Consider the following 53,732-nt stretch of genomic DNA (forward strand, 5'->3'; position numbering starts at 1 on the left):
CCTGGGAGTCGATCCACGGTGCGCCGGTGGGGGAGCTGCTGGCCTGGGTGCAGGAAGAAGAGAACCGCCGTAAAGGTGAGATGGTGCTGATCGTTGAAGGCTACCACCAGGCGGAAGAAGAGGCGCTGCCGCCGGAAGCGCTGCGTACCCTGGCGCTGCTGCAGAGCGAGCTGCCGCTGAAGAAAGCCGCCGCGCTGACCGCCGAGATCCACGGCGTGAAGAAAAATGCGCTGTATAAGTACGCGCTGGAGCAGCAGGGTGAGTGACAGGTAACCTGGGGGCGCGCAGGTCCACGACACTCTTTGTAACAGCGTTGCGTTAGTAATAGGCAATATTGACAACGGCGCTGCCGGAGTAGAAGCCGCTATCCCGTGCGGTAAATCCTTTAAGCCGGGTGCGCAGGGTCAGCGGCCTGGTTTCATTGTCTGCCAGGGTAAATTTCCCAGGATTGCCAAAGCCTTTGCCCCAGTCGAGTTCTGCCACCGTGACCGATGAGCCGTTAAGCGGAACAATTTCTTTACTGTTAGTTTCAATCGTTACGTTACCTCCACTGATGCAGCTTAGCGAGAGCGGCGTGCTGGCGATAACGCTGCTGGTTTGGCTACTGCTGAGTTCGCCAAAATCGACGGTAATCTGGGGAGGTTCAATAGAGCAGGTTGGTGCATGCACAATGCCCTTTGCACAGTTGGAAACAATCGTGTTTAAAAGCATCCCGTGACCTAGATTTCTGGCTGCAATGACCATACACGGTTTTTTGCTGTAGTATGTGGGAAGGTAATCTTTTCCCGTGCGATATAAATCACCCTTTTCTTTAGCCGCCTTAACCCACTCGCCAAGCGTTTTATAATATCTGGCGTTAACAGACCAGCCGTTGCCATCTATTGAACTATAATTATCACGTCCAGCCGGTAACCAATCTTCCGATATGACAAAAAACGCGAGATTACATCCGTTTAAACCATAACAGGGGTTGGGCGTCGGGTCGCTTTCATCAGCGCCTACAAGCTGCCCTGTGAAATCACCATTCACAAAGGAGGGGGCAACGGTGACGCTGACAATCAGGTTGGCCTGTGCTGCCGATACAAATATGAATAAAAATAACAAAGCTAAAGTTTTCAAGCTAAATGATTCCATTCTTCTCAATCGTATTCCGTGCGAGCTGCGCGGGCTTTAATTGGCTGTGGTTTTTTACAGCCAAGTTGTCACTGGAAAACAATGCTTCCCTCAAGGGGATAATAGCAAAAAAATAGCAGTGCCCGATCTGTTATTTTTCTAAAAAAATAAATGCGATATTTAATTCTTTTTTATTTTTTCGATTGCTGATAAACAGGTGATTAATTTTTTATTTGTCTCTGCGGGTGAAGTGAAAATTTTTTTTTCGCTGTTGGGATCGACAGAACATAGTCCAGGGCTATCAAGTGCAGAGGCGCCGACCGCCGGGATCCACGGCGTGAAGAAAAATGCGCTGTATAATTACGCGCTGGAGCAGCAGGGTGAGTGACAACGCGGTAAAAACCCTATACACTGCGCGCCGAAGCTGACCAGACAGTCGCCGCTTTGTTGCCGTCCTCCTTCGGGGGAGACAGACAGAGGGGAGGAAAGTCCGGGCTCCATAGGGCAGGGTGCCAGGTAACGCCTGGGGGGCGCAAGCCCACGACCAGTGCAACAGAGAGCAAACCGCCGATGGCCCACGCAAGTGGGATCAGGTAAGGGTGAAAGGGTGCGGTAAGAGCGCACCGCGCGGCTGGCAACAGTTCGTGGCACGGTAAACTCCACCCGGAGCAAGGCCAAATAGGGGTTCACCAGGTACGGCCCGTACTGAACCCGGGTAGGCTGCTTGAGCCAGTGAGCGATTGCTGGCCTAGATGAATGACTGTCCACGACAGAACCCGGCTTACCGGTCAGCTTCGAACTCATTCAATGAAAAACCCCGCAGAGTGAAAACTTTGCGGGGTTTTTTGTTATTTGCCCTACGGACATGATGAATGACTGTCCACGACACTCTCTATGACAGGAAAGCGGCTTACCGGTCAGCTTCGAACTCATTCAATGAAAAACCCCGCTTCGGCGGGGTTTTTTGTTTTTATGCTTTTGACCCCGTAGGGTCGAGGCCTGCCTCGACCGGGTGCTTGAGGGTCGGGCATGCCCGACCCCTACGGGGCAGGAAAACCCCGCTTCGGCGGGGTTTTTTGTTTTTATGCTTTTGACCCCGTAGGGTCGAGGCCTGCCTCGACCGGGTGTTTGAGGGTCGGGCATGCCCGACCCCTACGGGGCAGGAAAGCCGCGCTTCGGCGGGGTTTTTTGTTTTTATGCTTTTGACCCCGTAGGGTCGAGGCCTGCCTCGACCGGGTGTTTGAGGGCCAGGCAGGAAAGCGGCTTTACAGCGGCTGGCAGGCGATAACCAGGCGTGCCAGCGGGGTAATGTCGCCCAGCGCGCACTCAAACTGCTGCAGGGCACTGCTAACGCGCACGCGGCCCGGTGGAATACGCGTCAGGTGGCGCACCGTCACCTGGCCTTCCATCGATACCAGCCACTCGCCGTCAAGGATCTCCGCCCAGGCCTGCTCGGCAATCCACTGGCGCTGCCCTTCCACCACGATCAGCGGCTTAACCAATGCCGTGGCGCTGAACGCCAGAAAATCTTCATCCAGCATCACCGCCGTCAAATCGCTCAACTTACCGGCCTCCAGCCGCTGACGCGGTAGCAATGTGGTATTCACTTTTTGTGATTCTTCAGCGCCTGCACCGCTCAGTGCTTCACCCTGACCCGTCACCAGCCAGTGCAGCGTTGCGCCGGTATCCGCCATGCAGCGCACCACAATATCCGAAGGGAAATAGCCGCGCGAGTAGCGGTTTGCCAGACTGCTGCTGGCAATGCCGAGGTGTTCTGCCAGTGCCAGCTTGGTGGAAAAACCATATGCCTGAAGCACACGGTCCAGCACTTCTTTTGCCCCACTCTGGAAATCGATTTGTAGGCTCAAGCTAAAACTCCTTGCTATTTCACTTTTAGTGAATATACAATTTGCATTGTAGGGTTGTGTGATTTTACTGGCAGTACGCGATACAACAACCCCGGAGTTTGCCCGAAAAGAGCAAAAATTACAATCTTCAGGCCTGCTATTCACCGCGATGAAAGCCAGTTATTCATCTTTTGTGAATTGCCTGCCGCTAACCGGAGAGTTTAAATGGCCGATGAAATGGACCGCGCACAGCAGCGCGAAGCCGAAAATCTGGCGCGCCACCTTGCGCGTGCCGTTCAGCGCCCGATGCAGCCCAGCGCCTTTTTCTGTGAAGCGTGCGGGGAACCGATCCCGCTGGCACGGCGCAAAGCGCTGCACGGCGTGACGCTATGCGTCAGCTGCAAAGAGATTGACGAACACCAGGCAAAACACTGCCGTTCCCCCCTTGTATAACGTCAGCTACAGTCGGCAGGGAAGCCGTACCCGCGCGGTTTTTGATTAAGTAAACTGCATGATCGACTGTAAAATCGTCTCTCCCCGGTGAAAAATCACGTCTGGCGCGTCCCGCAGTTAAAAATATCGCATTACATGTTTGGGTAAATGCCTCTGCATCTAACTACCTAATTATCATCGAGATAACCCGCTCATTAGCCGGGCCGAAAATACTTTTATTAATGATGAACGCTATGCTACTGTATATATATACAGTAATACTGGAGGGGGAAGTTGTGGATAAAGAATTAGCGGAACGAGTTATCCTGGAGCGGGTGGAACTGATTGCAAGGTTAACCTCTGAAGGGGTCTGCCAGGAGCGCGATCGTGAGATTGCCCTGCACCTGATTGCCGACATTGCCAGCGGCATAGAGCTGAAAAATGCGCAGTTTTCCGTCATCTTTTCTGCCCAGCCGCAGAAGCGCTAAACGGCTTTTCAGTCCTGCTGTCCGGCCAAACTTGTTTGCGTATCAGGAACGGATGCCGCCCCCTCTACGCACCCTCCCTTATTAGCCCCTTTATGGGGCTTTTTTGTTTATATCGTTTCCCATAATCCGACTCCCGGTTGTCACACCGCTCCTACAACAGCCCCGCATTGAGCGGCTTGCGGCGAAATCGCACACTTCAACAGGTCATCCGGCAGCTCGTATTTCAATCGGCCTGCCGTTCCTGAAAGCGCTTTAACCAATCCGGGAGAACCACCTATGAAAATTTTTGCCCTGCAGGGGGACAGCGTTGATGAAATCTGTTTTCGCCACTACGGCCGCACCCGCCAGGTGGTAGAGCAGGTTTACGCGGCCAATAGCGGGCTGGCAGAGCAGGGCGCCTGCCTGCCCCACGGCTACCCGCTTGAGCTACCCGACCTCCCAAGCTCTGCCACCCATGAAACGCTGAATCTCTGGAGCTAGCGATGGAGAGAAACAGCTCGATTGTGAGCTACCTGGTCGGTGTGCTGATGATGTGGGCCAGCCGCCACACGGTGCAGGACATCGCTTTTGGCATTGGGGCGCTGGTGGCGGTGGCTACGCTGGCCATCAATGTCGCCAACTTTTTTATCAACTGGCACTACCGCCGCAAAACCTGGCTGCTGTTACAGCTGCGCCAGGAGCAAAGGAAACACGATGAATTCCACAGCTAAGAAGTGCGCGGTGCTGACGATTGTCGCGCTGGCCGCGCTGCTGCCGGAGTTTCGCACCTTGCGCATCTCCTCTGACGGCCTGCTGCTGCTGGCGAATGCTGAAGGCTGCCGCACATCGCCGTACCAGTGCAGCGCCGGGGTGTGGACTAACGGCATCGGCCATACCCGTGGCGTCACGCCGCTCAGCGCGGTGAACGAGCGCCAGGTGGCGGTCAACCTGATCGACGACCTGCAGCGGGTGGAGCGCGGTATAGCGCGCTGCATGCCGGTCAGCATGCCGCAGCCGGTGTACGACGCCACGGTGTCATTTGCCTTCAACGTGGGGGTCGGTGCCGCGTGCGGTTCGACCTTCGCCACGCTGATTAACCAGCAGAAGTGGCGCGCCGCCTGCAGTCAGCTGCCGCGCTGGATCTACGTGGATGGCAAATCGAGCCAGGGGCTGGTGCAGCGGCGCAGGGCAGAGCAGGCCTGGTGCCTGAAGGGGGCAGAGTGAAGCGCCTGCTGCCCTTGCTGTTGATGCTGATGCTGGCGCTTTTCGCCGCAGTGAGCTGGAAGCTGGTGCGCCTGAACCAGCAGCTGCGGGTGCTGCAGCAGCAGAACGCCACTCTCAGCGCGGGGATCGTCAGCCGCGACGTCACCCTCAGCCAGATGCAGGAAGAGAACGGTCAGCGTGAAAAAAGCGAGCTGGCCCTGCGCCAGGCGCTGATTGATGCCGGCGATCTCGGGCTGAAACGTCAGCTCACTATGAACAGGATGATTGATCGTGATGAAGCACTTCGCCACTGGAGCACTGCTGCTCTGCCTGACGGGATTATCCGCCTGCAGCAGCGCCCCGCCTTCACCAGCGCCCGTGATTATCTGGCGTGGTTGTCCCAGGGTCAGCAGCTGCCCGGTCCCCGGCAGCCAGAGCGTGACTCAGGGGGATCTGCTGGCCGACATTCGCCAGCTGGAGCAGGCGCTGCTGCTGTGCGGCCTGCAAATTGAAACCATTAAACAGTGTCAGGAGCAACACGATGTTAAAGCCAACCCTGTTACGCGCCGCTCTGCTGGCCCAAGTGCCGCTGCTGCAAACCGATCCGCAGCGGCTGACGCTCACCCTTGAGCCGGGACGGGTGGTCAGCACCCTCGCCAGCTCGCTGAGCTTTGAGTATCAGTACCCGCTGCGCGTCACGCTCAGCCAGTACGTGGACGACGAAGATGCGCTAATGCTGCCGCTGCTGCTGTGGCTGCGTGACAACCAGCCCGACCAGCAGGCCAGCGCGGATAAGCAGCAGAACGCCATCCTGTTCAGCCATCTGGAAAACGGCGATTTCAGCGTGCTGCTGCAGCTCACTGAGCGGGTGATCGTCAGCGAACTCGACGGCGCGCTGCACGCCACGCACGTCCCAGAGCCGCCGCAGCCGGAACACGTCCCGCGCCCGTGGCAGCTGTATATCAACCATCAGCTGGTCAGTGAATGGCCCGCCGTCTGAAAGCCAGAAGGAGTAAGCAATGAATGAATTTGTCGTGGAGACCCGCCGCCAGCTCAATAACCTGCTGCGCATCGGCACCGTCAGCGAGGTCGATCTGCCCCGGGCGCGCTGCCGGGTGCAGAGCGATGGCAACCTGACCGGCTGGCTGCCGTGGCTGAACAGCAGCGCTGGCCAGGTGCGCAGCTGGCATGCGCCGTCGCCCGGTGAGCAGGTTCTCCTGCTGGCGCTGAGCGGCGAGCTGACCACCGCCTTTGTGCTGCCGGGGATTTTCTCCGATGCCTTCCCGGCGCCGTCGGCAGCAAAAGATGCGGTGTGCTGGCAGTTCCCGGACGGGGCGCAGATCGCTTACGAACCCGAGAGCGGCGCGCTGACCGCCAGCGGCATCCAGTCGGCCAGCATCCGGGCGGCGGTGAAAATTACCCTCGACAGCCCGCTGGTGGAGTGCACCCAGCAGCTGAAGGCGAAAACCTTTGCGCTCAGCGAGGGCGGCACGCTGCAGGGCAATATCAGCCACAGCGGCGGCAGCTTCTCTTCCAACGGGGTGGTGGCCCACAGCCACGTTCACGCGGGCGTCGAGAGCGGCGGCAGCAAAACAGCGGGGCCACAGTGATGAGCACAGCAACCTGGTCCGGCATGCAGCGCGACAGCGGACTGCAGCTAACTGATATCGACCATATCCGCCAGTCGGTGCGCGACATCCTGCTGACCCCGCAGGGCTCGCGGGTGATGCGCCGTGACTACGGCTCGCTGCTGTCGGCGCTGCTCGACCAGCCGCAGAACGAGACGCTGCGCCTGCAGATTATGTCGGCCTGCTACATGGCGCTGCTGCGCTGGGAGCCGCGCATCACGCTCGACAGCATCCGCTACCAGCCGGGGTTTGACGGCAGCATGGAGGTAGCGCTAAGCGGCACCCGCAACCAGTCCACATTTTCCTTATCCATTCCAGTGAGTTAACACCTATGGCCACGATTGATTTAAGTCAGTTACCCGCGCCGAACATCGTCGAAGCGCTGGATTTTGAGACCCTGTTGCAGCAGCGCAAAAGCGCGCTGATTGCGCTCTATCCCGCCGATAAGCAGGAGGCGATAGCCCGCACCTTAACCCTGGCGTCGGAGCCGATCGTCAAGCTGCTGGAGGAGAACGCCTACCGCGAGGTGATCCTGCGCCAGCGCATTAACGAAGCGGCGAAAGCCACCATGGTGGCATTCGCCAGCGGCAGCGATCTCGACCAGCTTGGGGTCAACAACGGCGTCACCCGTCTGGTGCTGAAACCTGCAGATAACAGCACGCTGCCGCCGACCCCGGCGCGGCTTGAGAGCGACGACGACTTCCGTCTGCGCATCGCCAAGGCCTTTGAGGGGCTGAGCGTGGCGGGGCCGGGCGGGGCCTATGAATATCACGCCCGCAGCGCCGATGGTCGCGTGGCGGATGTCACCGCCATCAGCCCGTCCCCGGCCGTGGTCACCGTCACCGTGCTGTCGCGTGAAGGGCGCGGCGAGGCCAGCGCCGAACTGCTCGCCGTCGTCAACGCGGCGCTGAATGACGAGGAGGTGCGCCCGGTGGCGGATCGCGTCAGCGTGCAGTCGGCAAAAATCGTCGAGTACCGCGTTGAGGCCACGCTGTTTCTCTATCCCGGGCCGGAGGCGGAGCCGATCCGCGCCGCCTCGGCAGCCCGGCTGGCGGCCTTTGTTAACGCCCAGTCGCGGCTGGGGCGCGATATCCGCAGGTCAGCGCTGTATGCGGCGCTGCACGTCGAGGGTGTCCAGCGCGTGGAGCTGGCGCAGCCTGCTGCTGATGTGGTGCTGGATAAAACCCAGGCGGCGTACTGCACCGCTACGCAGATCGCGGTAGGAGGTTCCGATGAGTGACCGCCTGCTGCCCGTCGGTTCGTCACAGCTCGAGGTGGCCGCCGCCGAAGCCTGTGCGCGCCTGCAGCAGCTGCCGGTGCCGCTGCGCACCCTGTGGAACCCGCAGACTTGCCCGCTGCCGCTGCTGCCCTATCTCGCCTGGGCCTGGTCGGTGGACCGCTGGGATCAGGAGTGGCCGGAAGAGACCCGGCGTGCGGTGGTCGCCGCCTCGCAGTTTATCCACCGCCGCAAGGGGACGATTTCCGCCATCCGCCGGGTGGTGGAGCCTCTGGGGTATGTGATTAACGTCCATGAGTGGTGGCAAACCAGCGAACCGCCCGGCACCTTCCGCCTTGATATCGGCGTGCTGGAATCGGGCATAGATGAAGCGATGTTTAACGAAATGGAGCGGCTGATCGGTGATGCAAAACCTGTCAGTCGCCATCTTACCGGCCTGACGATTACCCAGGATATCCAGGGTGTTGTCTGGCTCGGCCCGGTTCAGTATGACGCTGAAACGGTCACTATTTTCCCTGCTTTGTGAGGTTATCAATGGCGTTAAAATTTAAATCTGTCGTGACCACGGCAGGACAGGCGCGTATTGCCGCGGCGATGGCGAATGGCACTCAGGTGGATATCAAGCAAATGGCAGTGGGCGACGGCAATGGCCAGCCAACCACGCCGGTTGCCAGCCAGACTGCGCTGGTGCATGAGGTGTATCGCCAGGCAGTGAACTCGACCAAGGTGGATAAAACCCGCAGTAACTGGATGGTGGTGGAAACCATAATTCCCGCCAGCAGCGGCGGCTTCTGGATGCGTGAGCTGGGCTTGATCGCTGGCGATGGCACCCTGCTGGCAGTCTGTAATATGGCGGAAACCTACAAGCCGACGCTGGAGGAGGGCTCCGGCAGGACGCAGACCTTGCGCATGGTGATTGCCGTCAGCGATAGCGAAGCCATTGCGCTGACGCTGGATGACAGCCTGATATTCGCTACCGAAGAGTACGTCAATCTGCAGATTGGCGAGCATGAGAAAACGCGCAATCACCCCGATGCCAGCCTGACAGCGAAAGGGCTGATACAGCTGAGCAGCGCCACCAACAGCAGCAGCGAAACCCTGGCCGCCACGCCAAAAGCGGTGAAAGCGGCTTATGACCTGGCGAACCGTGCTTATCCTGACGCCAGCCTGACCGCTAAGGGCGACGTGATGCTAAGTAGCGCCATTAACAGCAGCAGCGAAACCTTGGCCGCCACGCCAAAAGCGGTGAAAGCGGCATACGATCTGGCGAACCGTAATTATCTTAACGAGCTTTATCCGATTGGAATTGTGTTGTGGTTTGCACAAAATAAAAACCCTAACACCTTATTTCCTGGAACGACGTGGAGTTATATCGGCGAGAATAAAACTATTCGCTTAGGCAGCCAGAATGGTAGTGATGTGATGACGTCAGGTGGGGCGGATACAATAACCCTGGCCGCCGCGAATATTCCGGCACACAGCCATACCTTCTCGGCAACGACCAGTGCGTTTGATTATGGGACGAAAACAACCAGTACGTTTGATTATGGGACAAAATCCACCAATTCCGCAGGTGCGCATACTCATGGACTTAAAACATGGTATGGGGCGAGAGGATTAGAAACTGGTGGCGCAGATTCTATACCCACCAGGACGGGTGGGGCGGATGGTGCATTGATAACAAACTCAGGCGCACATTTGCATAGTGTTGCAATCGGTGCACACTCTCATACAGTCGCTATCGGCGCCCACACCCACACCGTCTCCGGCACCACCGCCAATACCGGTTCGGGTACCGCAATTAACATCACCAACGCCTTTGTGAAGTTAATGGGCTGGTATCGCACGGCATAATATTTTTCGCGCTTAAATAAAACTCTCCCTGGGAAGCCACGGAGAGTTTTATATTTTCAAAGCTAAATATTTAATTATTTATCCCAGCTGTTGTGTCCTGCTCTTCACAACGCCAATCGCATGCCCGCCAATTAAATTCTTGTCATCATTACCTCACCCCAACCACGGAGTGTAATAAAGATGGCTAATTATCACCACGGCGTACGCGTCGTTGAAATCAATGACGGAACCCGCAGTATTTCCACGGTATCCACCTCTATTGTCGGCATGGTCTGCACTGCAGCGGATGCTGATGCCACCGTATTCCCGCTCAACACGCCGGTGCTGATTACCGACGTGCAGGCGGCGGTGGGGAAAGCCGGTGTCAGCGGCACGCTGGCGAAAGCGCTGCAGGCGATTGCCGACCAGAGCAAGCCGGTAACGGTAGTGGTGCGCGTTGAGGAGGGTGAAGACGAAGCGGCAACCACCAGCAATATCATCGGCGGCAGCGATGCTAACGGCCGCTACACCGGGATGAAAGCGCTGCTCGCGGCGCAGACCGACCTTGGCGTTAAGCCGCGTATTCTCGGCGTGCCGGGGCTGGATTCGCTGGAAGTGGCCACCGCGCTGGCGGCAATCTGCCAGCAGCTGCGCGCCTTCGGCTATATCTCGGCTTACGGCTGTAAAACGGTAAGCGATGCGCTCAAGTATCGCGAAAACTTCAGCCAGCGCGAGCTGATGGTGATCTGGCCCGACTTTGTCGCCTGGAACACCGTGACCAGCGCGGCGGAAACTGCCTATGCCACCGCCCGCGCCCTCGGCCTGCGCGCCAAAATCGATAACGACAGCGGCTGGCATAAAACCCTGTCGAACGTCGGCGTCAACGGCGTGACCGGCGTTTCCGCCTCGGTATTCTGGGACCTGCAGCAGGTGGGGACCGATGCCGATCTACTGAATGAGGCCAGCGTCACCACGCTGATCCGCAAAGACGGTTTCCGCTTCTGGGGCAACCGCACCTGTAGCGATGACCCGCTGTTCGCCTTTGAAAACTACACCCGCTCGGCGCAGGTGATCGCCGACACCATGGCCGATGCGCATATGTGGGCCAACGACAAGCCGCTGACGCCGACGCTGGTGCGCGACATTATCGCCGGGATCAACGCCAAGTTCCGTGAGCTGATCAACGCCGGTTATCTGCTGGGCGCCAACTGCTGGTACGACGAAAGCGCCAACAGCCAGGAGAGCCTGAAAGCCGGCAAGCTGTATATCGACTACGACTACACCCCGGTGCCACCGCTGGAAGATCTGACCCTGCGTCAGCGCATTACCGACAGCTACCTGGCGAACTTCGCCGCTTCTGTGAACAGCTAAGGAGAAACCCTCATGGCACTGCCTAAGAAACTGAAATACCTGAATTTGTTTAACGATGCCAACAGCTATCAGGGTGTGGTGACCTCACTGACGCTGCCGAAGCTGGCGCGCAAGCTCGACCCTTACCGCGGCGGCGGCATGAACGGCGTGGCGCATATCGATAATGGCCTGGAAGATGATGCGCTGGATCTGGAGTGGACCATCTCCGGCCTCGACGACCGCGTGCTGAGCCAGTGGGGTGGCGCCACGGTGCCGCTGCGCTTTATGGGTTCCTACCAGCGTGACGACACCGACGAGACCATCGCGGTGGAGGTGGAGCTGCGCGGCAAGCATCAGCAGTTCGACTTCGGCGAGAGCAAGCAGGGTGAGGAGAACGAAACCAAAATCACCACCAAATGCACCTACTACAAGCTGAGCTGGAACGGCAAAGCGCTGATTGAGATCGACACCGTCAACATGGTCGAGATTGTGAACGGCATCGACCGCCTGGCCGAGCACCGTAAGAACATCGGCCTGGTTTAATCCGTAGGGGTCGGGCATGCCCGACCCGCATCGTGCACCCCGCCGGGGCCGGGCTTACCTGTCCTGCATTGTGCACCCCGTAGGGGTCGGGCATGCCCGACCCGCTTTCCAATGAAATAAGGAATTCTCATGCAACAGTCAGAAAATACCGTTCAGCTGGTCACGCCAATCGTGCGTGGCGAAACGACCATCGCCAGCGTCGAGCTGATCAAACCGAACGCGGGCGCATTGCGCGGCACGCGGCTGGTGGATCTTGCCGGATCGGACGTCGACGCGCTGATCGTGGTACTGCCGCGCATCACGCTGCCGAACCTGACCAAATCAGAGTGCCTGAACCTTGACCCGATCGATCTGATTGAGCTGGGCGGGCGGGTGATCGCTTTTTTGTCAGCGAAACCGGACACCTCCGCTGGCCCGACGGGCTGACGGTAGATGACCTGATGGCGGATATCGCCGCCATCTTTCACTGGCCGCCGTCGGAAATGAACGCCATGCCGCTGGCAGAACTGCTCGCCTGGCGGCACAAGGCCATCGTGCGCAGCGGGACACAGAGTGGAGAGTCATGATGAGTATTAACCTCGGTCTGGATGGACTGCGCAAAGCGGTGATCCGGGCAAGCCTGTTCTTAAACGATCTGCCCGGGGAGACCCACTCCCTTGGCAATGCCATGTTTCAGCAGCGCGTGGCGCTAACGGCCAGCGCGACGCGCACCCGAAACGCCACGCGCAACAGTAAATCAGCACTCAAAGCCAGCAAGGAGCGCCTGCAGGAGATCCGCATTACCGAGGCGCTTGAGCGCCCGCAGCGGGCCCGCGACAACCTTAATAAGGCACAGCAGCGCTTTACGCTCGGTCAGAGCAAGGTTCAGCAGCGCTATCAGGCCGTGCAGGGTGTGGTAGATAAGATCGGAGCGGTCAGCGGTCAGGCAATGAGCGTGGCCCGTCAAGGGGCGAAGCTGCTGCAGCCGGGCTATCAGGCGCTGACGGTGCAGCCCGCTGCAGCAACGCCGGGGGCGGAACCATCGCCTGCCGCCGGGTTGCCGCCCACGCGCGCAGCGGCAAGCGCCGATAACCTTGCGGGGGATATCGCCCGGCTGAACGGCGCGATAGAGGCCATCAGCATCGCTATCTTCCAGCAGCTCGACGGCACCCTGCGCAGCCTGACGCAGACCGCCACCGGGCTACTGGGTAGTGTGGATCGCTGGATCCAGGCTAACCCGGCGCTGGCGGGCGGGATGGCCCAGCTGGTGGCCGGCGGCGTGATACTGGTCGGGGCGCTGGGGGCGATCGGCTCAGTGGTGGCACCGGTGCTGAGCGGGCTGAATCTGCTGATCGCCGGCGCCGGGATGCTGAGCAGCGTCTTTACTTTTGCCGGAGGGGCGATGACGGCCGCGCTGGGGGCAATAACGCTGCCGATAGCGGGCATCGCGCTGGCTGTCGCGGCGGGTGTGGCGCTCATTTACCAATACTGGGAGCCAATTAGCGCGTTCTTCGCCGGAGTGATGAGGGGGATTGGTTCCGCACTGGCTCCTGCGGCGCAATTTTTCGCGCCTTTTAAACCCGTATTTGACAGGGTGGGCGCGGGGATCGCCTGGCTGTATGACGCTTTTAAACAGCTGATGCAACCGATCGCGCTGACAGGAGAAGCGCTGAATAAAATTGGCGGTGCCGGGGAGTGGATAGGCAAAGCGCTGGGCGATGCCTTTATGCTGCCGCTGAAGATATTCAATGACCTGAGCAGTGGCATTATCGGCCTGATGGAAAAGCTCGGGCTTATTGATAAAAAATCGGCGGATGCGCAGGCATCACTGCGCGACCAGCCGCCAGAACAGCCGCCTTTATCTGCCCTCGGCGGTGCAGGAGAAAGCTTCCCGCAGAGTGAATTTCCTGTCGCGCTGGGCGGTGCCCGTTACAAACCGGTGACCGCCACCACCAGCAGCAGCAGCCAGCAGAACACCTTTAACAGCAGCTACGTGATTAATGTTCCTGCAGGCATGGGGGAGGCAGACGTACGCACCCTGATCGAGAATCACGAGCAGCAAACGCGTGCGCGGGCCGCTATCAGCCAGCGCAGCAGTTACCTGGGGTAATAAAGCATGATGATGATTTTAGGTATGTTCGTATTCCAGCGCCGCACCCTGCCTTTCCAGACCATGACGCATCAGAGCGCTTACCGTTGGGCGGCGGGCAGCCGTATCGGCTCGCGCCCGGCTCAGCAGTTTCTTGGCGTTGGGGATGAAAGCATCACCCTGGCAGGGGAACTGCGCCCGGAAATCACCGGGGGAGTGCCGTCACTGGCGATTTTGAAAGGCATGGCTGAGAGCGGGCGCGTCTGGCCGCTGCTCAGTGGTGAAGGGATACCTTACGGGATTTTTGTTATTGAAGCGGTGAATGGTGTCCATACCGATCTGCTGGCGAACGGAGCGGCGCAAAAAATTAGCTTTACCCTACAGCTTAAGCGCGTCGACGGTTCGCTGGATGGGCTGTATGGCGACCTGAAACAGCAGCTGGAGCAGATTTACGGCGAGGTGAGCGCTAAGGCACGCGAGCTGGCAGGGAGCCTGTTATGAATAACTCGATTCCGGTCGATATCGGCGCGCCGCTGGCGCCCGATTACCTTATTCGGCTCAATAACCGCGATATCACCGACAATCTGCGCAAGCGTCTGCTGAGTATGACGATTGATGATGCACGGGGTCTGGAAGCCGACACGCTGACGCTGTTACTGGATGACAGTGACGGCTGGCTGATGATGCCGCAGCGCGGCGCTATCCTGCGCGTGTATATCGGCTGGCAGGGAAGGCCGCTCTTCTGCAAAGGGGATTTTATCATTGATGAACTGCATCACACCGGGGCGCCCGACCGATTAACCCTGGTCGGTCGCAGCGCCAACCTGAGCGAATCACTGACGCAGAAGGCGCAGCACTCCTGGGATAAAACCACGCTGGGGCAGGTCGTCTCTGAGATAGCTGAGCGCAACAGTCTGCAGGCTAAAGTCAGCGATGGGCTGGCATCTATCAGCATTGCCCATCTCGACCAGACGGATGAGAGCGATGCCCAGTTCCTGACGAAGCTGGCGATAAACCATGGTGCTACCGTCACCGTTAAGGAGAACACCGTTCTGATGCTGCCCCGTGGCGGCAATAGAACCGCTCAGGGAACCGAGATACCACCCATCGTGTTAACGCGCAAAGAGGGCGACCAGCATGCCTGGCAGGTGGTGTCAAAGCTGCAATACAGCGGCGTCCAGACCCGCTGGCTGCAGCTTGATAAAGCCAGCAGCGGTAAGGTCAGAGTGTTTCGCGCCATCACGGATAACCAGCCGGAGCTGTTTGGCGACGGCGCTGAGCAGGACAGCCCGCTGCCGCTTTATCAGCGGGACGTTATCATCAGTGAAGTGTTCAGCACGCAGGATGAAGCAGTCAGAAAAGCAGAGGCAGAGTGGAAGGCGCGCCAGACCTTGACGGCCAGCATGAGCTTCGTCCTGGCGATGGGGATGCCTGCCCTGTTCCCGGAAACCCCGGTGCGGCTGCGGGGATTTAAAACGGTGATTGATGCGCAGCAGTGGACCGTGGTCAAAGTGGGGCATGTGATTGATAGCACAGGGTTTCGCACGACGGTAAATCTGGAAAGCTCGTGGAAAGGTGAAACCTACCAGCTCCTTATTGAAGCTGACTAGCCCACGAAGTGAAAAATTCACTTGATGATTCACTTAAAGTGAATATAATTAGTTTTATTCACACAGTGTGAGTTTAACTGACCCCACGGAGTTCACTTATGATGCCTTGCCCGATTTGCCAGCATAACAGCCACGCCCGCTCCAGCCGTATCATCAGCAGTGAGACCAAGGAGCGTTATCACCAGTGCCAGAACCTGAACTGCAGCTGCACGTTCAAGTCGATGGAGACGATCACCAGCATTGTTGCCCGCCCGCTGGACGCCAATACGCCGCCCCCGCCCGCAGCGGCGACGAAGGCGCCGACCAGCCGTCTCGGCAGTTAGATCTTGTGCTTCCCCCCAGCGGCGGGGTCACTCCCGCCCTGGCTTTTGCTGCCCCCTTTCCCGGTTTTCTGCGCTATGATGGTCCGCTTCCCCCGAGACTGCTGGCGCCCCTATGACCGATATTTCTCCGCACACTCCGATCTTCGACGGCCATAACGATCTGCTGCTGCATCTGTGGCTGCATCATCCCGATAACCCGGCTGAAGCCTTTATGCAGCAGCGCCTGAGCGGCCATCTGGATTTTGCCCGCATGCAGGCTGGCGGCTTTGCCGGGGGGCTGTTCGCCATCTTTGTACCGCCAGCCGACTACGTGGCGAAATTCCCCGCGCGCCAGGCGCAAGTTTTCGACCCGCTGGCGATTGTCGAGCAGCAGCTGCACATCCTGCAGCAGCTGGCGGCGGGATCGGCGGGGCGCGCTAAGATCTGCCGCAGCGTGGCCGAGATCGAGCGGTGCCTGGCCGACGGCGTGCTGGCGATGGTGATGCATATAGAAGGGGCGGAGGCGCTGGATGACGACTTTAGCCAGCTGGCGCGCTGGGTTGACGCCGGGCTGCGCAGCATCGGGCCATTCTGGAATACCCCCAACCGCTTTGGTTTTGGCGTCAGCGGCAGCTTTCCCGGCTCGCCGGATACCGGCGACGGGCTGACGGACGCGGGTAAGCGGCTGATCCGCGCCTGCAACCAGCAGCGGCTGATGATCGACCTGTCGCACATGAATGAAAAAGCCTTCTGGGACACGGCGCGCCTGAGCGATGCGCCGCTGGTCGCCAGCCACTCTAACGTCCACGCCCTGTGCCCGCAGCCGCGCAACCTGACCGACAGCCAGCTGGCCGCAATCGCCGACAGCGACGGGCTGGTGGGGCTGAACTTCGGCACGGCGTTTCTGCGCGCCGACGGCAAGCGCGATGGCGATATGCCGCTCAGCGTGATGGTGCAGCACCTCGACTATCTGCTGGAGAAGCTGGGGGAGGATCGCGTGGCTTTCGGTTCCGATTTTGACGGTATCAATCTGCCGGACGAGATCGGCGACGTCAGCGGCCTGCCGCGGCTGCTGGCCGCGCTGCGTGCGGCGGGTTACAGCGAAGCGCTAATCTACAAGCTGTGCCGCGCCAACTGGCTGCGCGTGCTGAGAAAAACCTGGGGCAAATAATGCCCGGATTTTGAACCAAATAGTTCAAAATAGCATAAACCGTGCAGATTTTAGGGTTGATATCGATTTATCATAGGCGCAACATCTGTGCCGCCAAATTCTTATAATTTGACAACATGCCGATCCCTTGTCGACACTGACAGGTGTGACGTCTGTTTTTTGAACACCAAGAGGATATGATTATGTGGACTAAACCAACTTTCATCGATATGCGTCTGGGCCTGGAAGTGACCTTATATATCTCCAACCGTTAAATTGCCGTCATACTTCGCACTGTAACTGCGTTAGCTTTCCTCGCCCACCCCGGTCACTTACTGATGTAAGCTCCCGGGGATGTGCTGCGTTGCTGCCTTGTTACAGCACGAATTATTTAGGCAATTGCATTGATGCCTGCGTTATTGCGGGCATTTTTAATTCCTACTCCCGGTTTCCCCATGAAAATCAAAGTTCTCGGCTCTGCGGCCGGTGGCGGCTTCCCGCAGTGGAACTGTAACTGCCGCAACTGCCAGGGCGTGCGCGATGGCAGCATCCCGGCTACGGCACGTACCCAGTCCTCGATAGCCGTCAGTGATAACGGCAGCGACTGGGTGCTGTGTAATGCGTCGCCCGATATCTGCCACCAGATCGCCGCCAATCCCGAACTCAATAAGCACGGCGCGCTGCGCGGCACGGCGATCGGCTCGATCATCCTTACCGACAGCCAGATCGACCACTGCACCGGGCTGCTTAACCTGCGCGAAGGCTGCCCGCACCAGGTGTGGTGTACGCCAGAAGTGCACGCGGACCTGACCAGCGGCTTCCCGATCTTCACCATGCTGAAGCACTGGAACGGCGGGCTGCAGCATCACGCTATTCAGCCCGGCGAGCCGTTCTCCGTGGCGGTCTGCCCGGCGCTGACCTTTACCCCGATTGCCATCCTCAGCAACGCGCCGCCCTATTCGCCGTATCGCGGGCGCCCGCTGCCTGGCCATAACATCGCGCTGATGATCGAAAACCGCGAAACCGGCAGCAAGCTGCTGTACGCACCGGGCCTCGGCGAGCCGGATGCTGCGCTGCTGGCGCTGATGGCGCAGGCCGACTGCCTGCTGATTGACGGCACGCTGTGGCAGGATAACGAGCTGGCATACACCGGCGTCGGGCGCAATACCGGGCGCGATATGGGCCACCTGGCGCTGGGCGAAGAGCAGGGGTTGATGGCGCTGCTCGCCGATCTGCCCGCCAGGCGTAAGATCCTGATCCACATTAACAACACCAATCCGATCCTTGATGAATCCTCCGCCGAGCGTGCCGCGCTAACCCGGCAGGGCATTGAGGTCAGTTTTGACGGCATGAGTATCGAACTATGAGCACTCCGACCCTGATGACCCCTGAGCAGTTTGAGCAGGCGCTGAGCGATCGCGGCGCCTGTTACCACATCCATCACCCTTTCCACATTGCCATGCACAACGGCGAAGCGACGCGTGAGCAGATCCAGGGCTGGGTGGCGAACCGCTTCTACTACCAGACCAGCATCCCGCTAAAAGATGCGGCGATCATGGCGAACTGCCCGGATCCCCTGACGCGCCGTAAATGGGTGCAGCGCATCCTCGATCACGACGGCCAGAGCGACAGCGACGGCGGTATTGAAGCCTGGCTGCGCCTGGGTGAAGCGGTAGGGCTGGATCGTGAGGTGCTGCTCTCCGGGCGCATGGTACTGCCTGGCGTGCGCTTCGCGGTGGATGCCTACGTCAACTTTGCCCGCCGCGCGGTGTGGCAGGAAGCGGCCTGCAGCTCGCTGACCGAGCTGTTCGCCCCGCAGATCCACCAGTCGCGCCTCGACAGCTGGCCGCAGCACTATCAGTGGATTGAAGAAGAGGGCTACGGCTACTTCCGTGGCCGCCTCAGCCAGGCTCGCCGCGACGTGGAGCACGGCCTGCAGCTGGCGCTGGAGTACTGCGACACGGTGGAGAAGCAGCAGCGCATGCTGGAGATCCTGCAGTTCAAGCTCGATATTCTGTGGAGCATGCTCGACGCGATGACCATGGCCTACGTCCTGCAGCGCCCACCGTATCACACCGTCACCGACCAGCCCGTCTGGCATAAAGGAGGGCTGCTGTGAGCACCCCACAAACCATCCCGATGTTCCGCCGCGGCTACCGCCTGCAGTGGGAAGAAGTGCAGGGCTGCCATGTGATCCTCTACCCGGAAGGCATGGCGAAACTCAACGACAGCGCCACCCTGATCCTTGAACTGGTGGATGGCACACGCACGCTGGCGCAGATCGTCGATGCCCTGAACGCACGCTTCCCGGAAGCGGGCGGCGTGGACGATGACGTCATCGATTTCTTCGCGGCGGCGCGCGAGCAGAAGTGGATAATTTTCCGTGAACCAGCCTGAATCCCACGTTAAGCCACCGCTGTGGCTGCTGGCGGAGCTGACTTACCGCTGCCCGCTGCAGTGCCCGTACTGCTCGAACCCGCTCGACTTTGCCCAGCAGGAGAAAGAGCTGAGCACCGAACAGTGGATCGAGGTGTTCAAACAGGCGCGCGCGATGGGCGCGGTGCAGATCGGCTTCTCCGGCGGTGAACCGCTGGTGCGTAAGGATCTGGCTGAGCTTATCAAGGCGGCGCGCGATCTCGGCTTCTACACCAACCTGATCACCTCGGGGATCGGCCTGACGCAGAAGAAGATCGACGCCTTCGCCGAGGCCGGGCTGGATCATATTCAGATCAGTTTCCAGGCCAGCGATGAAGTGCTGAATGCGGCACTGGCCGGCTCCCAAAAGGCGTTCCAGCAGAAGCTGGAGATGGCGCGTGCAGTGAAGGCCCACGGCTACCCGATGGTGCTTAACTTCGTGCTGCACCGCCACAATATCGATCAGATCGATCGCATTATCGAGCTGTGCATTGAGCTGGAAGCGGATGACGTTGAGCTGGCGACCTGCCAGTTTTACGGCTGGGCGCAGCTTAACCGCGAAGGGCTGCTGCCGACGCGTGAGCAGATTGAACGCGCTGAAGCGGTGGTGCATCGCTACCGTGAGAAGATGGCCGCCAGCGATAACCTCGCCAACCTGCTGTTTGTCACCCCGGACTACTATGAAGAGCGGCCCAAGCCGTGCATGGGCGGCTGGGGCGCGATCTTCCTCAGCGTCACGCCGGAAGGCACCGCGCTGCCGTGCCACAGCGCGCGCCAGCTGCCGGTGCAGTTTCCGTCGGTGCTGGAGCAGAGTTTGCAGGATATCTGGTTTAACTCCTTCGGCTTTAACCGCTATCGCGGCTTTGACTGGATGCCGGAGCCGTGCCGCTCCTGTTCGGAGAAGGAGAAGGACTTCGGCGGCTGCCGCTGCCAGGCGTTTATGCTGACCGGCAGCGCCGACAACACCGACCCGGTGTGCAGTAAATCGGAGCATCACCACCAAATCCTCGCCGCGCGTGAGCAGGCCAACTGCACCAATATCCAGGTGAACCAGCTGCAGTTCCGCAACCGCGCTAACTCCCAGCGGGTTAACGCGCAGCTGATCTTCAAGGGCTGACGGATGCTGCGCCTCAGTAACGGCCTGCGGGTTGAGCGGGTCAGCGACCCGCAGGCCACCCGTGCGGCGGCGCTGCTGCAGGTTGATGTCGGCAGCCACCAGGAACCGGACGCGTGGCCGGGGCTGGCACATCTGCTGGAGCATCTGCTGTTCGCCGGTAGCCGCAGCTTCAGCGGCGCGCAGCGGCTGATGAGCTGGCTGCCCGCGCAGGGTGGGCGGCTGAATGCCACCACCCAGGGCAGCAGCACGGCTTTCTTCTTCGAGTGCGCGCCCTCCCAGCTGGCAGAAGCGCTGGCGCGGCTTAGCGATATGCTGGCGGCGCCGCTGCTGGCCGAGGAGGCCATCCGCCAGGAAATCGCCACCCTCGACGCCGAGTGCCAGCTGCTGAGCAGCCATCAGGAGACGCTGTGTGAGGCGGCGCTCAGCAGCGCCTTTCAGCCGCATCCGTGGCAGCGTTTTCAGGCGGGCAATGCCCGGCATTTTGGCAGCGACATCGCGGCGCTGCTTGCCGCGCTGCGCCAGTTCCATCAGCGCTATTACCGCGCGCCGCATATGACGCTGTGGCTGCACGGGCCGCAGAGTGACGACGAGCTAGGGCAGCTGGCGCAGCATCACGCCAGCACGTTCGTCAACGAGGAGGTCGCCCTGGCGCCGCTGCCCGCGCTGCGCCTGGCTCCGCAGCGGGATATCGCCCTGCAGCTCAGCGGTGCGCCGCGCCTGCGCCTCTCATACCTGCTGGACGGGGAGTATCAACGCGAGCTGACGCTGCTGCGTCAGCTGCTGCTGGATGAAGCAGAGGGCGGGCTGATGGCCGCGCTGCGCGCCGACGATCTCGCCGATGAGGCGCGCCTGCTGCTGGCTTACCGCAGCGCTTCGCAGACGGTGGTCAGCATTGAGCTGACGCTGGTGGATCGGCAGCAGTCCGCGGCGGTGGAAGGCCGGGTGCTGCACTGGCTCCAGCAGCTCACGCAGCTCACCGCGCAGCAGCGCCAGCACGCGGCGCAGCTGGCGGATCGGCACTTTTCCCGGCTGCCGCCGATGGACCAGCTGCGCGAACGGGCGTTTGGCTTTGCGCCCGTGCAGGCAGCCGATGTGGATCTCAACGCGCTGCTGGAGGGGCTGCACCCGGCGCGCGCGACCCGCCTGCGCATCTCCGATCGGCCGCTGCCGCTGCGGGCTGCGCAGGGGTTCCCCTTACGCTACCAGTCAGGGCCGTTTAAACCGGCACGCCGCGCTGGCCCGGATCTGCGCTTCTATCCGCAGCCTGCCGGCACGGTAACGCCGACATTGCCGGTGCATCAGGCATTACTCCACCATCAGCCCGGCCCTGAGCAACCGATCCTGCTGCTCAGCCCGCTGGAGGCGCTGCCTGCGTCCTGGGGCGAGATCCTGCAGGCCAGCCTGCGATCGCTGGCGGCCAGCTGCGTGCATCAGGATGCCGCACTCAGCGTCAGCCGCCATCAGGGGCTGTGGTTGATCCAGCTCAGCGCCAGCCCGCTGCTGATGGTGAGCACGCTGAGCGATCTGATCGTCCGCCTGCGATCGCTCGCGCCGCAGGCGATCGCCCAGGGCAAACGCGCACATCAGCGCCAGCAGCAGGCACGGCATGCAGGCATTGCGGTACGTGCGCTGCTGGAGGCGTTACCGGAACTGCTGCAGGCGGCCGGTGACACTCCGGCAGGCAACATGCTGCCCCACGTTGCCTGGCAGGCCACGCTGGAAGGGGGCGACGCGGCGCTGCATCAACAGCTGGCGCAGCTGCTGAGTGCCTTCCCCGGCGCAATCAACCCGGCGGTGCGCGCCTTGGCCGAGCCCATCGCGCCGCAGCCTGAATATGCCATTGCCACCGCCAGCCCCGACGCCGCGCTGCTGCTGTTCTGCCCACTGGCAGAGAATAGCGCCGCATGCCTCGCCGCGTGGCAGCTGCTGGCGCTAATTTATCAGCCGGCTTTTTTCCAGCGCCTGCGCGTGGAGCAGAATATTGGCTATGTGGTCAGCTGTCGTTTTCAGCAGGTGGCGGGCCAGCCTGGCATCCTGTTTGCGCTGCAGTCGCCCACCTTCAGCGTGGCGCAGCTGTGGCAGTGCATTGACGAATTTTTATCGCAGATGACGCAGCAGCTGGCCGCATTGACGGCGCAGCAGCTGGCGGATAATCAGGCGGTGTTAACCGATTCGCTGCACAGCAGCAGCCAGGACGCGCTGGCGCGCAGCCTTGAGCGCTGGCAGCAGCGCCAGAGCGTTGCCGCGCCGCTGATGCAGGGCGCGATTGCCGGGCTGGACCTCGAACGGCTTCAGTATTGCCACCTGCAGCTGTGCCAGCAGCGGCAGCGCTGGTGGCGGGTGAGTAATCAGCTTAAATGAGGGGGCAGGCCATCTGATATGACCTAATGTGACGTAATTACCAGCTAAGTTTCTCGCCGCTGGCTTTTACATTTTGTTTGTACATCATATCTAAGTTGTTGTAATTACACATATCAATAGCGCCCTGGCAATAATCCGCAATCACTTTGTCCATTACTGGGCGATTTTTGGCTTGTGTCATCTGCTTGAAAGCATTGAGGTTTTGCTTTTCCATCATGCGCAACGTGGTAGGTTGGCACATATCGATACTGCCTTCACAGTAGTCTTTTTTCACTTTTGCCTGAATGTATTCAATCACTTCTTTTTTTTGGGCTTCCGACCCGTCGAAATCCATTGGATGAATAAAGGCAGCGTGCAGATTAAAAGCAGCAGTGAACAGGGCTAACCCCAGAATTTTTTTCATGAACATCTTCCATGGTTGTTAAATCATTAGCTGTGTTGCTGAATTCTAACATCAACGCAAAAAATTGTTGAATACCGAGCCTTAAACACCGCATAAAAATATTTCGGGCTTATCCCAGTCAGGCGCCACCCTTCAACACCGGTTTTCAGAGAGGGTACGCAAAATCTATATCCGTTGGTTCCCGCGCTAATCCAGGGCAAAGCGTGCACTTATCGCCTGCTGATTCCTCTTCCGCCTGCAACATTGTGTCGCGTGGATGCTGGGGGCGTTTCACCAGCTGGATATCAGCGAAGCCTCGCCGCGGGATATGACCCTGGCGCAGGCGCTGCAGCAGACCGGATAATCGGGCTGGTTTAAATATATTTTTTTCACACCGCAACCTTTGCCCAAACTCCAGCGAAACTCCAGTTAAGGTCATCAGGCACTCTGCCTTTTTTCATACTGGAGAAACAACATGCGTTACAAAACCTCGTTAAGTACGCTGGCTGCCGCAGCCGTTCTGAGCCTGACACTGCCCGTCACCTCCGCGCTCGCCGCGCTGCAGGTGGGCGAGAAAGCCCCCGATTTCAACCTGAGCGCTGCGCTGGCGGGTAAAGCCACCACCTTTAATCTGCAGCAGGCGCTGCAAAAAGGGCCGGTGGTGCTCTACTTCTTCCCGGCCGCCTTCAGCGCGGGCTGCACGCTGGAAGCGCACGCCTTTGCCGAAGCGACCGATGAGTTCAAAAAACAGGGCGCCACCGTGATTGGCGTCACCGCCGGCAACGTTGATCAGATTGCTAAATTCTCCCAGCTTGAGTGCCGCGACAAGTTCACCGTGGCCGCTGACCCGGGCGCGAAAGTGGCCGCAGAGTATAAAAGCACCATGGAGATGAAAGGCCAGACCCTCTCTGACCGTACCTCTTACGTGATTGCGCCCGATGGCAAAATCCTGCTGAGCTACACCGATAAAAACCCGGACGCGCATATCCAGAAAGCGCTGGACGCGGTGAAAAAATATCGTCAGGCCAACCCGGCTTAACTTTCTAACCTGAGTGGGTTCATCATGCTGACTGCCATCGCCGCCGCCTTCCTTGGCGGCATTATTCTCAATCTGATGCCGTGCGTGTTTCCGGTTGTCTCGCTGAAGGCGCTGAGCCTGATCCGCCACCACGACAAGCCCGCCCAGGCGCGCGCGGAAGGGCTGGCGTTTCTGGCGGGCGTGGTGGTCACCATGCTGCTGCTGGTGGGCGTACTGCTGCTGGCCCGCTCCGGCGGCTCGGCGGTGGGCTGGGGCTTCCAGCTGCAGTCGCCGCTGGTGATTGCGCTGCTGATCCTGGTGATGCTGCTGTCGGCACTGAATCTGTTCGGCCTGTTTGAAGTGGGGATGTCGGTGCAGCGCGTCGGCGAAGTGGGCAGCGGGCGCGGCGGTCTGACCGGCTCGGCGCTGACCGGGGCGCTGGCGATTATCGTCGCCACCCCGTGCAGCGCGCCGTTTATGGCCAGCGCGGTCGGCTATGCGCTGACCCAGCCGCCCGCCGTCAGCGTGGTGATCTTTATCGCGCTGGCGCTCGGTTTTGCCGCGCCCTTCACTCTGGTCTCCTTCTTCCCGCTTCTGGCACGCGTGCTGCCAAAACCGGGCACCTGGATGGTGACGCTGAAGCATGCGCTGGCTTTCCCGATGCTCGCTGCGGTGGCGTGGCTAATCTGGGTGCTGGAGCGCCAGGCGGGATCGGCGGCGCTGGCGGCGATCCTCGGCTGCTGTCTGCTGGTGAGCTTTGCCGCCTGGCTGTATGGCATGGCGCAGAAACGCCGTATGATGGGCCAGCGCCACTGGGCGCTGCACATTGCTACCGCGCTATTTATTTTGCTGGCGGTGCCGCCGCTGGCTAACCTTAAAGCGTCGGCGGATGAGCCAGGCAGCGCGCAAGCTTCTGAAGCCGCCGCCGCCGTGGCGTGGTCCCCGGCCAACGTCGATGCGATTAAAGGGCAGGGCAAACCGATCCTGGTGAACTTTACCGCGTCATGGTGCATTACCTGCCAGGTGAACGACCGCACCTCGCTGTCGACCCAGGCGGTGAAGGCGGCAATGGCGCGTACCGATACCATCTATATGGTCGCCGACTCGACGAAGTACAATCCGGACGTGGAGCAGGCGCTGAGTGATTTTGGCCGGGGTGGATTACCACTCTACGTGGTTTATCCGGCCGACGGCGGTAAGCCGGTGGTGCTGCCGCAGGTGCTGACGCCAAACATTGTGATTTCGGCGCTCGATAAAGCGACAGCCGGCGCAAAAAAAACGTAAACAGACGGGAGTAAACCTCTGCGTAATGCGATGCCTTAAGTTTCTCAGGTCAGGCAATGGCGGACACTGACGCCCGCGCGCGGTTATGGCCAGCACTCATGGCCCGTGCCCAGGCAGGCGACAGAGACGCCTATAACCAGCTGCTGAAAGCGATGGTGCCCGCCATCCGCGGCTTCGTGCGCAAAAAAATCGCCGATGAGGCGCTGATTGAGGATGTGATCCAAGAGACGTTAATGGCGATTCACCGCGTGCGTCACACCTACGATCCGCAGCGCCCGATCCTGCCGTGGGTGGCGGCGATCAGCGCGGCGCGGGCGATTGATGCGCTGCGCCAGCGCGGGCGCCGCCACGAAGTGCAGGACGACGAAGCGCTGCAGCAGCAGCCCGCCCGTGAGGGGGCTTATGTCACCACCGAGGGTGAAGAGCTGAACGGTTATCTCGGCAGCCTGCCGCTGCGCCAGCGGGAGATTGTTGAGTCCGTTCATCTGCGCGAGCAGAGCCTGGCGCAGGCGGCGGCGCAGAATAATCTGTCGGTCCCGGCGGTGAAATCACTGTTGCATCGCGCAATGCTCAACCTACGTAAATACGGAAGCGGTAATCATGAGAAATCATGACCATCTGATCGACAAACTTAGCGGCTCAGCCCGCCCGGTGAAGCGCACCTGGCCGACCGGCTGGCGCGTGGCTGCCTGGATCGCGGCGGTGCTGCCGTGCGGCACGCTCAGCAGCTGGGCGCTGCACACCCGCTTCACCGACTGGACGCAGAGCGGGGCGCTGATGGCGCTCGCCACGCTGCTGCTCTCGCTGATTATCGGCGCCAGCACAATCGCCGGGGCCTTTAACCTCAGTATCGCCGGCCGCAGGCCGCTCGGGCTGCGCTGGGCCGCGCTGCTCGCCGTGCTGTGGCTGGCGCTTAACCTGCTTAACACCGCACCCACTGCCGCCGTCCCGCAGCATGGCCGCTTCGGCGAGGGCATCCACTGCTATCTGTTTATGCTCTCCGCCAGCCTGCCGATGATCGTCATCTCCATCATCAGCCTGCAGCGCACCCGTTCGCTCTATCCACGGCAAAGCCTGGCGCTGGCCGGCTGCGGCATCGCTTTTATGTCCTCGATGCTGCTGTCGCTGTGCCATGAGATCCACCTGCACGTGCTGGACTTCGCCATGCACCTCGCGGCGGGCGTGACGATTGTGGTATTGACGGTGGTGCTGGGGAGAAGGTGGATTGGGGTGGGTGAAGTCAGTAAACCCCGTCTTTAAGAGTTTTAAGGCCTTTATCGACCCTGTGAAAACGTCAAAAAAGCCATCGTGACAGGTGGCTTAATCAGCTGATTTAAAAATAATCCCCCAAAGCTGCACGCACATTTTATCCCAGGCGGGCGATACGCGATCTGGCTTCGTCAAGGTGATGGCGCAATGCGTCAAGGCACGGGGCGAAACGGGGGGAGAAGCGGCTGCAGCCGCTGGCGGCAGCATAGAAGCTTTCGGCCAGCTCCAGCGCCTGCTGCCAGATATCCCCGCTAATCACCTGCGGCAGCGATACCGGGCGCAGCGCGTTTACGATTGCGCCCCCCGCTCTGGGGGCAAACCCCATCGGCAGCATGTCGTAGGCGGGCGCGAGGTGATAAGGGCGACCATGAACGCTGATGAACGACAGGTTTCCGTGGTGCATGTCGGTATTACCAATCAGCGTCCCGAATGCCCAAAGCCGGGCGGTGCCGGCAGCGGCTTCTGGCTGAACATGTCCTGCGGCGACAAGGCTGTTCACCAGATCGGGCCAGCCAGCCCTGGCATTGCCGACAAACTCTGCATCGAGTGCCCGCAGCGAGAAGACGCCAATACGGCCCAGTTTGCCCACGCGGTCGAAGCGGGGGATCTCAAGGAAGCGCTGACCAGCAAAATCTACGATCTCTGTTGCTACCCCAACCACTCTCAGCGCCAGGTGCTCGGCCAGCAGCAGATCGCGCCAGCGTTCGCTAACCGGGTTATCGTCCAGAGCCGAAAATTTCACTAATACGTGACCACGATCCGTATAGGTGCAGAACTTAGGCTGCTCACCGCCAGCAGATGACCCTGGCGCTTCACCGGCCCCTGCCGCCAGCGCCAGCGCGGGATACGCTATGGCGCGCTCAAGCGGGGTGGGCTCCGGCATCTCGAGGAAGCGCTCCCGCGCCTGCTCGCCAATCAGCAGATTGCCGATAGCATCATGACCCTGGGCGAGCAATGCCCTGACCACATCCGCGTCTGTCCACTGTTCTGGATTCGCGGGCAGGCCGAGTTCGGCCGCATACTTTGATGCATAGGCTCGCCCGAGGTACCCCTGCGGACGCATATCAAACAGCCACCAAGGCAGTCCGTCGCTATGAAGGCTCACGCCGTCACTCTGCATCATGACAAACCCTTCCGGACGAACCGGAATAAGCTCGCCAAGAGGCCTGACGCGCCCTCCATCGCTGATACGGTAAATGGGGGCAGATCGGAATCCGCGCCAGGCATCATGCAGGGCATACTGAATAGATGGACCCGCTCCGATTCGCACAATCTCCTCGCCGAGAGTCCGCAATGCACGGGACAGCGTTGGCTGGCTAATACCCATTATTTCAGTCAGTTGCCGGGAAGTCATCGGCCCCTGGTTGAGCAACTGGCGTATCCTGTCAGAGCGTTCTGGCATAAGGTTGAATCACTTTGTGAATAGGTAGATGAATAGATAATCTATCAGTTAAATATTAACCAGTCACTATCCGGAGAGGGCAGAGGGAGAACGGGGCGACACTTTTGCGACACTTTCTGTAGCCAACAAAAAAGCCACCCCTTTCAGGATGGCTTAATTATATGATTCTAAAGCTAAAATCTGGTGGCCCCAGCTGGACTTGAACCAGCGACCAAGCGATTATGGGTTCCTACCGGAACGACCAAAAATCAATGGATTGTATTATTTATCATTGGCATAGATTGCCATTGTTTGCCAATGATTCACCATCGTTCGCTGACCTGCCCCCAGGATTAGATACAACGCTCACTCAGTAATGTCGGATCTTTGTCCCGCTCCCCGTATGTAATCCGTTCATAATCAGGAATAACCGGAGTAGCTCATCCTTGTTATCCTCTTTTAAATAGTAAGCAAATTACTAAGCTAACTGATTCGATATGATCCGTCGTCCATTCGTGTACCATCAGTTTCAGCATCTCTTTCAAACATCATTCGGATGCTTGTTTCTAACATATCTCCATTCGCCTCAGACCTGTCTTTTCTTAAAGCTGCCTGTAGCTGTGCGATATCACCAGCACTATCACCCATTGGCCAGAGGGCCGCTCGCGCTAAGCTTCGTTTACGTGACATCAGCCCCTGGAGTAAGCAGTCGAAAGAGTGTTCCTGATAGCCAGTGTGTATTGCCATTGGCATATGAATCTGGACTGGATGCTGTTGGCCGATACGATGTACACGGTCATTACATTGCTCTTCAACAGCAGGGTTCCACCAGCGAGACAGGTGAATGACATGTGTTGCGGCAGTCAATGTTAAACCCGTTCCTGCCGCTTTAGGGCCGAGCACCAGCAAGTCGAAGCCACGATCTTGCTTAAGATGCTGCTGGAATCGGCGCACAATGATCTGACGCTTTTGAATGGGCGTAGCGCCGTTGATATGATCAATATGCTCAAGGCCGAATTCCTGGCGAGCCAGTTCCATAAATCGGAACTGCATCTTGCGGTGTTCGATGAAAACCAAAACACGCTCACCTTTTGCTTTAATACGATGCAAAATCTCAAAACATGCATTAAGACGCGCAGAGGCATCGATAAAACTTTGATTGTCGCCGCTCATTTCCATGGCCGGATGCACTGAAACACCGCGTATATGCTGCAGCATTTTGAGTGCTGCGCCAGGGCCACCCTGAGAAAGTTTTAAACGAGCCGTTTCGTAGGCAATAGCTTGTCCTTCCGGCATCAGGCGCGGATGAAGAAAGCGTGTTTTTGCAGGCAGCTCTTTCGCAACATCTTCTTTTAAACGGCGGAACGCTAAAGGTGGCAGTTGATTGCGAGGTGCAAAGACTTGTTGATACAGCTGAAGCATATTCTGTTCATCAGGTTCGCTATACAGGCTGTTGAAATTACGCAACGTATCCAGAGAACTGGGGGCCAATTGGTCCATGACCGCCCATAGATCGGTCGTGGTATTTTCAATCGGTGTGCCTGTCAGGCCAATTCGATAGTTAGCATTGACGGCGCGGGCGGCGCGAGCTCGTAGCGAGTCAGGATTTTTGACCGCCTGTATTTCATCAAATACCACGGCCGAGAAATGGATTTTCGCAAAAGAGTGCTGGTAATTAGTTAGCGTTGTATAGGTCGTTAGTATCCAGAAACGATGGCCTTTTCCTTCCTTGACTGACTCATGCAACTGCTGAAAATTCAGTAAGGTATTGCCATCTTTTGTCTCGACACCTTTAGCATCGAAATTTTTATACTGGCTTAGCGATGAACCATAGAGGCGCAGCAAATGGCCAAGTCCGTCACTATCAGTGTGCTGCCTGACCTCAGCATCCCAGTTTTCCAGCAATGATGTAGGAGCAACAATAAGTATTGGCCCGCGCTCTTTATTGCTGGCACTGCTGACGTTATTGTTCTCTTTCAACCAGCGTAGAAATGCGATGGTTTGAAGTGTCTTACCTAAGCCTTGCTCATCTGCGTTCAAAATGCCTGGCATGCCTGACTTCCATGATGAAAGCTGCAAGCTAAAGCTCTCCAACTGATGCGGTCGCAATGCTGTCTTAACTCCCGCGGGAAGTTGCTCATCAATAAATACAGGACGTTCTTTAAGGTTAGGCTGCCAGAACAGCTCCTCAAAGTTGTCTTTAGTATCCAGGATCACCGTAGCGGGAGGTAGACCATTAACCTCAGACCTATCTTCAATTTCAATTGTTTCCGCTGGACCTTCTATCTCTTTTAGGTCAGCCAAACGCTTTTCTAGCGCGTGCAATGTCTCTTCTGTGGCTTTAACAGGATGAGACGCGATCTCAACTTCATTCTGAGATGCATCTATAGCATTACGCAACTGTTCGCAGACGCTTGCCAGCGCCTGGCTATCCATCGCGGCGATAATGTTGGTCAGGGCATCAGGGATCACCTCAGGCAACCAGGCCGTTTCTCCGGTCATGGGCGTAGAAACAGCACCTTTTCGGTAATGCAAAATTCCTTTAACACGCTCGGAATATTCAACAGTTTCGACAAATGCGGGACCTGCTGCGGCTTCAATTGCTTCTTCTTCGCCTATATCGTCGAGCCCATCCAACTTGCCCGATTGTCTTAAGTATTTTTCAACAGCACTGGTAATAGCAGGTCGTGGGTTTTCAATAAAAGCGCGTCGTTTTTCAGGTGAAGACTTTTGCTTCTCCACCATGACATCAAGAATGGGACGAGCGCTGCGGTCAATGACCAGATAATTGCCTTCACCAACACGGTAAGCGGAAAGCGCACCTTGAGTTCTGACACGTTGTTGGAACCGACGTAACATTTGTTCACTTAGCTCACCTGCAGCCTCGCTAACCGCTTCTCCGCTGCTTTCCAGTTCTTCCAAGTTTTTACCGGAAAAAGGGACGATTTCGAAATCATCAGCCCCATTTGAGCTGGTGGAAATAGAAAAACGATCGGCAATGCGGACTTCTAAACCTTGCATAAAGTCGGTCAGCGAGACACGGACGGCATTGATTTCATGGCCCATCTGGACGCCAGGATCAAGGGCCTGACGGAAGCGCGCCAGCGATTCCCAGTCCGATGCTTCTCCGCCGCCTGGCGTAAAGTTTTCGGCAACCTCAACAGCCTCCATCATCCACAATGGCAACCGGCGCGACCCTTGAGATGTGGATAAAATTGACCCGGTTCGGCGTGGTATTTGGCGAACACCGTTGCGTAGCCATTCATGATGTAGGCAAAAGGTATCGCTTCCGAGTGAGCCTTCGATATCAGTTTTCAACGTCAGATCGACGAGAGGGGGTAGGCCCAGCGTCTGCGCTGTTTCGGCATCCAGTCGGCCTGCCAGATGATGACTCATTACGATGGCGTTATCACTGATGTGTAAAGGTTCACTAAATTCTTCTGCCAGCGCTTTCAGATCGGCGATAGCGAAAGCTAAGGCGCGATCGTTATGTGTCAGGCCAGACAAAGTCGCGGGCCGCTGTCTTTTAAACAGACGATTAATGAGAGTCTGTTTTTCTTCAGCAATATTGAGGGTAATCGCTTCTGCATTATGATTGAAAGCAAATGTCATGACAGATACTCAATTTGTTCACGCACTTTGTCGGTCCAGCTATAGCCGAGATGTGCAATACGAGTTATATCAGGAATATTTCTAATTAAATTTGCATTGTATTTTTCTTGAAATAAAACGGGTGCTTTTTTATCGTCGCTTCGGAAAACATGCACTTTATAACTATGGGAGCCTTCGATAACGATGCATTTGCCAATTTGTAAAATAAGTAATGAAGTGTTATCTCGATAACCTCCAGCAGTTTGATTGCCAAAGTTAAGTGTTGATGAGTCTCTCATTGAGCTTTTTATTTCTTTTGCTTTTCTGGATGCCATATCACTAAATGCTACCCAGGCCGCTGTGATTTTGCCTTCATTATAAAGCCCTAACCAAAACTTACGCCGTGGTTCCCACATATGACTGTCTTCAACTTTTGAAACCACATCCAGAAAGAACAGAATATTCTCGCGTGTCAGCCAGTTTATAATCAAATTCCGGCAAGATTCTTCTACGCTACCCCATACGCCACCGCGACTCAGGCGCGGATCTTCGTACCAGGCTACTAACGTTTCGGTCAGGTAGCGAGAAAGTTCTTCGTCGGGTTGTTTATGCAACCAGTGTGATAACAGCGCGTTGATGGCTTCCGCTGCGCCATTCATCAAAACGCCACTTCGGCCATCGGGTTTTAACCAGGCAAACAGCTTCTCAATAACAGGTCTTTCATTCAACCCAGGTGCCAGTAATGCTATATAGGCCAGATGAGCGTGCGACATTAACCCCGGATCGTGCGGGCGTGTAATACCAAACTGTTTAAGCTCCTTCCATGGCTCATCCATCTCCATCATTCTCTCTGCTAAAGCTTGATGCGCCTGGTGAGCGTTAAAGAAATCGGGTAGTTGCTCGACAATATCTTTCCACTTATCGCTCATATGTTCGCTGGCGATATCAAGGCAGTTTTTAATTTTGATTGTGTGTGCAGAGTCCGGTTCATAACTACGGATATAGGCCGATATCATTGCAGAAATAAAGGGAGCTGAATCCGTAACAATGGTTTCCCGCAGATAAAACTCTTGTAGTACAGCAAATTCTTCTTGAGTTCTGAACTCTTTATCAAACACAATCGGTGCGCCTGAACAGATAAAGGACATTTTTACATCATTCCATTCCCAGCGCTCGACATAACCAAGCAGCTTGCGTAACACTTTTTCACGATCGTGCTCGGAAATTTCTTTAACGACATCGGGCCAGCGCTCATGAACGGACTGCACCTTTACCGTTAAACCTTTTGATACAGCTATTGCTGGCTTGAAGAGGTTTACCGGCTTTAGAAAAACATCGCTTAATTTCATGGCGTATCCTTCTTCAGGGGCTCGATCAGGCGCTTGCGGATGTCTTCAATTTCCGCTGAATTGGCCGGTGTATGCATAATGATGCGGAGATCGATACGGCGATTCATCGCCATATTTTGCGGGAAGTCATTGGGCTTAACCGGACGCATTTTGCCGTAGCCCGCTACAGAAAGAACGGGTTGGCTACGCATATTAAAATGTGCGATCAGGTCTGGCGCTGCGGCAAGCATACTGGTAAACGTGGTGATGGCTCGGTTAGTCGAAAGATTCAGGTTATAAAGATCTTCGCCTTTGGAATCGGTGTGACCCTCAATCTGTACCGCTTCAATAATGGCAAACGAAGGATTGCAGCTTTTATTCCATCCGACGCTTTGGCTGAAGGTATAGCAGGGCAGCAGGGAATCGAGCGTCTTCGCCAATGCTTCGACGATTTTTCGCTTATCGTCGCTTAGCGTATAGCTATTGCTGGTAAACAAACCTTCCCCCTGAAAGCGCAGCGTGCCTTCTTCAGGAATGACATCAACCGGCAATTCAGGAAACGACTGCTTCAGATTATTGCGCAATTGATAGAGTAAGTTGAGTCGGGCAGCAGCAGCCTGCGACATATACTGTTCCAGCGGATCAAGCTGCTTTAACAACGCAATCTCAGCGCGCAAATCCACGATGGTTTTATCGCGTGTTTGTACCGCCTGTTCATACTCATCACGCGGGACAGTGTTCTTATCGTTGTAGCGGCTGGCAAAAAAAGCGAGTAGCACCATGACAATGAAAAGAAAGCTGACCGTCATATCTGTCATCGAGACAAAAACGGACTCTTCTTCCTCTTCATGTGGACGCTTACGACTGGCGTTGGCTCTCATGAGATTCGCCCTTGTTTCGGTGCGAAGTTTTCAGCCTGTTCTACAATACTCTGCATTGTGTCCAGCGCTGGCATGAGTTCCTTCTGCATGGTTTTGACATGATCGAAGAGCGTTTCAACCGATGTAGCAACTTGCTGTTGATAACTGTCGAATGCCTTGCCAAGTTTTTCGTCAATGCTATCCAGACGTTCGCCCTGACTGCGTAAAGCCGCAATCAAAGACTGAAGATTAGTTAGCGTAGATTCAACCGCTCGATGCTGCCCGCCCAACGTTTCTTGCGCAGCTGAAAGCGTCATTGCAGATTGTTCAGCATTGGTTTTTGCGGCTTGGGCGATAGCCGACAGGCTATTCTCACTGCTCTCACGCAGCTGGCGTGTGCTGACTTCTATACGCTCCATCATCGCCCGAATCGGATCGGCGGCGCTGGTCAATGTTTGGGCGGATGTGCGGAAGCTGCCTGAAGCGTTCTCCGAGGCTACAGCACCTTCTTTAATCCCATCAGAAGCTCGTCGTAATGCAGTGCTGGTTTCGGTCAGCATGCCCATTACGTCTTCCAGTTTTTCAGCGATATCAGAAAGAGGAGAAAGCAGTTCGCTGCTGGCTTTCTGGGTCATCGCCTCAGTTGCTTTGGTGATTTCACCTGCGGTATTGCCAAAAGCACCCAGCACTTGTGTTGCTGCCTGGCCAATCGCGTCGCTGGCCTTAGACGCTGATTCCGACATACGCGCCTGCGCCGCTTCAGCCCCCTGTTTCGCTGCAACTTCGAGTTCGGTACGAATACCCAAGGCGGCGGCTTTCATATCAGCAGCCGCTTCGCCCATCGCACGCGCGCCTTCACCGGTATTGTCTTTAATACCCTGCAGGGTTGAATTCATGGTTGCCAGCAGGTTTTCGGCACCCTGATTGAATGCTGACGTAGCCGTATCTGCCGTTTGCTGCATGCCATCACGCAGCGTTTCCACCGCTTGGCCTAAGCGGCCAATCGCGCTTTCCATTTCATTGCCCATTTTTCCTGAGCTTTGATCCATTCGCTCTGCCAGCAATTTGATCTGGTCTCCTGCCAGAGAAATACGTTCGCTGGCTTGTGCCAGAGCCCGTCCGACATCCTCAGAAAAGCGTGAAGAGAGGTTTTGTACCATTTCTCCCACACCATCGTTGCCCAATCGGCTGACTTGTTCGATAACCGGCGTAATTGCCGTACTAATAGACTCAGAGATCGCTTTTGGAAGGTCTTCCCGCAGCGGACGACCAATCTCAGCAGCCATTTCCAGTCCCAGCTTGCGGAAATGCTCGCGGCTCTCGATGGTGGCTTTCAACTGGCGATTAGAAAGATCTTCGAGGCTAATAAACGTCAGACGTTTTTCAATCAGGCTATTGAGGCCATGAACCGCTTTTTCTAAATGTGACGTACCGCGTCTTAAAGCTACGGTAAAGACAATCGAACAGCATAGACCGGTCAGGGACATGATGAACTTTGCAGAGGCGATGGTAAGCAACCCTTCTAACGCCGCGCTACCGCCATCATCCAGCGAGGTACTCATTGAGTTAAGCGCAGAAATGAGGCCTAGGAAGGTAAGAGACAGGCCTATAGTTACAAATAGCCCCGGAACGATACGCCAGAAACCTTGCGTAAAATGCAGGTCATCCAGATTAAAAAACTGACTGGGGCGGACCGCATTGCGTACGACAAGTATGCCATCCTGATCGTCGATCACGTGGGTTTCCCGATACTCATGCCAGGCTTCAGCCACGCTTTTTTGTTCTTCAGTTTTATCGGCTTCAGCAATGCTGGCGTCGATTTCAGCCACATGTTGGCTGAACTTATCTTCAGGCGTGTTTGCAATAATGCTGTGAATACTGCTGAGAGCATTACGGCGGCTTTTTACCAGCTTGCGCCAGCGGACAACGGCAAAGCAAAGCGTGGCAACCAGCAGGATAGTTACAAATCCTGGGGCAGCATCATTTTTTAAAACCGAAGCGATAGACAAAATGCCATTACGCACCAGCACGCCGGGAAGCAGCAGCGAATCCATTTTTTACACCATAGATAACAAGAAGAAGGGAAGTGTTTCTTTTGGGAATACTCTAATAGATTTCACTGTTCTTATCTATATGAACAGCAGGTATTTAAAAGAGATGCGAATTTTAAATATTTAATATTAATAATCAATTGGTTATTGATATTGTGCTCTTGCTATGAGTGATGCATTTAAAGGAAATCATTAGCTTTAAAGGAGGATCATGAAGTAGAGGGGAGTTTTTTAGAGGGAAATTTGTTGCTTGTGCTCACGCACATGCGCTGTATGATTTTCCCCACCTCATTTGTTGTATCTTCCGTTTGCCGTTTCGACAGGTTGTCGACCGTATATGGCAAGTAACGTATTCAACGCTTTTCCGGAATTTTATGTCTGACAATAACTTTTCGCAAACTGCTGCCTTTATCTGGTCAGTGGCTGACCTGCTTCGTGGTGATTTCAAGCGATCTCAATACGGCCGTGTGATCCTTCCATTCACGCTGCTGCGTCGTCTGGAGTGTGTGTTAGTCAAGACTAAAGACGCTGTAGTGGCCAAAGCAGAAGAATTGAAAAACAGCGCACTGCCGGAAGAAGCTAAAGAGAAATTTCTGCTGCGTGCCAGCGGTCTGACTTTCTTTAATGCCTCTGCGATGGATCTTGGCAAGATGGGGCAGGTCATGGCGATATCGAAGCTTTTAAAGGGGAGATAGGAGAGTGAGAGAAGGAGGGGATCGGATAGGGTCGCGCGACACTTTGGCGACACAAAGTTTGAGAAACAAAAAAGCCACCCCTTCAGGATGGCTTAATCGTATGATTCTAAAGCTAAAATCTGGTGGCCCCAGCTGGACTTGAACCAGCGACCAAGCGATTATGAGTACCAAACGTAACCCTCTAAAAACAATAACTTGTAAATAAAATCAGTTGTTTATAGTGCCATGTGATGTCATTCAGTGCCATGAATGACCATCTCCACCGCCATTTCATCGCCAATCTTCGCCAGAGGATTGAACCTTAAAGCCTCTTCTAAATGGTCGGGCGCGAAGTGAGCATATCGCATGGTCATTTTGATGTCAGTATGCCCCAGCACTCTTTGTAGCACTAAGATGTTGCCGCCATTCATCATGAAATGTGACGCGAAGGTGTGACGTAAAACGTGGGTTAGCTGTCCGGGAGGTAACTCGATGCCTGTCCGTTCAATGGCCGATCGGAACGCCCCGTAACAATCACTGAAAAGACGCCCCTTTGACGCGGCTAACAAATCGAATAGTTCTCTACTGATTGGAACCGTTCTGTTTTTTCTGCCCTTAGTTTTTATATATGTGATCTTAAATTTCGTCAGCTGACTACGTTTCAGTTCCTCAGCCTCAGACCATCGTGCGCCCGTTGCCAGGCAGATTTTAACAACCGTTTCTAAGTGGGGGTGTTCATGTTTGCGGCACTCCTCAAGGAGAAGTGGGATCTGCTCGCCGGTGAGGTAAGCCATCTCACTTTCTTCAGTGCGGAACGGCCTCACAGATTTTATCGGGTTATCGCCTTTCCACTCTCCCAGGCGAATGAGTTCGTTAAAGACGGCGCGGAAGTATGCCAGCTCAAGATTCAGAGTACGAGGCGCTACCTTCTTAACGCGGTTGCTGCGAGCAAAGTCACCTTTTAGTCGCCGCTCGCGATAGCGGGAAAACATCTGGGCGTCAAAGTCTCGGGCTAGCGGATTGCCCATGCACTCATAAGCGTGGTGCATAGCTTGTTGACGCCTCAGGCCGTCGCGAAGCGTGACCCCGTGCGCGTCGTACCACGCATCAATCACACCCTTTAAAGTTCGCCGATCTTCTTTGTCATCCTGCCACGGGTGCTGAACAGTATGCTGCTCGAAAGCCAAAGCCTCGCCTTTAGTGGCAAACTTTTTGCGGATCCGCTTACCCTGCGCCCCATTGGGATAAACTTCACAAATCCAGCCCCCGGCAGAGTTCTTGCGCACTGCCATCAGTTAACCTCGCTGTAAATTCCCACTACCCGCCCAAGAGTTTTAATATCCTCAACTGAGCATTCGAAAGGTACTTTTCCACCGGCAACATGCAGTCTTTTGGCTGGGAGCAGGGTCAGCTCTCTGATGCTTGTACTTCCTTCCATATCAACGAGCCATATGCCATCTGAGAGGTTGGCATTCTGATCAATGAAATGAACCTTGCCCTCGGTTCTAACGCAGATTGGTGAAGGAATTGGGTTAGTGAAGAGATGCCTGTCAATGCTCAAAATGGAATTTTCGATTAGAGAACCATCTCTAAGTGTGAACTCTTTGATACCTTCAGGGGCTTTCGCTATGGCCTCAGTTAGGAATTTTGGACCTTCCCCTGTAAGTATCCATTTGATGCTTGCCCCTGTTTCTAGCGAACACTGTATCGCGAAGTCATAAGAGATTGTGCCGCGTGAAAAGCGGTTCTGCAGGGAGCTTGGAGCAATTTTGAAGTGCCTGGCGAGCTGTATTTTCTGCGAAAAACCATACACCTCACACACCCTTTCGAGCAGTTCAACACTGTTCACTTTATCAAGAAGAGTCAATTTATCCCCTTATGGGTATTTACAGTAACTCATAAGGGTAATAGTATTCACCCCTATGGTAACCACTGATGGCATCAATTGGCATTTGTAGGCATTCAGTGGCATTTAATGGCTAATCGGGAATCATGCAATATGGCTAACGAAATTACAATCGTCAAAATCCCTCGTGAGAAGCTCTATCCAGCTGAGTTCGTAGCCCTTGAGAAGGTTTCTCTTCGAACTGTTCGTCGCTGGACTACCGGTGATAATCCTCGCCTTCCTATTGAGAAGCGCTGCATACAAAAGGGCAACAAGAAAGCCACCGGCCGTGTCCGCATTCTTTACCTGCAGTGGAAAGAAAAGCAGGTGCGAGAAGCATTGGGGCATTCGCGTTTTCAAATCGTTGTTGGCGCGTAATTCACAGTATGTGAATTTTGAGGACTGAGCATGTTTGATTATCAGGTATCCAAACAACCGCACTTTGACAACGCCTGCCGCACCTTCGGCCAGCGTCACAACATTGCGCAACTGGCGCGCCAGGTCGGGATGAATGAGCAGACGCTACGTAACAAGCTGAACCCGGATCAGGTTCACCAGCTCACGGCGATGGAAATCACCGTGATCACTGATGTAACTGAAGACCCAACGCTGATTGATGGCCTGCTGGCCCAAATGAAGTGCGGCCCTTCAGTACCTTTAAATGAAGTGAAGGCCGAGCGTATGACCCACTACGTTCTCCAGGCTACTGCGGAGATCGGCAAGGTGGCAGCTGCTGCAGTATCAGGTAAGAAAATGACGCCATCGTGCAAAAGCGCTTTTGTGGAAAATGTTAACGCCGGTATTCGATGCCTTTCGCTGATCGGTTTAAGCGTTCATGCCCGCGTGCAGTCTAATCCCGCTCTTGCAAACACGGTTGATGTGCTGAGTGGTCTTAGTGCGTCAATTGGTCTGAGCTGAGGTGAATATGACAATTTCTGTCGCGCCATTGCTCAAGCGCCAAAGCCCGTCTCCGTCATACGGCCACGGCTGGATCATGGGTAACGAGGGTAAGCGCTGGCACCCGAGCAACAATCAGAAAGCGCTTTTGCGTGAGCTGTCATCTGTGAAGCGCAATTTTATTCAACGTATGTCAAAAGCATGGGGTAAATAATGGCTGTCAATATTCACTCACACCTTGAAGCTGTTAAAGAGCCAATGCCTTTTGAACAGTTTCAGGCACGCCGCCGTCTGCTACGTAAAAATAATGATAATCCAGCGCTACGTTATTTTAATCGCCTGGATGATGATTTTAAGTTTGCTGTTTTGACTGTGGCTAACCGAGAAAAGCCTGCAACATTCAAGCTCGATGAAGTTGGTAAGCAATTTGAAGAATTTGACGAGGCTCGACGCCTGCTAATTATTGGAGCCATGAACAGGATTTCGCGCTGGGGAAAACTGCTACCGCGTTATCTTTCCGCCGCTGACTGCGCACTAACCGAATAACCCAAACATTAAATTAATGGCGTAAACCCGCCGGGCATCCCTTTGCCTAAATCTGGAGTTTTACTATGCAAAATATTGAAAACAAGAAAATGGTAGCCGCAGCTGATGCCGTTCTGGTGCTGCTGAATAAAGCCCGCAACGAGCAAAAGAAAGATCAGGCGCTGGTCGTTTCAATCCGTCTTGAGGCGCTGGCTATCCACGCCCAGCGCAGTGAATTGTCTGCCGTTGAGATTATCGAGCTGCTGCATCAGGAAGCAGGCCGGTTTGAAGCTGCTGCGCAGGAGTTGCACTAATGGCTGACTCAATGGATCTGGTGCAGCAACGCGTTGAGGAAAATCTCGCGCATGCTCTGGCTAAAGCCATCAAGCACCCGACCGCACCGAGTGCTTTCTTTTGTGAAGACTGTGACGCGCCGATCCCCGAAGCGCGCCGCAAAGCACTGGACGGCGTAACGCAGTGCGTCAGCTGCAAGGAAATCAGCGAGCTTAAAGCCACGCATCGCAAAGGAGCTGCGCTATGAACACTGTCTTAAAATGGGTGGGCAGCAAATCGCGCATCATGCCGGAACTGAAAAAGCACCTGCCTATGGGCCAGCGCCTGGTCGAGCCTTTCGCGGGTTCATGCTCGGTCATGATGAATACTCGCTATCAAGAGTATTTGATTGCTGACATCAATCCCGACCTGATTAACATGTATCGTCAGATTAAAGAGCATTCATCTGTATTTCTTGTGCTGGCAACGCAACTTTTCGCTGCCAATAATTCAGAGGCTGAATATTACAAAATCCGTGATGAATTTAATTCGTCGCTTGGCATGACGCTGCTTGACCGTGCTGTGTATTTTCTTTATCTGAACCGTCATGGGCATCGCGGCATGTGCCGCTATAATCGCAGCGGTGATTTCAATATTCCTTTCGGCCACTACAAAAAACCATATTTCCCGCTTGAGGAAATAAAAGCCTTTGCTGAAAAAGCGCAGCGAGCAACTTTCGTCTGTGCCGACTTCACCGAAACCCTGCGGATGGTTAAAGCCGGTGATGTGATTTATTCCGATTCCCCATATCAGGGGACTTTTAGCGATTACCATACCGAAGGGTTTAATGATGACCGACAGTGCCAGCTGGCATCGCTATTATCTGGCGTAGCACAGTCAAATCCCGTCATCGTTTCAAACAGCGATACGACCCGGACCCGCTGCCTCTATGGCGATTTTAAAATCACCCGTATCACAGCCCCGCGAAGCCTAGGAGTTGCTGCAGGAGAAGGAAGAAGCGCCGCTGAAATTATTGCGGTGTCTTTTCCAGCACACAACGTTACGTGTAACTTCAAGCATGAGGCCATAGCATGATTTATGCGTACCCGTGGAATGCTCCACGGGAAGCTATTGCTAAGCCATATCTTGCAACCGCCAATGTCCAACGCCGCGCCCAGATGTTCGCGGCGCTTTCGCATGCGCGCGATCTGCTGGAGGCGCAGCCCTTAATCATCCAGATGGATGTTAAGCGGCGCATGAATGACTTAGAAAAAAAGGAAGGTTTAGCCCGTGCCAATGCGTACCTGACAAAGACATTTGTTGAGCGCACATTGCCACGCGTTGAGCGCGTGAATACCCAGTACCAGGTCGCTGAAATGCATCCCGATATTTTTGGCAAGCTGGCGCAAATCGCTCCAGCCGGCGACCGCGGGGTGGGTGCTGCGAGCATGCTGTGGGAAATTATTCGACGGTTTAACCGCCTTGCGGATATGTCACGTGCCGACGTGGATTTACTGGCCGGTGATGTGGCTAATCTGATTATGGCTGAAATGGCGCAGGCCCATGAGCTGGTCGCCGATGAGTCGGATTATAAATACGCTTTCCAGATTTACATGACGGCAGCGGCCATCACGCGCCAGCTTAATCAGATGCCCCCACTTTGGGAAACGGTCAGTTCTAAATTTTTCTGCCCGGAGGATGTAGCCTCTGCGATTTCCCGCATGAAAACCGAGAAGTGGTGGAAAGGACGCCTGCGCCGCGTTGCTGCAGCATGGCGCGAACACCTGCAGATCGCGCTTGCCAACGTCAGCAAAAAACACACCCCTTACGCCAGTACGATGAACGTGATCGAGTGGCGCGAGCAAAAGCGCCGGACCCGTGAATTTTTGAAGGGGATGGAGCTGGAAGACGAGGACGGGAACCGCATCAGCCTGATCGATAAATATGACGGCAGCGTGGCTAATCCCGCCATTCGTCGCTGCGAGCTGATGACCAGAATTCGCGGCTTTGAAAACATCTGCAATGAGATGGGGTTCGTAGGTGAGTTCTACACCGTCACGGCTCCGTCGCGGTATCACGCCACAATTAAGACCGGCCACCGTAACCGCAAATGGAACGGGGCTAACCCCGCCGAAACTCAGCGCTATCTCTGCAACCTGTGGCAGAAGGTCCGCGCAAAGCTCCACCGCGAAGATATTCGTATTTTCGGCATTCGTGTTGCGGAGCCGCATCACGACGCGACTCCGCACTGGCATATGTTGATGTTCATGCTGCCTGAAAACGTCGACCGCGTGCGTCAGATCATCCGTGACTACGCCTACCAGGAAGACAGTGGTGAGTTGACCACAGCAAAAGCCAGAAAGGCGCGCTTTCATGCTGAGGCGATCGACCCTGAAAAGGGAAGTGCAACCGGTTATGTCGCGAAATATATCTCTAAAAATATTGATGGTTACGCGCTTGATGGCGAGCTGGACGATGAAAGCGGCAAGGCTTTGAAGGATACCGCACCAGCCGTTTCAGCCTGGGCAGCGCGCTGGCACATCCGCCAGTTTCAGTTTGTGGGCGGCGCGCCGGTGACTGTTTATCGGGAACTGCGCCGCATGGCTGACAGTGAAACAGCGCTCGGCTTGAGCGTTGAATTTGCCGCCGTCCACGATGCTGCCGATCAGGGGCAGTGGGCCGAATATGTTAACGCGCAAGGCGGTCCATTCGTGCGTCGTGACGATCTGGCTGTGCGCACCTGGTACCAGCCGGCCGACGAGCTGAACGATTACGGCGAGGAGACTTTGCGCATTAAGGGGGTTTACTCCACTGGCGTTGGTGACGACACGCCAATTCTTACCCGTCTGACGCAGTGGAAGATTGTCCCTAAAAAATCCACTGAGCAGGCTGGCGCTTCAGATGCACCGCTATCGGTTTTGTCAGTTGATTCTGCCTTTGATTTTGTTTTTGACCTTGAGGGCGCGCCCGCGTCCTCTCGGAGTTCTGTCAATAACTGTACGGGGAGATCGGGATCTGAGGATGCGTCGAAACCGGGCGGTGAGCCTCTAAAAGATTTTGAGGATATGAACAAGAGCGAGCGACGGCGTCTGCTTATGAGAATACGAGCAGAGCAACCAGCTAAGGTGGCTGGAACTTACAGGCGCGCTGAAAAAGTCGAAGTGGCATGCTCTAAAGTGATTGTTGAAATTAGAGATCTTACCGGCGAAAGCATAAGCCGGGGATTAGCAATACGCATCCTCGGAGGTACTGAGACTCTTGTAGCAGGTCAGTGGATCAGTAGTACCGCTCAGGGCGAACTTTTGCGACCTGCAAGGAGAGGCGCAGCTGCCGCCATTCTCGCAAGAGTTGATGCTTTGCAAGAGAAGTGCAGGGGAGTTTAAACCAACTGAGGTGTCGTAGGTCGTTCTTGTTGAAAGATAAAAAAACATTTCACATTCAGAGAAAGATTATATACTGTATGTATAACCAGTTGTTTTGTGTGAGGGAGGAAACATGCACGATTGCCTTTTGGAGTCGCTTAAGCTCCAGCGTATTGATTTTTTTATGAAACTTGTTGCTGCTAGTGACTGCAGTGAAGAAGAGAAAGGGTTGGCTATTCAGTGGGTTTCTGAACTCACTGATGAGTTAATGGCGAAGTTGCGAAACTATGAATACAGCCGCCAGATGAGTGAAGCTCAGTAGCAAAATGTAGAGTAACTTTCAGTCGTTGGCTAATTTTAACTCAGGACTTCATTGCGTGTAGAGTTAGTAAAGCTAATTTTTTATTGACTATCTCTACCACTCTACTTTGGCGTTCAAAGTTATGCCTTGCAAGTGCCATCAATTTGTATGGCGTTAAATTTTGGATGTGATCTGACGGTTCGTCTGAACGTTTTTTGAGCGTGACTAAGAAAAAAACATGTGCTAGCTTATAAAACATTCGGTTCATTAATGTTTTATCTTCTAGGATGGAATCTATGCTTAAAGTCAATTTTAATGTCGTGATGCAGAGTGGGCAACAAGATGTTGATATGGATTACGGTGTTGATACACTTGCAGGAACTTCAGAAGTTAGCTGTTTACTATCTGAAGGTATTCTTAATAAAAAAATAATAAAAAGACGCACAACCGTTAATGAAGTTAGGGCGGTTTTGAAGCAAAGTTTCAAAAGCTCATATGGTCAAAACTTTGAATTGATATTTAATAACGAAGAGCATATTAAAGAGCTAAAGAAAATGACTCGCACCGTATTTTCTGAAGTTATGAAATATTTCATTTCAGAGGCCCTCTATCTTGAATCTGAGCAGGTAACACCTAAAGCCGAAGAGGTGATTAATGGTCTTTCGGAAATAGAAGATGAGCTTGTTGATAGAATCAGAAATCCTTTAATAAGAATGCATCAGATTACAGCTAAAAGTGGATATGATGTAAACCTCAATTTTAGCCGTCGTGGTGGTGATTTCAGAATTGCTTCGCTCAATGTTGTTACTGCAAAAAATTTAACTGAATCAAGAATCAATAAAGCTGCAATTTTATTAAAAGCAGCGATAACTCGATATAATACTAGAACTGGTAATGGACGCTTAGTTCTACCAGGGGAAGACAAGACAGTAGCTTTTGGATTTTACGAGAGCATGAGAGATGTTTCAAGAGTGAAGAAAAGGAAGATTTCTGAAAATCTCCATTTGAATGATGGTGTGGCACAAGAGTTTTTCCAATACTTAACGCTTAATGTAAGAGAAGTGAAACTGAATAATGATGAAACTATCAAGTATCTCATTCTTGGCATTCAAGAGTAATATATGAGCTGGGGAGCAGTAGTTTCCGCGTTGTTTATCGCTATTGTCTGGGGAGGATACTTTCTCCATTTCGGCAATGGCGATTTATCCAAATCTACGGAAGTCTGGGGCCAGTTTGGTGATTACGTAGGTGGTGTGATTAACCCGATTCTGAGTTTTGTAACTATAATTTTGCTTATAAACTCTCTCAAAGAACAAAGGGTGTCCAATAAGGTTATTAAGGCAGAATCTATAAGGCAGCGCGAGTTAGAAGATTTCAAAAGGTTTGAAACAAGGTTTTTTAACCTAATTGAGTTCCAAAGGGTTGGTTTTGAATCATTTAAAATTGACTTTGCTGATAAAATCCTAAGGAGCGGTGCGGCGGTCTCATATTTGGAAGAGCTTGTCGTGGAGATGAAAAATAATGAAAATTCCAAGATTGATATAAAAAATTTTCTTGATGAAGTTGATCCTGACGATGATTTTCATTCAATGCTTCGTCGATTTTATCTCATATTGAAACTAATTGATGTTAAGCTTTCTGGTGATGAGAAAGAAGAATATTACGAGGTGTTGGTGAATTTGACTGAATCAAAGTTGCTAGCATTGATTTGTATTTTGGTTTCTTACTTTGATTGGGGTAATGCTGTTTACGTCAAAGCAAGTTCTATATTAAATAGACCAGGTCTGAAGGAATATTCTGCACTTATTGAAGTAGTTGATCATCAAGAGAATGTATGAGTTTTTGTAATCGTTTGTTGTTTTTTCATTGATAGTAATCGTAAAGGGCGCAATTAAAAGCTGTGCATGTTTAGACTGCATGATTCTGCATTCAAAATTACACGCATTTAATCCTTGAGAGGACCAGCATTGGCGCTCTTTCCGATGGTGCATGCAACTGCATTAAAAGCGCCCTATAAAGCGGGCAGGCGTGGCGGGGATAGCATTGCGCGCTGGCCCCTGTAGATGTATGGCTGAGGCGCAGCAGGCCGCACGCTGGCGGGTTATCTGGCCGTGGTCTAAATCGTGGTTGTTTAATGTAATGCGTGCAGCAGCGGCCCTCTGAGAGCGTTACAGAGGGGGCTGATTCGTGGGGAAGTTTGGTGCGGTAGGGGCTATGAAAAAAAGGGCCCGATTGCCGGGCCGTGATCGTCGTATCAGGTAGGAGTGTTGTCCAGGCTGTAGGGGCGGAACGTGATCACCTCGTCCCCGAGCCAGGTGTTAATCTCTTTCATTCGCTCCTGTAGTGGCGTAAGTTCGTTGCGAACAAACACCTGAGCCGCTTTAACTACATCGCCGAAGCCGCCCTCGTTATCCGGGATTATGCCCATCATCTGCGGTGGCACCCGATGCGCGGCCAGCAGGTCATCACGGCTGGCCTTTTTGATATTGAAAAAGTCATCTTTGGTGGCAACCTCGCTGAGCGGCAGGATCTTAATTCCGTCCGGCTTTCCGTTCGGTGCGTACATGAACAGATTACGGAAGTTGCCCACGCCTTTTGTATCTCGCATCGCCTTGCGCATTTGCTCAATATCGCTGCTGCTCTGCGCGGCGTCGGTCATATACAGGATGTAGCCCGCGTGCGCGCCGTTCTGGTAATACTTGCGGCGGTACAGCGTGGCCGCTTCATTCAGCCATGCTGAGTTAAGCGCGCTCAGGTATTCCGGCAGGCCGTAAATCTCCTGGTTAACATCAGGCTCCAGCAGCTGGAACACGCTGCCCGGTTCAAAGCGGTGCGCGTCCTTCCAGTCGTTGATAAACCAGTACACGTCAGACTCAACGCCGCGCCGGGTATATTTCGCCGGTGAACACTCCACACGGAACCCTTTGCCGAGGGCGTTTTTTCGCAGTTCCGGGAAACCGTTGCCGAAAGTCAGATAGTCCAGCATGATGCGGCTAAAATCCTGCTGGCTGAGCATCGGGTGCGGGATGTAGGTGGACAGCAGAATATTGCGCTTAACGTAAATCGGCGAGCTGTGATGCACAGCGGCGCGCAGGCTTTTCGCCAGACCATGGAAGCTCACCGGCGGCTCGTACCAGCGCCCGTTACTGATGCACTCGGCATAATCCAGAATATCGCGCTTATCCAGCACCGGGATCGGCTCGCCAAAGCTGAACGCCTCGGCCTGCTGCGCTTCTGGCTTAACTTGCTCTGACTGGTTTTGAAAAGCCTTGCGGCCCCTGCGCTTGCTCATTAGTAAAACTCCATAAAGTTTGGACTCTGACCACCGGCGGCGGCGGTCAGTGGTTCGTTTAACAGGGCGTGCATGATTGCCCAGGCGACGTCAGCGTGGCTGGCTTCCTCGCTGCGGCTTGCTTCATAGGTTGAGCGGTTGCCGCTGGCGGTCATCGTTTTGCGGATCGCCATGAAAGACTGCGTGATATCGGTATTCCCGGCGTCGTACTCCAGGCGACCGCTGGTGATCGTGTCCTTCGCTTTCAGCACCATGGCGGTTTTCACCTCCGGCGAGTAACGGATTTCACGGGCGGCGGGGAAGAACTGGCGGACCAGCTGGAAAACGCCCTGGCCGATGCCTGTGGCGTCAATACCGATGTACTCGACGGTATATTTTTCTGTCAGCTCTTTGATGGATGCGGCCTGTGCGGCAAAGTCCATGCCGCGCCACTGATGGCGCTCCAGTACGCGGAACTTACCGCCCGGCACCAGCGGCGGCGCGATAACCGCACAGCCCGCGCTGTCGCCCGTGTGTGACGGGTCGTAGCCAATCCACACCGGGCGATAGTCGAACGGGCGCAGGGCGAACACGTTAAAGTCAGTCCATTCCTCCATGCTGTCGATCATGCAGCCCTGCAGCTCCGCAAACGGGAACACGCTCGCCTCATCGTCAACAAATTCGCACATCAGCAGGTTCTGGTACTCGGACGGGCTGTATTCGAGCGACAGCTGATCCAGGTCGAACAGGTTGCAGCCGCCGGTCAGCGCATCCTCAACGGTGACAATCTGCCGCCACTGGCCGTCAGCGCACAGCGAGCCGCCGGCGAGATGGGTGTGGCTCAGGTCCAGCTCGATGCGGTCGGCGCGATTGCGCCGGCCCTTGTTGAACAGTTCGCCGGACCAGAACGGGTAGGCGCTGTGCGACAGGCTGGACGGCGTGGAGAAATACGTGGTGCGCCATTTCTTGTGCAGCGACATGCCGCTGGCGACTTTGCGCAGCTCCTGGAATTTCGGGATCCAGAAATACTCATCGAGATACAGATTGCCCGTGTAGCTCTGCGCGGTACGCACGTTTGTCCCGAGGAAAATCAGTCGCGCCCCGTTCGGCAGCACAATCGGATCGCCCTTCAGGTCAACATCGACAAGGCGGGCAAAGTCGATAATGTAGTTTTTAAAGACGTGGGCCTGCGCCTTGCTGGCCGAGAGAAAGATTTGGTTGCGGCCGGTCACCAGCGCATCGATCAGGGCTTCGCGGGCAAAGTAAAACGTCGCGCCGATCTGGCGTGACTTCAGTATGTTACGAATGCGGTGCGCCAGCCCGGCTCTATGCCAGTGCAGCTGGTACTCAAAGCAGCCATCCATAAACAGCGAGGTCAGCTTTTCCGTGGCCTCTTCGCTGAACTCGTTTTTAGACGGCGGCTGACGTTCGCCCCGGTTGCGGTTGCGCACGTTGGGATTGAGATCGGCCTCGTTGCCGCTGCTGCGGTAGCGCTCGACGCGCGCCAGCCGCTCAATCTGGCGCCCGAGTGCGTCTATCTCCTTGTAATCACTATTCCCCTTTGTCTCTTTCATGATGAGCTGAATTAACCGCGCTTCCATGCTGGCCTCAACGCGGCTGATGGGGGCAATGCTTTCCCATTCGTCGCGGAGTTTCCAACTCTGCACGGTTGGCGTTTTGATGCTGAGCGTCTCCGCTATCTGGCGCACAGAGAAGCCCTGCCAGTAAAGCAGAGCGGCCTGACGGCGCGGATCGCTGATGATGGTGCCGGGTGTCGTATTCATGGCACCAAGGCTACCGGGGCAAAAAATGGCGCGCCCGTTGTCCCTGCTTGCTGATAAGCCAGCAAGCCGGGTTTCGTTGAGTGGTGTTGTGTTCGTGGTGAAACTGACCGTGACCTGAACCAACCCACTACCGGAGCCTGATTAATGGCAACTAAAGCAAAGCGCTTTCGCATCGCAGTTGAGGGCGCAACAACAGACGGGCGCGTGATTTCCCGCGACTGGATCTCGCAGATGGCGAAAAACTACAGCCCTGTTGTGTACGGTGCGCGCATCAACATGGAACACATTCGCGGCTATGCGGCTGACAGTTCGTTTCGTCGCTTTGGCGATGTGACCGCAGTCGAAGCTGAAGAAATCGCCGACGGCCTGCTAAAAGGCAAGCTCGCGCTGTATGGCTACATCGACCCGACCGACGAACTGATCGCGATGACCAAAGCGCGTCAGAAAATCTATACCTCAATCGAAGTTAACCCTGAATTCGCCGACACCGGCGAGGCGTACCTCGTCGGCCTGGCCGTCACCGATGACCCGGCGAGCCTTGGCACGGAATACCTGAGCTTCAGCGCGACGGCAAAAGCTAACCCGCTGGCGGCTCGCAAGCAGGACAAAAACAACCTGTTTACCGCCGCTGAGGAAACGCTGATCGAATTCTTCGAAGAGGCCGACCCCGGTCCGTCACTGCGTGACCGCATCGCCGCGCTGTTCTCCGCGAAAAAGAAAGCGGATGACGTACAGAGCGCTGACGTTCACGCCGCCGTGACGCTGGTTGCCGAGCAGCTGACCGCCAGCGAGCAGGAGTCCGCTGAGGCTTTATCCGCGCTTGAGAAAAAAATCTCTGACCGCCTGGATGCGCTGGAACTGGAAACCACCACCGGGCGCGCCGAGCTGGAAAGCCTGACCAGCACGCTGTCAAAAACCGACGGCAATTTCCACAAGCGCCCACGGGCTGACGGCGGCGACAAGACCAGCGTACAAACCGACTGCTGAAGGTAGCCCCGGCCAGCAGAAAGAAAACCGAAAAACCGATTACAGGAATACCCATGCGCCAGACAACCCGCTTTAAATTTAACGCCTACCTGACCCGCCTCGCTGAACTGAACGGCGTGGATACCGGCGATATGAATAAGAAGTTCTCCGTTGAGCCTGCGGTGAGCCAGAGCCTGATGACCCGCGTACAGGAGTCGTCTGACTTTCTGACCCGCATCAATATCACCCCGGTTGTCGATATGAAGGGTGAGAAAATCGGGATCGGCGTGTCCGGCTCGATTGCCAGCACCACCGACACCTCCGGCGGTGACGAGCGCGAAACGGCTGACTTCTCCGAGCTGACGCAGGACGGCTACGAGTGCACGCAGACCAACTACGATTTCCATATTCGCTATAACCAGCTGGATCTGTGGGCGCGTTATGAAGACTTCCAGACCCGCCTGCGTGACGCGATTATCAAACGCCAGGCGCTGGATCGCATCATGGCCGGCTTCAACGGCATTGCCCGGGCGAAGACCTCCAACCGCACCACCAACCCGCTGCTGCAGGACGTGGCGACCGGCTGGCTGCAGAAATACCGCCTGCATGCTGCCGACCGCGTTATGAGCAAGGTCGTCGGCGAAGATGGCGCGCTGATTTCCGATAAGGTCCGCGTCGGCAAAGAGGGGGATTACGCCAACCTCGATGCGCTTGTGATGGACGCGACCAATACCATGATCGCGCCGTGGTATCAGGAAGACCCGGAGCTGGTCGTTATCTGCGGGCGTCAGCTGCTGGCCGATAAATATTTCCCGCTGGTGAATCAGTCACAGCCAGCCACTGAGCAGCTGGCCGCTGACGTGATTGTCAGCCAGAAGCGCATCGGTAACCTGCCGGCGATCCGCGTGCCGTACTTCCCTGCTAACGCCCTGTTTATTACCCGCCTCGATAACCTGTCGATTTACTGGCAGGAAGGGACGCACCGCCGGATGATTGTTGAAGAGGCTAAACGCGACCGCGTCGAAAATTACGAATCCATCAATGAGGATTTCGTGATCGAAGATTACGCCGCCGGTTGCCTGGTGGAAAACATCGCGCTCGGTGACTTTACGCCGGTTAAAGCCGCTGCAGCCGAGCCGGAAGCGTCAGCACCAGCCGAAACGGAAGCAGGAGAGTAACGCATGTTAAGCCCTGCCCAGCGTCACGTTATGCGCCAGCAGGCCGTCGAAGCATCGCAGCAGGCTGACGGCCCGCTGCGTCATGCTAACGGCTATGAGCGAATGCTCATAAAGCTCAATGAAGATAAGCGCCGCCTGAGCAAGACGCGCTCCAGGGAAAAAAAGGCTGAGTTAAAGCGCGAGATGCTGCCCGGCTATCTGCCGTGGGTATCTGGCGTGCTGAGCCAGGGCAAAGGCGCACAGGATGCCATCCTGATGACCGTCATGATCTGGCAGCTGGATGCCGGGGATATTCCCGGCGCGCTGGACATTGCCCGCTACGCCCTACAGTACGGGCTGGTGCCGCCCGACAAGTTCAGGCGCAACAGCACGGCTTATCTTCTCACCGAAGAGGTTGCCGATGCGGCGACCCGGTCGTGGACAGCTAAAGAGCTGGTCGATATTGACCCGCTTCTGGCAACGCTTGAGCTGACGAAATCCGAAGATATGCCGGATGAAGTGCGCGCTAAGCTGCACAAAATCACCGGCTATGTGCTTCGCGATATGGGCAGGGCTTTGGATGCAATGGAACACCTGAAACGTGCGCTGCAGCTTCACCAGGGCAGCGGCGTTAAAAAGGACATTGAGCGGCTGGCAACCGACCTTAAAAAGCAGGCGCTTGCCAGCCGTTAACAGAACGCGCCCCGCGCCGGGCGGCAGGGCGGCAATGAGCCTTTCAGGCTTCTGCGCCGCCCTCCACCGCCCACCTATTCAGAGGCAACGATGCAAACGGTAGTCATACCTCAACCGCGACCGGCCGAAAGTGCCGAGCCGCCGATTGTTAATACCTTTTTCTGGCCGGACGTCGATGTTCAGCGGCTGCGCGAAACCCTCCGCTATGAGGGGACCGTGCCAGCTGCACGGCTCCGCCAGGCGGTAAAAACGGCCATCGCGGAAGTCAACGCCGAGCTGTACGAATACCGGGCGGACCAGATGGGGGCGGGCTTTAAGCTGCTGGCCGACGTCCCCGCCGACCAGCTCGACGGCGAGAGCGAAAAGCTGACGCATTACTTCGACGCGGTGAGCCACCTGACCGCGGCAGTGATTGTTGAGCGCTACCGGGGCTATGACGCCAGCGGCACAAAAAAGGCCGAGGAAATCAAAGCCAGCGCTGACGAATACTGGCGCGACGCCCGGTTCAGCATCAGCAAAATCGCGGGTAAGCGCCCGTGCATTATCGGGCTGCTGTGATGAACGTTTTAGCGCAACAGGGCGATACCGTTGACGAGATTTGCTATCGCCACTATGGGCGCACGGATCAGGTCGTTGAGCTTGTCTATGCGGCTAATCCCGGCCTGGCCGAGAGCGGGCCGGTACTGCCGCACGGATGCGAGGTTACGCTGCCCGATTTGCCTGATTCACCGGTCGCGGGTGAAACCGTGAACCTCTGGAGTTAGCAATGGAAAAAAGCAATTCAATCATCACTTACCTGGTCGGGCTGCTCATGATGTGGTTTAGCCGCCACACGGTGCAGGACATTGCCTTTATGGTCGGCGCGTTTGTCGCCGTGGTCACGCTGGTGATCAACGTGGCGAACTTTTTTATCAACTGGCATTACCGGCGCAAAACCTTTGAGCTACAGCGCAGGAACGTGCAGGGGGTGACGCTTGAATCAGATGGCTAAACGCTGTGCCGTGGTGGCTGTACTGGCAATAGCTGCGCTTCTGCCGGAATTCAGCACGCTGAAAACCTCCGAGGCCGGGCTGAAGCTGATAGCGGATGCAGAAGGTTGCCGCACCACGCCTTACCAGTGCAGTGCCAACGTATGGACCAACGGCATCGGGCATACCGAGGGCGTGACGCCGAAAAGTGTCATCAGCGAGCGGCAGGCGGCGGTAAACCTGGTATATGACGTGATGCGCGTCGAGCGCGGCATTGATGCCTGTATGCCGGTCGCTATGCCGCCGCAGGTCTATGACGCCGTGGTGTCATTTGCTTTCAATGTCGGCGTGCGCGCCGCATGCACGTCAACCCTCGCGGCTTTCGTTAAGCGCAGCGAGTGGGCCAGCGCCTGTCACCAGTTAACCCGCTGGGTATACGTGAAGGGCGTCAAAGACAAAGGTATTGAGAACCGTCGGGCGCGTGAGCTGGCCTGGTGTTTAAAAGGAGCAGAATAATGAAGAACCAAAAGATCGCACTATTTTTCCATATTACGTTTATCGCGCTGCTGGTTGCCGGTGTGGTTAATCCGGGGTGTGTGGCGGCGTATATCGCAGGCGCATATCTCTGGCTGATGATGGCGATCACCTGGGTAATTATGCTGGCGGGTTCATTATGTTATCTGGGCGGAGAGGCTTTCGTAAAAATTGTGCACGGTAAAATCAGGCCATTTTTTATCCGTGATAAACCGGTTAACCCTTTCAGGCTTTGGGGGGTGAGGGTGTTAATCGCTGTTTCGTTCGGCTTATCAGGTTTTTACAGCACTTTAGTGGTCTACGTCATGACGATGGCTATGCATGAATGTTGCCGTTTAACTTTTGACAGGCAGCGCCCGGCGTGACCCGCTTGCTTGCGGTGTTTTTTGCCCTGGCTCTGGTGGCGCTGGCTTTCACCGGCTGGCAGCTGTCAGAGGCAAGGGGCGATCTGAGCGATGCGCAGCGCATTATCGGCACGCTTTCAGCCGGAATAGCGAGTCGTGATAAAGCCATCGCCCGTATAAATGACGAGGCACGCGAGGGGCAGAAACGCGAGGCGGCGCTGCGACTGCTGCAGGGCAGGGCCAGTACCGGCGCACTAA

At 55.7% G+C, this 53,732-nt stretch carries 61 protein-coding genes, 1 other RNA gene and 7 pseudogenes (2 of these 69 only partly in view); 57 read left to right on the forward strand and 12 right to left on the reverse strand.

Annotation, left to right across the window (positions count from 1 at the left end):
• On the forward strand, window positions 1-266 hold the 3' portion of the coding sequence (gene rsmI / locus J2Y91_RS10815) for a 16S rRNA (cytidine(1402)-2'-O)-methyltransferase (RefSeq protein WP_253538259.1). It extends 601 nt beyond the left edge of the window; only the last 266 of its 867 coding nucleotides appear in the window; its start codon lies beyond the left edge, outside the window; it ends in the stop codon at window positions 264-266.
• A 52-nt stretch (window positions 267-318) separates the two neighbouring features.
• Here the strand turns inward: rsmI and J2Y91_RS10820 are convergent, their stop codons facing one another.
• Window positions 319-1,119, reverse strand: coding sequence for an MrpH family fimbial adhesin (locus J2Y91_RS10820; RefSeq protein WP_253538263.1), 801 nt, complete (start codon window positions 1,117-1,119; stop codon window positions 319-321).
• Window positions 1,120-1,426: 307 nt separating this feature from the next.
• Here J2Y91_RS10820 and J2Y91_RS23095 point away from each other — a divergent pair.
• Window positions 1,427-1,501, forward strand: a pseudogene (locus J2Y91_RS23095) (16S rRNA methyltransferase); the annotation flags it as partial.
• A 32-nt stretch (window positions 1,502-1,533) separates the two neighbouring features.
• An RNA gene (gene rnpB, locus J2Y91_RS10825) (RNase P RNA component class A) lies at window positions 1,534-1,913 on the forward strand.
• A 465-nt stretch (window positions 1,914-2,378) separates the two neighbouring features.
• Here rnpB and J2Y91_RS10830 read toward each other — a convergent pair.
• Window positions 2,379-2,981, reverse strand: a complete 603-nt coding sequence (locus J2Y91_RS10830; RefSeq protein WP_048917352.1) for a phage repressor protein CI — start codon at window positions 2,979-2,981, stop codon at window positions 2,379-2,381.
• Between the two features lie 204 nt (window positions 2,982-3,185).
• Between J2Y91_RS10830 and J2Y91_RS10835 the strand changes: the two genes are divergently transcribed.
• The 29 genes and pseudogenes from J2Y91_RS10835 (at window position 3,186) to pqqF (ending at window position 22,676) form a co-directional block, all read left to right on the forward strand.
• Window positions 3,186-3,413: a TraR/DksA C4-type zinc finger protein gene (locus tag J2Y91_RS10835; protein WP_048917351.1), complete on the forward strand. Its 228-nt coding sequence runs from the start codon at window positions 3,186-3,188 to the stop codon at window positions 3,411-3,413.
• A 275-nt stretch (window positions 3,414-3,688) separates the two neighbouring features.
• Window positions 3,689-3,868 (forward strand): annotated as a pseudogene (locus J2Y91_RS10840) (hypothetical protein); the annotation flags it as partial.
• 288 nt (window positions 3,869-4,156) lie between these two features.
• Window positions 4,157-4,360 carry a tail protein X gene (locus J2Y91_RS10845; RefSeq protein WP_048917349.1) on the forward strand — a complete coding sequence of 68 codons (204 nt, stop codon included), beginning with the start codon at window positions 4,157-4,159 and terminating at the stop codon, window positions 4,358-4,360.
• Window positions 4,361-4,362: 2 nt separating this feature from the next.
• On the forward strand, window positions 4,363-4,590 hold the full coding sequence (locus J2Y91_RS10850) for a phage holin family protein (RefSeq protein ID WP_048917348.1): 228 nt from the start codon (window positions 4,363-4,365) through the stop codon (window positions 4,588-4,590).
• Window positions 4,574-5,083, forward strand: a complete 510-nt coding sequence (locus J2Y91_RS10855) for a lysozyme (RefSeq protein ID WP_253538266.1) — start codon at window positions 4,574-4,576, stop codon at window positions 5,081-5,083. The genes J2Y91_RS10850 and J2Y91_RS10855 overlap by 17 nt, the downstream gene beginning before the upstream one ends.
• Before the next feature lie 29 nt (window positions 5,084-5,112).
• Window positions 5,113-5,427: pseudogene (locus tag J2Y91_RS10860) on the forward strand (Rz-like lysis system protein LysB); the annotation flags it as partial.
• Window positions 5,357-5,692, forward strand: a complete 336-nt coding sequence (lysC, locus tag J2Y91_RS10865) for an Rz1-like lysis system protein LysC (protein WP_253539504.1) — start codon at window positions 5,357-5,359, stop codon at window positions 5,690-5,692. The pseudogene J2Y91_RS10860 and the gene lysC, both read left to right, overlap by 71 nt.
• The gene (locus J2Y91_RS10870; protein WP_099754341.1) at window positions 5,604-6,062 is read left to right on the forward strand and encodes a phage tail protein; all 459 of its coding nucleotides are present in this window, start codon (window positions 5,604-5,606) and stop codon (window positions 6,060-6,062) included. Before lysC ends, J2Y91_RS10870 begins: the two co-directional genes overlap by 89 nt.
• Window positions 6,063-6,081: 19 nt before the next feature.
• Window positions 6,082-6,672, forward strand: coding sequence for a phage baseplate assembly protein V (locus tag J2Y91_RS10875; RefSeq protein ID WP_048917344.1), 591 nt, complete (start codon window positions 6,082-6,084; stop codon window positions 6,670-6,672).
• A complete protein-coding gene (locus J2Y91_RS10880; protein WP_048917343.1) occupies window positions 6,672-7,016 on the forward strand; it encodes a GPW/gp25 family protein in 345 nt (114 codons plus the stop codon). The genes J2Y91_RS10875 and J2Y91_RS10880 overlap by 1 nt, the downstream gene beginning before the upstream one ends.
• A gap of 5 nt (window positions 7,017-7,021) precedes the next feature.
• Entirely contained in the window at window positions 7,022-7,930 is a 909-nt protein-coding gene (locus J2Y91_RS10885; RefSeq protein WP_253538270.1) for a baseplate assembly protein, read from the forward strand.
• On the forward strand, window positions 7,923-8,453 hold the full coding sequence (locus J2Y91_RS10890; protein WP_099754343.1) for a phage tail protein I: 531 nt from the start codon (window positions 7,923-7,925) through the stop codon (window positions 8,451-8,453). The genes J2Y91_RS10885 and J2Y91_RS10890 overlap by 8 nt, the downstream gene beginning before the upstream one ends.
• A gap of 8 nt (window positions 8,454-8,461) precedes the next feature.
• Window positions 8,462-9,208, forward strand: a pseudogene (locus tag J2Y91_RS23100) (phage tail protein); the annotation flags it as partial.
• A 15-nt stretch (window positions 9,209-9,223) separates the two neighbouring features.
• Window positions 9,224-9,781 (forward strand): annotated as a pseudogene (locus J2Y91_RS23105) (phage baseplate protein); the annotation flags it as partial.
• A gap of 180 nt (window positions 9,782-9,961) precedes the next feature.
• Window positions 9,962-11,131 (forward strand): phage tail sheath protein, encoded by a 1,170-nt coding sequence (locus tag J2Y91_RS10900; RefSeq protein ID WP_048917305.1) that lies wholly within the window; start codon window positions 9,962-9,964, stop codon window positions 11,129-11,131.
• A gap of 12 nt (window positions 11,132-11,143) precedes the next feature.
• The gene (locus J2Y91_RS10905) at window positions 11,144-11,653 is read left to right on the forward strand and encodes a phage major tail tube protein (RefSeq protein WP_048917304.1); all 510 of its coding nucleotides are present in this window, start codon (window positions 11,144-11,146) and stop codon (window positions 11,651-11,653) included.
• A gap of 129 nt (window positions 11,654-11,782) precedes the next feature.
• Complete coding sequence (locus J2Y91_RS10910; RefSeq protein ID WP_048917303.1) at window positions 11,783-12,079, forward strand: phage tail assembly protein; 297 nt, start codon at window positions 11,783-11,785, stop codon at window positions 12,077-12,079.
• Between the two features lie 14 nt (window positions 12,080-12,093).
• On the forward strand, window positions 12,094-12,219 hold the full coding sequence (locus J2Y91_RS10915) for a GpE family phage tail protein (RefSeq protein ID WP_053110448.1): 126 nt from the start codon (window positions 12,094-12,096) through the stop codon (window positions 12,217-12,219).
• The gene (locus tag J2Y91_RS10920; RefSeq protein ID WP_253538275.1) at window positions 12,216-13,742 is read left to right on the forward strand and encodes a phage tail tape measure protein; all 1,527 of its coding nucleotides are present in this window, start codon (window positions 12,216-12,218) and stop codon (window positions 13,740-13,742) included. The genes J2Y91_RS10915 and J2Y91_RS10920 overlap by 4 nt, the downstream gene beginning before the upstream one ends.
• A 6-nt stretch (window positions 13,743-13,748) precedes the next feature.
• A complete protein-coding gene (locus J2Y91_RS10925; RefSeq protein WP_048917301.1) occupies window positions 13,749-14,222 on the forward strand; it encodes a phage tail protein in 474 nt (157 codons plus the stop codon).
• Window positions 14,219-15,331, forward strand: coding sequence for a contractile injection system protein, VgrG/Pvc8 family (locus tag J2Y91_RS10930; protein WP_253538278.1), 1,113 nt, complete (start codon window positions 14,219-14,221; stop codon window positions 15,329-15,331). The genes J2Y91_RS10925 and J2Y91_RS10930 overlap by 4 nt, the downstream gene beginning before the upstream one ends.
• A 98-nt stretch (window positions 15,332-15,429) precedes the next feature.
• The gene (locus J2Y91_RS10935) at window positions 15,430-15,654 is read left to right on the forward strand and encodes an ogr/Delta-like zinc finger family protein (protein ID WP_048917299.1); all 225 of its coding nucleotides are present in this window, start codon (window positions 15,430-15,432) and stop codon (window positions 15,652-15,654) included.
• Window positions 15,655-15,766: 112 nt separating this feature from the next.
• A complete protein-coding gene (locus tag J2Y91_RS10940) occupies window positions 15,767-16,804 on the forward strand; it encodes a dipeptidase (RefSeq protein ID WP_253538281.1) in 1,038 nt (345 codons plus the stop codon).
• Between the two features lie 182 nt (window positions 16,805-16,986).
• Entirely contained in the window at window positions 16,987-17,058 is a 72-nt protein-coding gene (pqqA, locus tag J2Y91_RS10945) for a pyrroloquinoline quinone precursor peptide PqqA (protein WP_072166356.1), read from the forward strand.
• A 180-nt stretch (window positions 17,059-17,238) separates the two neighbouring features.
• Complete coding sequence (gene pqqB, locus J2Y91_RS10950; protein WP_253538284.1) at window positions 17,239-18,150, forward strand: pyrroloquinoline quinone biosynthesis protein PqqB; 912 nt, start codon at window positions 17,239-17,241, stop codon at window positions 18,148-18,150.
• The gene (gene pqqC / locus J2Y91_RS10955) at window positions 18,147-18,902 is read left to right on the forward strand and encodes a pyrroloquinoline-quinone synthase PqqC (protein ID WP_253538287.1); all 756 of its coding nucleotides are present in this window, start codon (window positions 18,147-18,149) and stop codon (window positions 18,900-18,902) included. The genes pqqB and pqqC overlap by 4 nt, the downstream gene beginning before the upstream one ends.
• A complete protein-coding gene (gene pqqD / locus J2Y91_RS10960) occupies window positions 18,899-19,180 on the forward strand; it encodes a pyrroloquinoline quinone biosynthesis peptide chaperone PqqD (protein WP_336223397.1) in 282 nt (93 codons plus the stop codon). The genes pqqC and pqqD overlap by 4 nt, the downstream gene beginning before the upstream one ends.
• Window positions 19,167-20,315 (forward strand): pyrroloquinoline quinone biosynthesis protein PqqE, encoded by a 1,149-nt coding sequence (gene pqqE, locus J2Y91_RS10965; RefSeq protein WP_253538289.1) that lies wholly within the window; start codon window positions 19,167-19,169, stop codon window positions 20,313-20,315. The genes pqqD and pqqE overlap by 14 nt, the downstream gene beginning before the upstream one ends.
• 3 nt (window positions 20,316-20,318) lie before the next feature.
• Window positions 20,319-22,676 (forward strand): pyrroloquinoline quinone biosynthesis protein PqqF, encoded by a 2,358-nt coding sequence (pqqF, locus tag J2Y91_RS10970; RefSeq protein ID WP_253538291.1) that lies wholly within the window; start codon window positions 20,319-20,321, stop codon window positions 22,674-22,676.
• A gap of 37 nt (window positions 22,677-22,713) precedes the next feature.
• Here the strand turns inward: pqqF and J2Y91_RS10975 are convergent, their stop codons facing one another.
• Window positions 22,714-23,079 (reverse strand): hypothetical protein, encoded by a 366-nt coding sequence (locus tag J2Y91_RS10975; RefSeq protein ID WP_133624812.1) that lies wholly within the window; start codon window positions 23,077-23,079, stop codon window positions 22,714-22,716.
• Between the two features lie 454 nt (window positions 23,080-23,533).
• On the opposite strand from J2Y91_RS10975, the gene J2Y91_RS10980 reads away from it, so the two are divergent.
• Genes J2Y91_RS10980 through J2Y91_RS10995 form a run of 4 tightly spaced genes read left to right on the forward strand, consistent with a single transcriptional unit; the run spans window position 23,534 to window position 26,620 of the window.
• On the forward strand, window positions 23,534-24,097 hold the full coding sequence (locus J2Y91_RS10980; RefSeq protein ID WP_133624810.1) for a peroxiredoxin: 564 nt from the start codon (window positions 23,534-23,536) through the stop codon (window positions 24,095-24,097).
• Window positions 24,098-24,121: 24 nt separating this feature from the next.
• The gene (locus J2Y91_RS10985; protein ID WP_253538293.1) at window positions 24,122-25,360 is read left to right on the forward strand and encodes a protein-disulfide reductase DsbD family protein; all 1,239 of its coding nucleotides are present in this window, start codon (window positions 24,122-24,124) and stop codon (window positions 25,358-25,360) included.
• A 56-nt stretch (window positions 25,361-25,416) separates the two neighbouring features.
• On the forward strand, window positions 25,417-25,974 hold the full coding sequence (locus J2Y91_RS10990) for a sigma-70 family RNA polymerase sigma factor (RefSeq protein ID WP_133624806.1): 558 nt from the start codon (window positions 25,417-25,419) through the stop codon (window positions 25,972-25,974).
• Entirely contained in the window at window positions 25,961-26,620 is a 660-nt protein-coding gene (locus tag J2Y91_RS10995) for an NrsF family protein (protein WP_133624804.1), read from the forward strand. The genes J2Y91_RS10990 and J2Y91_RS10995 overlap by 14 nt, the downstream gene beginning before the upstream one ends.
• Window positions 26,621-26,726: 106 nt before the next feature.
• Here J2Y91_RS10995 and yjjJ read toward each other — a convergent pair whose 3' ends face one another.
• The 5 genes from yjjJ to J2Y91_RS11020 all read right to left on the reverse strand — a co-directional run bounded on the left by yjjJ (window position 26,727) and on the right by J2Y91_RS11020 (window position 35,843).
• Window positions 26,727-28,031, reverse strand: coding sequence for a type II toxin-antitoxin system HipA family toxin YjjJ (gene yjjJ / locus J2Y91_RS11000; RefSeq protein WP_133624802.1), 1,305 nt, complete (start codon window positions 28,029-28,031; stop codon window positions 26,727-26,729).
• 462 nt (window positions 28,032-28,493) lie between these two features.
• On the reverse strand, window positions 28,494-31,622 hold the full coding sequence (locus tag J2Y91_RS11005) for a DEAD/DEAH box helicase (RefSeq protein ID WP_133624800.1): 3,129 nt from the start codon (window positions 31,620-31,622) through the stop codon (window positions 28,494-28,496).
• The gene (locus J2Y91_RS11010; RefSeq protein ID WP_133624798.1) at window positions 31,619-32,950 is read right to left on the reverse strand and encodes an EH signature domain-containing protein; all 1,332 of its coding nucleotides are present in this window, start codon (window positions 32,948-32,950) and stop codon (window positions 31,619-31,621) included. The genes J2Y91_RS11005 and J2Y91_RS11010 overlap by 4 nt, the downstream gene beginning before the upstream one ends.
• Complete coding sequence (locus J2Y91_RS11015; RefSeq protein WP_253538297.1) at window positions 32,947-33,810, reverse strand: OmpA family protein; 864 nt, start codon at window positions 33,808-33,810, stop codon at window positions 32,947-32,949. Before J2Y91_RS11015 ends, J2Y91_RS11010 begins: the two co-directional genes overlap by 4 nt.
• A complete protein-coding gene (locus J2Y91_RS11020) occupies window positions 33,807-35,843 on the reverse strand; it encodes a hypothetical protein (protein ID WP_133624794.1) in 2,037 nt (678 codons plus the stop codon). Before J2Y91_RS11020 ends, J2Y91_RS11015 begins: the two co-directional genes overlap by 4 nt.
• 371 nt (window positions 35,844-36,214) lie before the next feature.
• Between J2Y91_RS11020 and J2Y91_RS11025 the strand changes: the two are divergent.
• Window positions 36,215-36,499: pseudogene (locus tag J2Y91_RS11025) on the forward strand (type I restriction-modification system subunit M N-terminal domain-containing protein); the annotation flags it as partial.
• A 269-nt stretch (window positions 36,500-36,768) separates the two neighbouring features.
• Here J2Y91_RS11025 and J2Y91_RS11030 read toward each other — a convergent pair.
• Both J2Y91_RS11030 and J2Y91_RS11035 read right to left on the reverse strand, forming a co-directional pair.
• Entirely contained in the window at window positions 36,769-37,806 is a 1,038-nt protein-coding gene (locus J2Y91_RS11030) for a phage integrase (protein ID WP_253538303.1), read from the reverse strand.
• The gene (locus J2Y91_RS11035; RefSeq protein ID WP_253538306.1) at window positions 37,806-38,381 is read right to left on the reverse strand and encodes a phage repressor protein CI; all 576 of its coding nucleotides are present in this window, start codon (window positions 38,379-38,381) and stop codon (window positions 37,806-37,808) included. Before J2Y91_RS11035 ends, J2Y91_RS11030 begins: the two co-directional genes overlap by 1 nt.
• 132 nt (window positions 38,382-38,513) lie before the next feature.
• Here J2Y91_RS11035 and J2Y91_RS11040 point away from each other — a divergent pair, with 132 nt between their 5' ends.
• From J2Y91_RS11040 to J2Y91_RS11090, 11 genes are all read left to right on the forward strand, one after another.
• The gene (locus J2Y91_RS11040; protein WP_253538310.1) at window positions 38,514-38,777 is read left to right on the forward strand and encodes a hypothetical protein; all 264 of its coding nucleotides are present in this window, start codon (window positions 38,514-38,516) and stop codon (window positions 38,775-38,777) included.
• A gap of 30 nt (window positions 38,778-38,807) precedes the next feature.
• Entirely contained in the window at window positions 38,808-39,317 is a 510-nt protein-coding gene (locus tag J2Y91_RS11045) for a phage regulatory CII family protein (RefSeq protein ID WP_133624788.1), read from the forward strand.
• A 7-nt stretch (window positions 39,318-39,324) separates the two neighbouring features.
• Window positions 39,325-39,510: a phage filamentation protein Fil family protein gene (locus J2Y91_RS11050; protein ID WP_133624786.1), complete on the forward strand. Its 186-nt coding sequence runs from the start codon at window positions 39,325-39,327 to the stop codon at window positions 39,508-39,510.
• Window positions 39,510-39,842 (forward strand): hypothetical protein, encoded by a 333-nt coding sequence (locus tag J2Y91_RS11055; protein WP_253538313.1) that lies wholly within the window; start codon window positions 39,510-39,512, stop codon window positions 39,840-39,842. The genes J2Y91_RS11050 and J2Y91_RS11055 overlap by 1 nt, the downstream gene beginning before the upstream one ends.
• A gap of 65 nt (window positions 39,843-39,907) precedes the next feature.
• Window positions 39,908-40,135 carry a DUF2732 family protein gene (locus tag J2Y91_RS11060; protein ID WP_253538315.1) on the forward strand — a complete coding sequence of 76 codons (228 nt, stop codon included), beginning with the start codon at window positions 39,908-39,910 and terminating at the stop codon, window positions 40,133-40,135.
• Window positions 40,135-40,362: a TraR/DksA family transcriptional regulator gene (locus tag J2Y91_RS11065; RefSeq protein WP_253538318.1), complete on the forward strand. Its 228-nt coding sequence runs from the start codon at window positions 40,135-40,137 to the stop codon at window positions 40,360-40,362. Before J2Y91_RS11060 ends, J2Y91_RS11065 begins: the two co-directional genes overlap by 1 nt.
• Window positions 40,359-41,189 (forward strand): DNA adenine methylase, encoded by an 831-nt coding sequence (locus tag J2Y91_RS11070; protein ID WP_253538321.1) that lies wholly within the window; start codon window positions 40,359-40,361, stop codon window positions 41,187-41,189. Before J2Y91_RS11065 ends, J2Y91_RS11070 begins: the two co-directional genes overlap by 4 nt.
• Window positions 41,186-43,477 (forward strand): replication endonuclease, encoded by a 2,292-nt coding sequence (locus J2Y91_RS11075; RefSeq protein ID WP_253538324.1) that lies wholly within the window; start codon window positions 41,186-41,188, stop codon window positions 43,475-43,477. Before J2Y91_RS11070 ends, J2Y91_RS11075 begins: the two co-directional genes overlap by 4 nt.
• Before the next feature lie 112 nt (window positions 43,478-43,589).
• Window positions 43,590-43,778, forward strand: coding sequence for a hypothetical protein (locus J2Y91_RS11080; RefSeq protein WP_253538326.1), 189 nt, complete (start codon window positions 43,590-43,592; stop codon window positions 43,776-43,778).
• A gap of 275 nt (window positions 43,779-44,053) precedes the next feature.
• Complete coding sequence (locus J2Y91_RS11085; RefSeq protein ID WP_253538341.1) at window positions 44,054-44,875, forward strand: hypothetical protein; 822 nt, start codon at window positions 44,054-44,056, stop codon at window positions 44,873-44,875.
• A gap of 3 nt (window positions 44,876-44,878) precedes the next feature.
• Window positions 44,879-45,595, forward strand: coding sequence for a hypothetical protein (locus J2Y91_RS11090; RefSeq protein ID WP_253538343.1), 717 nt, complete (start codon window positions 44,879-44,881; stop codon window positions 45,593-45,595).
• Between the two features lie 416 nt (window positions 45,596-46,011).
• On the opposite strand, the gene J2Y91_RS11095 is transcribed toward J2Y91_RS11090, so the two are convergent.
• Both J2Y91_RS11095 and J2Y91_RS11100 read right to left on the reverse strand, forming a co-directional pair.
• A complete protein-coding gene (locus J2Y91_RS11095) occupies window positions 46,012-47,049 on the reverse strand; it encodes a phage portal protein (protein WP_253538346.1) in 1,038 nt (345 codons plus the stop codon).
• Window positions 47,049-48,812: a terminase ATPase subunit family protein gene (locus tag J2Y91_RS11100; RefSeq protein WP_253538348.1), complete on the reverse strand. Its 1,764-nt coding sequence runs from the start codon at window positions 48,810-48,812 to the stop codon at window positions 47,049-47,051. Before J2Y91_RS11100 ends, J2Y91_RS11095 begins: the two co-directional genes overlap by 1 nt.
• A gap of 144 nt (window positions 48,813-48,956) precedes the next feature.
• Here J2Y91_RS11100 and J2Y91_RS11105 point away from each other — a divergent pair, with 144 nt between their 5' ends.
• The 9 genes and pseudogenes from J2Y91_RS11105 to J2Y91_RS11145 all read left to right on the forward strand — a co-directional run.
• On the forward strand, window positions 48,957-49,799 hold the full coding sequence (locus tag J2Y91_RS11105; protein WP_253538351.1) for a GPO family capsid scaffolding protein: 843 nt from the start codon (window positions 48,957-48,959) through the stop codon (window positions 49,797-49,799).
• A 53-nt stretch (window positions 49,800-49,852) separates the two neighbouring features.
• The gene (locus J2Y91_RS11110) at window positions 49,853-50,956 is read left to right on the forward strand and encodes a phage major capsid protein, P2 family (protein ID WP_253538354.1); all 1,104 of its coding nucleotides are present in this window, start codon (window positions 49,853-49,855) and stop codon (window positions 50,954-50,956) included.
• 3 nt (window positions 50,957-50,959) lie between these two features.
• Window positions 50,960-51,628 carry a phage terminase small subunit gene (gene gpM / locus J2Y91_RS11115; RefSeq protein ID WP_253538357.1) on the forward strand — a complete coding sequence of 223 codons (669 nt, stop codon included), beginning with the start codon at window positions 50,960-50,962 and terminating at the stop codon, window positions 51,626-51,628.
• Window positions 51,629-51,718: 90 nt separating this feature from the next.
• Window positions 51,719-52,186, forward strand: a complete 468-nt coding sequence (locus tag J2Y91_RS11120; protein WP_253538361.1) for a head completion/stabilization protein — start codon at window positions 51,719-51,721, stop codon at window positions 52,184-52,186.
• Window positions 52,186-52,392, forward strand: a complete 207-nt coding sequence (locus J2Y91_RS11125; RefSeq protein WP_253538363.1) for a tail protein X — start codon at window positions 52,186-52,188, stop codon at window positions 52,390-52,392. The genes J2Y91_RS11120 and J2Y91_RS11125 overlap by 1 nt, the downstream gene beginning before the upstream one ends.
• 2 nt (window positions 52,393-52,394) lie before the next feature.
• Entirely contained in the window at window positions 52,395-52,619 is a 225-nt protein-coding gene (locus J2Y91_RS11130; protein WP_133624753.1) for a phage holin family protein, read from the forward strand.
• Entirely contained in the window at window positions 52,603-53,112 is a 510-nt protein-coding gene (locus J2Y91_RS11135; RefSeq protein WP_253538366.1) for a lysozyme, read from the forward strand. The genes J2Y91_RS11130 and J2Y91_RS11135 overlap by 17 nt, the downstream gene beginning before the upstream one ends.
• On the forward strand, window positions 53,112-53,495 hold the full coding sequence (locus tag J2Y91_RS11140) for a DNZ54_00345 family protein (protein ID WP_253538368.1): 384 nt from the start codon (window positions 53,112-53,114) through the stop codon (window positions 53,493-53,495). The genes J2Y91_RS11135 and J2Y91_RS11140 overlap by 1 nt, the downstream gene beginning before the upstream one ends.
• A gap of 35 nt (window positions 53,496-53,530) precedes the next feature.
• Window positions 53,531-53,732: pseudogene (locus J2Y91_RS11145) on the forward strand (Rz-like lysis system protein LysB); its annotated part runs 107 nt beyond the window's last position; the annotation flags it as partial.

It is taken from the genome of Erwinia aphidicola (assembly GCF_024169515.1).
GTDB classification, from domain to species: domain Bacteria; phylum Pseudomonadota; class Gammaproteobacteria; order Enterobacterales; family Enterobacteriaceae; genus Erwinia; species Erwinia aphidicola.

What these genes read in the sequence shown, in the direction of transcription:
- J2Y91_RS10835 (WP_048917351.1), top strand. Translation starts at nt 3,186, where the DNA reads ATGGCCGATGAAATGGACCGCGCACAGCAGCGCGAAGCCGAAAATCTG.
- J2Y91_RS10845 (WP_048917349.1), top strand. Translation starts at nt 4,157, where the DNA reads ATGAAAATTTTTGCCCTGCAGGGGGACAGCGTTGATGAAATCTGTTTT.
- J2Y91_RS10850 (WP_048917348.1), top strand. Translation starts at nt 4,363, where the DNA reads ATGGAGAGAAACAGCTCGATTGTGAGCTACCTGGTCGGTGTGCTGATG.
- J2Y91_RS10855 (WP_253538266.1), top strand. Translation starts at nt 4,574, where the DNA reads ATGAATTCCACAGCTAAGAAGTGCGCGGTGCTGACGATTGTCGCGCTG.
- lysC (WP_253539504.1), top strand. Translation starts at nt 5,357, where the DNA reads ATGAAGCACTTCGCCACTGGAGCACTGCTGCTCTGCCTGACGGGATTA.
- J2Y91_RS10870 (WP_099754341.1), top strand. Translation starts at nt 5,604, where the DNA reads ATGTTAAAGCCAACCCTGTTACGCGCCGCTCTGCTGGCCCAAGTGCCG.
- J2Y91_RS10875 (WP_048917344.1), top strand. Translation starts at nt 6,082, where the DNA reads ATGAATGAATTTGTCGTGGAGACCCGCCGCCAGCTCAATAACCTGCTG.
- J2Y91_RS10880 (WP_048917343.1), top strand. Translation starts at nt 6,672, where the DNA reads ATGAGCACAGCAACCTGGTCCGGCATGCAGCGCGACAGCGGACTGCAG.
- J2Y91_RS10885 (WP_253538270.1), top strand. Translation starts at nt 7,022, where the DNA reads ATGGCCACGATTGATTTAAGTCAGTTACCCGCGCCGAACATCGTCGAA.
- J2Y91_RS10890 (WP_099754343.1), top strand. Translation starts at nt 7,923, where the DNA reads ATGAGTGACCGCCTGCTGCCCGTCGGTTCGTCACAGCTCGAGGTGGCC.
- J2Y91_RS10900 (WP_048917305.1), top strand. Translation starts at nt 9,962, where the DNA reads ATGGCTAATTATCACCACGGCGTACGCGTCGTTGAAATCAATGACGGA.
- J2Y91_RS10905 (WP_048917304.1), top strand. Translation starts at nt 11,144, where the DNA reads ATGGCACTGCCTAAGAAACTGAAATACCTGAATTTGTTTAACGATGCC.
- J2Y91_RS10910 (WP_048917303.1), top strand. Translation starts at nt 11,783, where the DNA reads ATGCAACAGTCAGAAAATACCGTTCAGCTGGTCACGCCAATCGTGCGT.
- J2Y91_RS10915 (WP_053110448.1), top strand. Translation starts at nt 12,094, where the DNA reads ATGGCGGATATCGCCGCCATCTTTCACTGGCCGCCGTCGGAAATGAAC.
- J2Y91_RS10920 (WP_253538275.1), top strand. Translation starts at nt 12,216, where the DNA reads ATGATGAGTATTAACCTCGGTCTGGATGGACTGCGCAAAGCGGTGATC.
- J2Y91_RS10925 (WP_048917301.1), top strand. Translation starts at nt 13,749, where the DNA reads ATGATGATGATTTTAGGTATGTTCGTATTCCAGCGCCGCACCCTGCCT.
- J2Y91_RS10930 (WP_253538278.1), top strand. Translation starts at nt 14,219, where the DNA reads ATGAATAACTCGATTCCGGTCGATATCGGCGCGCCGCTGGCGCCCGAT.
- J2Y91_RS10935 (WP_048917299.1), top strand. Translation starts at nt 15,430, where the DNA reads ATGATGCCTTGCCCGATTTGCCAGCATAACAGCCACGCCCGCTCCAGC.
- J2Y91_RS10940 (WP_253538281.1), top strand. Translation starts at nt 15,767, where the DNA reads ATGACCGATATTTCTCCGCACACTCCGATCTTCGACGGCCATAACGAT.
- pqqB (WP_253538284.1), top strand. Translation starts at nt 17,239, where the DNA reads ATGAAAATCAAAGTTCTCGGCTCTGCGGCCGGTGGCGGCTTCCCGCAG.
- pqqC (WP_253538287.1), top strand. Translation starts at nt 18,147, where the DNA reads ATGAGCACTCCGACCCTGATGACCCCTGAGCAGTTTGAGCAGGCGCTG.
- pqqF (WP_253538291.1), top strand. Translation starts at nt 20,319, where the DNA reads ATGCTGCGCCTCAGTAACGGCCTGCGGGTTGAGCGGGTCAGCGACCCG.
- J2Y91_RS10975 (WP_133624812.1), bottom strand. Translation starts at nt 23,079, where the DNA reads ATGAAAAAAATTCTGGGGTTAGCCCTGTTCACTGCTGCTTTTAATCTG.
- J2Y91_RS10980 (WP_133624810.1), top strand. Translation starts at nt 23,534, where the DNA reads ATGCGTTACAAAACCTCGTTAAGTACGCTGGCTGCCGCAGCCGTTCTG.
- J2Y91_RS10985 (WP_253538293.1), top strand. Translation starts at nt 24,122, where the DNA reads ATGCTGACTGCCATCGCCGCCGCCTTCCTTGGCGGCATTATTCTCAAT.
- J2Y91_RS10990 (WP_133624806.1), top strand. Translation starts at nt 25,417, where the DNA reads ATGGCGGACACTGACGCCCGCGCGCGGTTATGGCCAGCACTCATGGCC.
- J2Y91_RS10995 (WP_133624804.1), top strand. Translation starts at nt 25,961, where the DNA reads ATGAGAAATCATGACCATCTGATCGACAAACTTAGCGGCTCAGCCCGC.
- yjjJ (WP_133624802.1), bottom strand. Translation starts at nt 28,031, where the DNA reads ATGCCAGAACGCTCTGACAGGATACGCCAGTTGCTCAACCAGGGGCCG.
- J2Y91_RS11005 (WP_133624800.1), bottom strand. Translation starts at nt 31,622, where the DNA reads ATGACATTTGCTTTCAATCATAATGCAGAAGCGATTACCCTCAATATT.
- J2Y91_RS11010 (WP_133624798.1), bottom strand. Translation starts at nt 32,950, where the DNA reads ATGAAATTAAGCGATGTTTTTCTAAAGCCGGTAAACCTCTTCAAGCCA.
- J2Y91_RS11015 (WP_253538297.1), bottom strand. Translation starts at nt 33,810, where the DNA reads ATGAGAGCCAACGCCAGTCGTAAGCGTCCACATGAAGAGGAAGAAGAG.
- J2Y91_RS11020 (WP_133624794.1), bottom strand. Translation starts at nt 35,843, where the DNA reads ATGGATTCGCTGCTGCTTCCCGGCGTGCTGGTGCGTAATGGCATTTTG.
- J2Y91_RS11030 (WP_253538303.1), bottom strand. Translation starts at nt 37,806, where the DNA reads ATGGCAGTGCGCAAGAACTCTGCCGGGGGCTGGATTTGTGAAGTTTAT.
- J2Y91_RS11040 (WP_253538310.1), top strand. Translation starts at nt 38,514, where the DNA reads ATGGCTAACGAAATTACAATCGTCAAAATCCCTCGTGAGAAGCTCTAT.
- J2Y91_RS11045 (WP_133624788.1), top strand. Translation starts at nt 38,808, where the DNA reads ATGTTTGATTATCAGGTATCCAAACAACCGCACTTTGACAACGCCTGC.
- J2Y91_RS11050 (WP_133624786.1), top strand. Translation starts at nt 39,325, where the DNA reads ATGACAATTTCTGTCGCGCCATTGCTCAAGCGCCAAAGCCCGTCTCCG.
- J2Y91_RS11055 (WP_253538313.1), top strand. Translation starts at nt 39,510, where the DNA reads ATGGCTGTCAATATTCACTCACACCTTGAAGCTGTTAAAGAGCCAATG.
- J2Y91_RS11060 (WP_253538315.1), top strand. Translation starts at nt 39,908, where the DNA reads ATGCAAAATATTGAAAACAAGAAAATGGTAGCCGCAGCTGATGCCGTT.
- J2Y91_RS11065 (WP_253538318.1), top strand. Translation starts at nt 40,135, where the DNA reads ATGGCTGACTCAATGGATCTGGTGCAGCAACGCGTTGAGGAAAATCTC.
- J2Y91_RS11070 (WP_253538321.1), top strand. Translation starts at nt 40,359, where the DNA reads ATGAACACTGTCTTAAAATGGGTGGGCAGCAAATCGCGCATCATGCCG.
- J2Y91_RS11075 (WP_253538324.1), top strand. Translation starts at nt 41,186, where the DNA reads ATGATTTATGCGTACCCGTGGAATGCTCCACGGGAAGCTATTGCTAAG.
- J2Y91_RS11080 (WP_253538326.1), top strand. Translation starts at nt 43,590, where the DNA reads ATGCACGATTGCCTTTTGGAGTCGCTTAAGCTCCAGCGTATTGATTTT.
- J2Y91_RS11085 (WP_253538341.1), top strand. Translation starts at nt 44,054, where the DNA reads ATGCTTAAAGTCAATTTTAATGTCGTGATGCAGAGTGGGCAACAAGAT.
- J2Y91_RS11090 (WP_253538343.1), top strand. Translation starts at nt 44,879, where the DNA reads ATGAGCTGGGGAGCAGTAGTTTCCGCGTTGTTTATCGCTATTGTCTGG.
- J2Y91_RS11095 (WP_253538346.1), bottom strand. Translation starts at nt 47,049, where the DNA reads ATGAGCAAGCGCAGGGGCCGCAAGGCTTTTCAAAACCAGTCAGAGCAA.
- J2Y91_RS11100 (WP_253538348.1), bottom strand. Translation starts at nt 48,812, where the DNA reads ATGAATACGACACCCGGCACCATCATCAGCGATCCGCGCCGTCAGGCC.
- J2Y91_RS11105 (WP_253538351.1), top strand. Translation starts at nt 48,957, where the DNA reads ATGGCAACTAAAGCAAAGCGCTTTCGCATCGCAGTTGAGGGCGCAACA.
- J2Y91_RS11110 (WP_253538354.1), top strand. Translation starts at nt 49,853, where the DNA reads ATGCGCCAGACAACCCGCTTTAAATTTAACGCCTACCTGACCCGCCTC.
- gpM (WP_253538357.1), top strand. Translation starts at nt 50,960, where the DNA reads ATGTTAAGCCCTGCCCAGCGTCACGTTATGCGCCAGCAGGCCGTCGAA.
- J2Y91_RS11120 (WP_253538361.1), top strand. Translation starts at nt 51,719, where the DNA reads ATGCAAACGGTAGTCATACCTCAACCGCGACCGGCCGAAAGTGCCGAG.
- J2Y91_RS11125 (WP_253538363.1), top strand. Translation starts at nt 52,186, where the DNA reads ATGAACGTTTTAGCGCAACAGGGCGATACCGTTGACGAGATTTGCTAT.
- J2Y91_RS11130 (WP_133624753.1), top strand. Translation starts at nt 52,395, where the DNA reads ATGGAAAAAAGCAATTCAATCATCACTTACCTGGTCGGGCTGCTCATG.
- J2Y91_RS11140 (WP_253538368.1), top strand. Translation starts at nt 53,112, where the DNA reads ATGAAGAACCAAAAGATCGCACTATTTTTCCATATTACGTTTATCGCG.